The following is a 57,671-nucleotide window of genomic DNA, read 5'->3' on the forward strand; positions in this document are numbered from 1 at the left end:
GTTTTCAAAGCTATCAACATAATAACAGCAGTCAAATCTGTGTCCACAATATAGGATTAAATCTCAAAATACGTACAAAAAGGATTTTACCCGTGTCCTCTTTATAGGGCTCATTTTATCCAATTTACTACGGTTACAAATCCATTTTCTATTATTCGCACCGTATTAGAACTTGCTTTACTACGGATTAAAAAAAGAAATTCCCATTTATAACCGTATTCGGACCTGATATGCTACGGAGAAAATAGAGTTTCTTTCATTTTTAACCGTCCCGGCCATACAGAACCGGCAATGTCCTGTCATGAATCCTGAGCAAATTCCGGAAAATTCGACTTGTTCTGTTGTCGTATATAAAAACGCTTTCATCTACGCTTCCTCCAGTATTTTCACATCCCAGTCCGAAAGACAGATTGGCTCCCCTTTCCGGTATGATTTCCCGGTCAGCAGATCTACGGCATTATCATACGGGCAGAGAATTTCCTGTTCCTCTTCGCTGTAATGCAGCAGATAATGAATCTGTTTCCCTTCCCGGTTCACTCCGCTTCTTACTGTCACCGGCCAGGCCAGTTCCGAGCAGAAGATTCCGGCGGATTTTGCTGCCTTCCGGTACAGTTCTTTCAGCGTTTCTTTGCAGGTCCAGCATCCCATATAATATGCATGTCCTTCTCCAAACGTGTGATGCGTCATTCCCGCGTACCGGCCCCAGTATTTATGCTCATAGTCCGCCATGCTTTCGGCTCCCTCCATTTTCAAAAGTTCCGCGAAATACCGGACCTCCTTCCCTTTCAGCCGGGTACGCCCGGGCTCGGTGAACTGATTGTAGCTCATTCCAAAGCATTCGTGCAGGATATGCGGTGCCTTGTCATGGTACACTCTGAGGTACTCATCCGCCACAAAGGATCGGAAAGAGCTGACCAGAACGCCTCCCTTTCTGACAAATGTCTCCAGCTTTTTCAGCATCTCCTCCGGCACACTGTAAAGCGTCGGCGTCACAATCATCCTATATCTGGACGGGTCCAACGCCCGGACATCCACCACATCGCACTCCAGATTCATCTCATAAAGGCTGTCATACATCCACCTTACAACGTCGTTGTAACTGAGATCCTTATCAATCGGGAACCAGTTCAATGCTGACATCGAATGGTTGTCAATTACAAGGGCAATCTCGTTCTTTTTTTGCAGTCCGTTGATTTTTTCTCCCAGTTTTGACCATTCTTTTCCAATAACAGCGGCTTCTTCGTAGACCGGATTCGTGTCCAGATCATGGCTTAAAACTCCCCGCCAGTATGTCTCATATCCGCTGTGAATGGAGTGCCAGTTCCAGTAAAGTGTTCCGATGGCACCGGATGCCAGATGGCTGTATGCCTGAAGTCTCAGCTGCCCCGGATACGGCGTCCAGTATTTAAAAGCCTGTGCCTGACATTCCAGAACAAGATATCCGCTGTCTTTGAGACTTCGGACCGAATCTCCGCCAAAGGCCGTCTCTGCTCCGGTCAGATCGTCCTGTGTCGGATGGTAAATATCCGTACCTGCAAGGGTCAGCGCTTTTGCTGCCTCATAATGGTTAATGTCCGGCTGCACCCCGTAGGAATAGCCGTCCTGCGCGATATCGGCCCCGAATTTCTTCCATTCAAAATCCAGATTGTGGGTAATGAACTGATCTTCCCGCTTGTATTCCCGGATCAGATCCGCCTGCCACATCAGATAATCCGCTGCCATCTTTCTCTGAAACGCAGAAAACTCAGAGGCAAGACCGCCGTTGATACAGCCTCTCATGTCGGGGAAATCCTCCCAGTTATGAATCGAGTTGCTCCAGTATGCAAGTCCGAAGGCCTTGTTCAGATTCTCCGTGGTTTGAAATTTTTCTTCCATGGCCTTTCTGAATGCGGCTTGTATCTCCCTGCCCATATTTCCGTAGTGTTTTGTCTCATTATCAATCTGGAATCCTATTACCGGTCCGGCTCCGGCCGTATGTTCCGCCAGCTTTCGGATAACCCGCTCTGCGTGGCATCGGAAGGTCGGATTGAGGAGATTGAAAATCTGCCTTCTTCCGTAGTAAGACTCTCCCTGTCCGGTTTCTACCAGTACACCCGGATCTTTCCTGCAAAGCCATGACGGTACCGCGTAGGTCGGTGTCCCGATAATCACTTTCATTCCGGCTTTACCGGCTTCTTCTATAACCTGGTCGATATAGGAAAAATCAAATACACCATCTTCCGGTTCCAACGTGCTCCATGTAGATTCCGCAATTCTCACCACATTCATTCCCGCTTCTTTCATCATCCGGATATCCTCTTTTACTCTTTCATACGGCATGTACTCCGGATAGTATGCAGCGCCAAACAAGATTTCCTTTTCCATCGTCTGTTTCACTCCTTTCATTCCTGCTTTCTATTATATAGAAATCAGCTCACAATGCACCTCTTTTTTGACTGTTCTGCACATCGAAAAAGGCTCTCCTGTCAGGAGAACCTTTTATCTTATCTGTTAAAGCTGATTTTCAAAAGCGTCGATATCTTCGACCTTTCCGATTACAGAAATGATATCGCCTTCTCTGAGAGTGTCTTCCGGGTGGATCTCTATCGTTGTCTTATTCTCTCTTTCCAAAGCGATAATATTCAACTGATAGTGTTTCCGAAGAGCAAGTTTTTCAATACTCTTTCCGCTCGCGCTTCCGGATACACGTACCTGCCGGATCTCTACGCTGTCATTCAGATGGATGAAGTCCAGAAAATTATCGGAAATCAGACGTTTCCCGAGGAAATATGCCATATCCTTTTCCGGATAGACAACCTCTGCACCGATCTTTTTCAAAACCGCTCCCTGTTCTGTACTAAGCGCCTTGGAGATCACTCTTGGTACTCCCATCTCAATGACACTAAGTGTTGTTAATATTCCAACTCCTACATTCGTACCAATGCAGACAATTACCACGTCACAATTCTGGATGCCCGCCTCCCGAAGGCTTTCTTCATTCAGATTGCTTGTCACAAATGCATAATCCGTGTACGGTCTCATTTCTCTTACTTTACTTTCATTTTCGTCAATAACAATGACATCTTTCCCGCCTTTTGCAAGCGTCATGGCAAGCGCCATACCAAAACGTCCCAGCCCGATCACTCCAAAAGTTTTTGCTGATGCTTTCTTTTTCATCTCTATTTTATTCCTTTCTCTTAACCAACTGAAATCTGTTCTTCCGCATACCGGATATTCGGCTCCGGCCGGTTTACCCACATGGTGATCAGGGTCATAGCTCCGAGTCTTCCAATAAACATGACAAGGATAATGATCAATTTCCCCGGATCACTCAAATCCGGCGTAATGCCGGTAGAAAGTCCTACGGTACCAAACGCCGAAATCACTTCAAAAAGGATTTTCATAAAGTCGATATCCGGCTCAATAATGCACATCAAAAATACCGCTACGACCACGACAATTGCAGAAAGCAGTGTGATCGCATACGCCTTGCTGACATTCTGTTTTGAGATGCTTCTCTTAAATGCGCCAACCGCACGTTTTGAAAACATACTCCGGACTGCCTGTGCAAGGGTAAAGAATGTACTCGTCTTGATACCGCCTCCGGTTGATCCCGGAGAAGCACCGATAAACATCAGAACACAGAGGACAAAGAGTCCGGCTGTGCTGAAGCTTCCGATCGGATATGTTGAAAAACCTGCTGTTCTCGCTGAAACACTGTGAAACAACGCGCCAAGCCATGTGATGTGCTCGGTCAGCTTTAGCAGGACTGTCCCTACAATAATCAGGACAATACTTGTTGTCAGTACAACTTTTGAATGAAACATAAGCTTCTTGAATTTTCTCTGCTTCAGAATATCCATAATGACAAGGAAACCGATACCGCCAAAGAAAATCAATCCGCAGGTGGTCAGATTCAGCAGGACATTCTCCTGATACGGGATCAGATTTCTCAATCCGCCCAGAATATCAAATCCCGAATTGTTAAACGCCGCAATGGAATGGAATACACTGATTCCAAGGGCATGAAGTGTCGGATAATCCTGACTGAATACGATAAAGCTTAAAATTGCTCCCAAACTTTCAAAAAACAACGTCGTCAGAAGAATCGCTTTTACAAACTTCACAATTCCACTGTAGGTATCCACATTAAGTGCCTCTTTGATCAGTGTCCGGCTCCTGTAGCTGACGCGGTGTCCTACCGCAATCATAACTCCGACTCCGACAGATGTCACTCCAAGACCTCCGATCTGAATCAGCAGTGCTACAACAGCCTGTCCAATCGCAGTAAAATGATCTGCCGTATCAATGGCTATCAGTCCGGTTACACAGACTGCGCTCGTGGATGTAAAGAGTGCGTCCACAAATGTCACTGTCGCCCCGTCCTTCACGGAACACGGAAGCAAAAGCAGCAGAGCTCCAATGAAAATTACAATGGCAAACCCTGATGTGATGACAAGCCCCGGTGACTGACGCTTTATAAAATTCATAAACCGTTCCATGGTTTTCCCTTAATTCCTTTCACGTCTTCCTTATATTTTTGAACTGTCCTGGAACGAAAGCAGAAGCCTCCGTGCGGAAGTTCTTTTCTTGCCGTCCTTGTCTTTCTGCACTGACAGTTCATAAAGGAACCGTGCCATATAAACTACCTGAAGGAGAAGACCTCCCAGATAATGCCGGTTTTCAAAAATCCGGAACAATGCAGCAGCCGACCCGGCCAGAAAGATCGTGGAAAGTGCCAGTCCTCTGGCCGCTTTCTGTTTTCCACTTCTCAGATACTTCCACATAATTCCGGCTTCTTCTCTGTTGGCGTCCGAATCAGGATGGCTTTTCTTCTCGTGTGCTGTGAGTGTCTGCTTCTCCGGTTTATTGACAAAAAGATGTCCGGCATACGCCGGATCCTCCGCAATGACAGAATGGAAATCGGTCAGGGTAAACCCTACCAGGATGATACTGCAGACAAGCACTATCACCTTCTTGACCAGATCCATATTCTCCACCGCCTTTCACCTTGATTTCTCTTCTTGTTTATAACGAAATTGTCCTAAACATATCACGAAAAATACCGTTTGTCAACCGCAAAAAACCGCAAAAAAAACGGGGTGGATTTATACAGTTTTCTGTACAGATCCACCCCGCATGACACCGGGTTTTATCAGAATTTTCCATAGTGAATCTTCTCTGTCGGAAGATCACTTAACTCATAAGGTTTCTTTTCCTCCGCCGGCACTCCGACCGTAAGAATCGCCTGAAGCTTGTAGTTTTCCGGATATCCGAGAATATCCCGTACAAATGCTTCCGTGTCTCTTCCGTCCTCTGCTTTTCTGAGTCTTCCCTGTACCCAGCAGCTGCCAAGTCCCAGTGCATGAGCCATCAGATGCATGTTGCTCATCACTGCGGAGCAGTCCTCGATCCAGACATCTGATGCGTCCTCATTGCCGACTACCACGATAGCGCAGGCTGCTTCTTTGAGCATCTTCACAGATCCTGCCCGGCAGTCGGACATTTTCTGCAGGACATCTTTATCTGTCACGACGATAAACTCCCATGGACGGATTGCTTTTCCTGACGCGGAAAGCATTCCTGCCTGAAGGATTTTTGTGATGTCTTCCTCAGATACCGGCGCATCGCCATAGCTGCGGATGCTGTGTCTTGTTCTCATTAATTCTAATAATTCCATTTGTCTCACCTCAGTTGTATTGTACTACAGTTTCAGATAATTTTCCAGAACCTCACGGAGATCGGCTACCATTCCATAATCAGCCACTTTGAAGATCGCCGCATTCTCATCGGTATTAACTGCAACAAAAAGTTTGGTATCCTTGATACCCTCTGTGTGCTGGATTGCTCCTGATACACCAAGAGAAATACAGATTTTCGGACGGATTGTCAGTCCGGTCTGACCGATCTGGTGGTCAAACGGAATGGTCTCTGTATCTACCATCGGACGGGTACCGCCGATAGCAGCCCCTATCTTATCCGCAAACTGTTTTACAAGTTCAAAATTATCGTCTTCCAGAGTTCCTCTTCCTCCTACGACAACAATCTCCGCGGAGAGAATGCTGTCTGTAGAATCTTCCTGAGGCAGAATTTCCGCGATCTCAATTCTGGATTCCGGGATCTGAATATCATCCATGTAGACAACTTCCGCGTTTCCCTCTGACTTTTCCGGGATTGTGTAAACACCCGGACGTACTGTCATCATCTGAGGATAGTATCCGTCTCTTGTAACGATGGTAACAAAAACGTTTTCTCCATAAGATGGTTTGTTTTGTTTAATATAGTAGGATCCATCCTCTTTTGTGCCCACCAGCAGCTCTGTACAATCTGCGGTCAGTCCGCAGTTTAATTTCATCGCTACTCTTGAGAATATGGAACGTCCTGCCGGTGTCGCCGGAATCAGAACAGAAGACGGATCAATCTTTCTGATTATATCAGCAAGTACCTGACTTGCAGCATCATCCTGAAAAAGGATATCATGATCTGTCTTTACAGCGTATATTTTCTCTACGCCAATATTTTTTAATTCTTCAATAATACCGTCGCAGTCCTTTGCCACAACAACCGCGCTGATCTGCTCTTTTGTTGTTTCCTGAATCAGACGTGCCGCGGAGACAAGTTCTGCAGAAGCCGGCTCTAATTTTCCATTATAATTTTCTGCGAAAATACAAATTCCATTAGCCATTATAAATTTCCTTTCTCCTCATCGATCAGGTCTTTCAGTTTCACAGCCAGTTCTTCCGGTGTTCCGGTCAGCATTTCTGCCATTCTTCCTCCTGTCGGTTCGAAGGAATCGATGACTGCTGTCGGAGAACCTTTAATTCCGACCTGGTCCTCCGGAAGATTCAGGTCCGCGTTAGTATAGACAGCAAGCGGTTTGTTCTTTGCCGCTCTTGTACTACGAAGTGTAGCAAGTCTTGGCACATTGCATCCAAAGTTTACAGACAGTACTGCCGGCAGCGAAGTACGTACAAGGAAACGTTCCCCGTATACTTTTTTCACCGCTTCGATTTTGTCCGGAGCAGCTTCATCATACTTGATGCTTTGAATCTCACAGATGTGAGGAATTCCAAGACATTCCGCAACCATTGCTCCAACCTGACCTGTTGCTCCGTCCGCAGACAGAGCGCCGCCAAGAATCAGATCGAACTGTCCATATTTTTTGATTGCTTCCGCCAGTACTCTTGCTGTCGCAATCGTATCGCCTCCTGCTACTACCCTGTCTGTGATCAGGCAGCTTTCATCGCAGCCGTGTGCCATTGCCTCACGAAGTGCCTTTTCGGCATCCGGAGGGCCCATCGTGAAAACTACAACCTTTCCGCCTGTCTGCTCTTTGAGCATCATGGCTTCTTCGATTGCATTTAAGTCAGCCGGATTGATCATTCCCTCTGCACTTGCACGGATGAGGGCATGTGTCTCCGGATCTACTGATACATTGTTTGAAACAGGTACCTGTTTAATAAGAACCGCTATATCCATGTTTTCCTCCTGAAATTTTCACAGCAGTCCGGCCGCGAAGAAACTCCACTGCCGGACTGCACCAGATTTTTATCTAAAATTAAAGCAGACGTTTGAATGCCCAGTCTTCCAGTAACGGAGTGGACTCGCCGCGCATAATCAGTTTTGCAAGATCACGGCTTGCTGCCGGTGCTTCGATGACACCATTTCCGCCGTAGCCTGTAGCAAGGATGTATCCTTCTACCGGAGTTTCTCCAAGAATCGGAAGGAAATCCTTCGGCTCTGCACGGTAAGACAGCCATGATGATACAAGACCGCTGTCTACGATTCCAGGAACTTTTACTTCAAGCTGATCAAGCAGGAAGTCGATAAAGTAATCGTCTGTTCCGCCTGTTTCCGGAAGTTTGTCCGGATCCCACTGTCCTGCATGCATCGGATTGTTCAGATCCATGGAGAGGTGGGATTTGCAGATAAAGATGTTGTCTCCCGCTCTTAAAGCATAGAATTCCGGATATTTCAGTACCGGGAATGTGTAGCTGAGTTTCTTTCCAGGAGGGCAAAGGAAGAATGCCTCGGCTTTTGTATGCCAGATCGGTACATCCAGACCTACAAGTTCCCCTGTAAATTTGCTCCATGGTCCTGTACAGTCTACAACATAGTCAAATTCATATTCTTCGCCTTCGCTTGTCTTTAATCCTTTGACTTTATTGTCTTTCACAATGACTTCTGTCACTTTTACGCCGGTCTTGATCACTCCGCCGTTTTTCTGCAGTTTCTTTGCATAAGTGTTGGAGATCATGGTTCCGTCAAAGTAGCCGTCATCCTGTGTATATCCGGCTCCAAGAATATTTTCTGTGGAGATGTCCGGAAGAATCTCTTTGATTCTGTCTTTATCTGTGATATATTCACCTGAATATCCTGCTGCTTTTGCAAGTGCGATACCGGTTTTGATTGTTGCTTCTACCTGCTCGTTTGTAGCGACAACGAGTGTGCCGGTCTTGTCAAATCCAGCGGATCCTTTTTCTTCCGCTTCCATTTTCAGATAGGATTCAAATCCGTAAAGTCTTACGTCCCAGTATCTGTTTTTCAGAGAGTCATCAAAAAGACATACTGTTCCTGCGGATTTAGCTGTGGAAGCTCCGCCGATCGTAGCTTTTTCAAATACGATCACTTCCGCGTTGTCATAGAGGCTTAAATGGTAACCTAAACATGTACCAGAAATACCTCCGCCGATGATACCAATTCTTTTTTTCTCCATATCTCTTCTCCTTTCTAAATTAACATGTCATTTCCATGTTGTCTGCTTCCAGAATTGTCTGCAACAGTACGTTGCAGCCTCTTTCGATATCTTCTTCTTTTGTATATTCATACCGTGAATGGCTGATTCCTTTCTCGCTTGGAACAAAAATCATACCGGTCGGTACAAATCCTGTCATCAACAGGGAATCATGGAATGCCCCGCTTGGAAGAACCATATATTCGGTTCCGATCTTCTTTGCAGCTGTCTCAACCGCCTGCTTTACCGATTCATGCATCGGCGCCGGTGCGTGATAGGAAATCTGTTCCCAGGAAAGAGTCTCTCCTGCGCAGCTGCACAGTTCTTCCGCGTATTCTTTCAGCTTCATCTCGATCTCTTTCATGACTTCCGCCTTCTGATCCCGAATCTCAAGATGGAAAGTACAGCTTCCCGGAATTACATTGACGGAATTCGGTGTAACCTTGATCGTTCCCACTGTTGCAACGGTATACTGGTTTCCGTATTCCGCTGCTGTCTCCGGTACTTTTGCTATGAACTTCGCAGCCGTTACAAGCGCGTCCTTTCTGTCTTCCATCATTGTGCTTCCGGCATGGTTTGCCTCGCCTGTAATTGTCACTTCATAGCGGCTGACTCCGGCAATCGAAGACACAATTCCTACCGGAATCTGTTTTTTGTACAGTGTTCCTCCCTGTTCTACATGCAGTTCGATGAAGCAGTGAATCGATTCCGGATTTCTTGCCGCATCGGATACATGTTCCACAGACAGGCCACAGCTTTCAAAGACTTCTTTTCTTGTCCTGCCGTCCATATCCAGATCATCTGCACTGATATCCGGCTTTTCTCCGCACAGAGCGCTGCTTCCCGTAAGTCCGCTTCCAAACCGGAATCCTTCTTCGTCCGCAAACACGATAACCTCCAGCGGATGTTTTAACTGTTTCCCTTCTGCTTTCAATGTCTCACAGACCGCCAGTCCGCCCATGCATCCGACTGTTCCGTCATATTTTCCTCCATCCGGCACCGTGTCCAGATGTGATCCTGTCAGGATCGCCGGAAGCGACGGGTCTGTTCCCTCCAGACGTGCAATCAGATTTCCGGCCTCGTCTGTCCGTGTCGGGATTCCAAGCTTTTCAAACCAGCTTCTGAAAAGCGCTCTTCCTTTTTTGTCCTCTTCGGAGTAAGCCATCCTCGTAAAAGTGCCATCCGGTTTTGCACCGCACTGGTAGATTTCGTTCAGATGTTCCATGACTTTTTTTACATCAACTTCCACGTAATCCCTTCCTTTCTGGCTGTTCCTCATAGTATAGAGTATAGATATTTTTTTAACACTTCGCATCGGCGGATTCTGATAAAAAAAAGACGGCAGTTTATCCAGATTGGATAAACTGCCTAAAAAAGAATTTTTTGACTATATTTTATTGTAGTTTTCTATCATTTTATACACAATAAGGCCTATGCGCACCGCCAGCATTTCGTTGGCATTGTCGAAATCCATACCTGTAATTCTTGCGATTTTTTCGATTCTGTACGCTGCGGTTTTATAATGTACATAAAGTTCCTGCGCAGTTCTGGAGAGGTTCTGATTATTCTTCAGGTATGATTTTAACGTTGTAATCAGATCCTCCTGCTGCGGCTTCTTATATTGAAGAAGTTTCTGCAGAGATTCCGGTATGTATTCTATCAGATTCTGCAGATTGTCCTGCTCGCACAGCAGCTTGAAAATTCCAAAGTCCGAAAACATCATTACCGAAGAATTTCCGTCTCCCGATATATCGCCCGCAATATCAATGAACGTCAGTGCCTCATCGGCCTCCTTGTACGATTCCGGGAGATTGGCTATTCCTGTAACAATCTTTCCCACTCCTACTCTCACGCACAGATTACGGTTCTGATATTTCATTTCCTCCTGAACCTGACGGACAATGTCCTGCATTTCTTTTCTGTGCTCGGACTGTGTTCTGGAAGAATCCGCTTCCCGGATAGTCACTATCTTATCAAGGTCCCGGTGAATTTTCAGGTTCGGAAACCGGCGTCTTACCGCCTCTTCCAGACAGGTAATATGCATCAGCTTTTCATTCATGTTCTTCTGAGGCTTTCCATCCTGCTTTACACCAAAGACAAGCACCCTGTAGGTTCCGTTTTTGTCCATCTGGAGCAGCCCCGCATTCTTCTCAAGCTCTGTCTCAGATGTTACCTTGCCGTTTAAAATATTGTTAAGGATATCATTTTGAAATTTCTTTTCCAGTTCTTCAACTGCAAACTGTCTGGAGAACTCATACTGAAGGGCAACAATCGCATTTTCAATCGCAATACAGTCCATTTTTGTAAACGGAGGCGTTTTTTCTGTCACCACCAGATACATCTGAATACCGACATTCATCCGTACCCGGATCACATACTGGATATACTCTCCCACCTGTTTCCAGTACTGATAATTGGTCAGTACATCCGGATCGTAATCCTGAAGATTATCAAGTAACTTCAGATTTCCCTTCTCCCCTGACGAGGAAGCATAGCAGGTGAGATTCTGATTATATAATGAGACCGGATTCCGAATCAGCTTTTCCAGCATATCCAGAATTTTCTGAAACTGATTCTCTGATCCACTGTTTCCAAGTGTCAGCGCGGTAAAATTATCATGTGTTGTTTTGAAGTATTTAAGAAGCATGACCTCTTCATCAAACAGATGCTCCATGACTATCGCCAGAATCCTCTGGAATGACATCTCAAACGGCACTTCCATGATAGGTATCCTGTTTTTTCGGGCATATTCCTGAAGAAGTTCGATTTTCTTATCCGCATCATCTACCAGCCTGCCTCTTTTTACAATCAGTCCGCTGATTTTCTTTTTTCTGAATTCATAGATATAACTTTTGAACTCTTCAACACTACAGGATTTAAACGCATAAAGTCCGGTTAGCAGAAGTTCTCCGCCATTAATAAACTTTACAATGTCCGGTGCTTCGATTATGGTTACCCCTTTGATTTCATTATTCAGCCCCTGCTCTCCGCAGACAATTTTCATCGTTCTGCCTTCTTCCGTACGCAGAAGATCCTCTACTGTAAATCCCATGTTTTCTCATCCGTTTCTTTCTCGTAATACATATAGTATAACATAATGAAAAGACCGTGTCACAGAAAATCCTGTGACACAGCCTCTTTCAAACAAATTATTTTTCAGATCTGATTATCCGAGAAGCTTCTCTGCAAGTTCTGTCATGATTGTTGCTGCTTTTGCAAAATCACTGTACTTTGTAAACTCTACCGGGCAGTGGCTTCTTCCGTCTTTGCTCGGTACGAAAAGCATAACTGTCGGAAGAACCTGACCGATCTCAAGCGCATCATGTCCGGCTCCGCTTGGAAGGTATTTGTAGCTGTATTCGTGCTGCTTGCAGCTTTCTTCCATAATTCCAAGCATCTCCTGAGAAAGATCAACCGGTGTGATTACCAGTTTTGTCTCGATATCATAGCTTCCGCCCATTGCTTTTACTTCTCTGTCAAGTGCGGCGCGGATCCGGTTTGCAATATCATTGATATTGTCATTATTCTTGGAACGGATATCTACTGTAAACTGACATTCTTCCGCAACGATATTCATGCCTCCCGGAACCGTATTGATATATCCTACTGTGGAAACCGTACCGTCTGCTTTTTCTCTTGCCCAGTCCGCAATTTTGGAGATAACTTTTGTAGCTGCATCTACAGCGTCCATTCTCATATCCATCGGGGTAGTTCCTGCATGATCGGATCTTCCGTGCACGGTTACCATGTAACGCTGAATTCCTACGATACAGTCGACAAGTCCAAGTTCAATGTTCTCTGCGTCCAGAACAGGTCCCTGCTCAATGTGTGCTTCCAGAAAATATCCGATAGATCCATCCGGCCACTTTGCGTCTCCGATCTTTTCCGGATCCAGTCCGTATCCTTTCATGGCATCATAAATGGAAATACCGTCAGTGTCTTTGAATTTTTTGCAGTATTCTACATCTCTGTGTCCAAGCATTGCTCCGGATCCGAAATATCCCGTACCGAAACGCATTCCTTCTTCATCGCAGAAACCTACAACCGCAAAGTTTCTCTTCGGAGTAATGCCTTTTTCTTTTAACTGTCTTGCAACCTCAACCGCGCAGATAACGCCGGCAATACCATCATAGTCCCCGCCGTTTACAACAGAATCATAGTGAGAGCCCATCATAACGCACGGAAGAGAAGGATCTTCCCCTTTCATAATTCCGATTACGTTTCCTGCTGCGTCTTCACGGACTTCCAGGCCTGCTTCTTCCATCAGTCCCTTCAGATATTCCGCCGCTTCTCTTGCCTCTTTTGTGAACGGCAGTCTTGTACAGCCCTCTCCCGGTGTCGCTGTATACTGTTTCAAGTGTTCCAGATTCGCGGCAATTCTTCCTGTTACTTCTTCAATGCCCATAAATAGTTCCTCTCTTTCTTTTTATTTTTTGGATTTTTTTAAGCGTTGATATATATGTACTTCAATCGGAGAATACAGCATTGCTGCTGCTGTCATAACGAAACCGACTGAATATAACATACTGTTGTCTGAATGCAGGCCTGTCAGCATGAGCACAAATGCCGCCATGATAACACAGAATGCAATCGTCAGCCGTCCTGCTCTTGTCCGAAAAAATTTCTGTTCTTCCATGATCCGCCTCCTTTTTACAGGCTTGTCAACGCAAGCACCAGTATACCGATCACTACAGCCGCAGGAACCGTAATTACAATAATCTTCTTCAGTACCTTGCCTTCGCTTCCAAGAATATTGGCTGTCGTAGTCCCGAGAATAATATTACTCGGGCTGATCGCACTTCCGATGGACCCTCCGGCTGTCTGCGCTCCCAGAACGATAGACGGATCTACATGGAGCAGATTTGCCGTTGTGGACTGGAATCCTGCAAACAGGATATTGGAACTCATGTTGCTTCCTGTCATAAATGATCCAAGGAGTCCGATAAACGGGGAAAGAATGACATAGACTTTTCCCAGTACATTTGCGATACCATTAGCCAGAACCACTGTCTGCCCCGTACCTGCCATAATCTTTGACATAATAACCAGCCCGATGATTGCCATTCCGGACGGCATGGTCATGGACACGGCTCTGATAAAAATTCTTCCGATTCCTCCTTTTTTGATCCATCCTTTTTTCCGGTAATAGATCATTCCCGCCAAAGAGGAAATAAGAAGAAACATACTTGCGTGAGTAAATGGCGATAACGGTGAAAAGCTCTCCACCGCTTCATTTACATATCCGTATCCTGTCACTGTTTCCGGAAATGAAAATCCAATCTGTATGCGGCCCAGAAACGTATGCACCGGTTCCACCAGAAGAACAACCAGCGCAATTACCGAAAGCAGGAAATACGGAACAAACGCCTGAACAAGCGTCATGCCTTCCGGCTTCTCCCCATCTTCCTGTGCGACAGTTTTTCTTTCCATAATCTGACTTTCTTTTACATTCCATTCATTGCGAAAAGCAGGCAGCCTGCCCAGCATCAGGATAATAATCAGGGAAATACATGCCGGCACAAAGCATGCAATTGTTGTATTTACCTGAGTCAGCAGTAGCTCACCTCCGCCTTGAATCACGGAAATCAGAGCAACTGCAAGAATTCCTTTTCTTATTGCCTTTCCTTTTCCATAAAACCAGCAGATTGTTACGCCGATAATCAGATTCCAGACCCAGATAAAAACAGCGGCCCATAATGCAGTAACCAGATAGTCTCTGCTCCCGGTAGTCAGCCCGACGCTCATTCCCAGCGCATCCCATGCTGCTGCCAGTGTTCCAAAAGTATTTCCCCAGGACTGTCCAAGAAGCGGAATAATAACCGCCCACATCGGCTTTACTCCGATTCCGATCAGCAGCGGCGCTCCCACCGCTACCGGAACCCCGAATCCTGTAATTCCCTGAAGAAAGCTTTCGAAAATCCATCCCATCGCCAGGATCAGCAGGAGCTCATTCGGGAGCAGCTTTCTCATGCCGTCCCGAATGACAAGAAATGCATGGGTCTCATTTCCCACCTGATACAGCAGTACTGCTGTCCATACAATAATCAGAATCGTCAGTGCATTCCAGATTCCCTTGCTTCCTTCCGAAACAATCACTTTCAAATCTGCCTTGTAAAATACAATGCCTGTAAACACGGTAATGGCAAGCCCGATCGGAGCCGCATCGGTCGCGCCCCACTGAAACCTGATCATCAGTACCAGAAGTACAATGATCGGCAGACATGCCAGAACCCACATAAAAAGATTTACCGGTATATTCATGCTTTCTCTCCTAAACTGTCTTACGCTTCAGCGCAATCTTTTTATTGATGGATTACCGTACCTGTTTTTCCGGCAATACCTTCTGCTGCTTTATCCAGCAGTGTAATCAGTGTCTTACGTCCTTCTCCGGACTTTGCAAACCGGATCGCAGCCTCTATTTTCGGCAGCATCGATCCTTTTGCGAACTGATTTTCTTCAATATATTTTTCAGCCTGATCTACCGTCAGATCAGACAGCCATTCCTGATCCGGTTTCCCGAAATTAATGGCAACTTTTTCCACGGCAGTCAGAATTACAAGATAATCCGCGCCGATTTTAGATGCCAGAAGGCTGCTTACATTATCCTTGTCAATGACAGCATTGACACCTACGAGTTTTCCTCCCTGGTTGATTACCGGAATTCCGCCGCCCCCGCATGTAATAACAATATGTCCGGCATTCATAAGTGTCCGGATTGTTTCCAGTTCGCGGATTCTTTTCGGCATCGGGGAGGCTACCACAATACGGTATCCTCTTCCGGCATCTTCCATGCAGCGGATTCCTTTTGCTTCTCTTTCTTCGGCTTCTTCTTTTGTAAGAAATCTTCCGATCGGTTTCGTCGGATTTCTGAACGCTTCGTCGTTCTCATCTACTTCCACCTGAGAAAGAATTGTAGATACTTTTCCATCAATATTTCTTTTAAATAATTCATATTTGATTGCATTCTGCAGATCTATTCCAATATATCCCTGGCTCATTGCCACGCTTGTCGGAAGCGGAACTTTCTTGGAATCCACCTGATCTTTGTCAAACTCATCCATGGCATTCTGAATCATTCCGACCTGAGGCCCGTTTCCATGAGTTACAATCATCTGATATCCTTCTTCTGCAAGATCTACAATCACTTTCGCCGTCTTGGCGACAGCCTCTTTCTGTTCTTCTACATCATTGCCGAGGGCGTTTCCGCCCAGGGCAATTACAATCTTTTTTGCTTCCATCGCCGACTTCCTTTCCGGCTTTATTTTGAAGTATAGCCAAGTTTCTTTGCGTATGCAGCAACTGCTTTTTCAAAACATTCAATCGGAGGATGTACTGTTCCTGCTCCGATCTGTCCGTATCCTGCAATTTTATGCGCAATACCCGTATTGATAACCGGGGTAATGCCTTTCTCCACAACGAGTCTTGCATCAATTCCAAGGCAGATTCCCTGGAAGTTCCAGTTCGGAATAATAAAGTTCGGATTTCTGTCGATAGTAATTTCTGTCATTTCCGTACTTGTACGAAGTGCATCTTCATATCCGCCGGCTCCTACAAATCTCGTAACAGCAGGGGCCGCAATCATCGCCATTCCTCCGACACCAAATGTTTCTGTAATTGCGCTGTCACCCATATCCGGACATGCATCTTCTCCATCATATCCTGTAAAATACAGTCCCTGAGGTGTGTTGACCGGACCTGTAAACCATTCGTCTCCCATGCCGGCAATCCGGATTCCAAACTCGTAACCGTTTCTGCACATCGCAGTTACAATGGTTCCTTTTTCGATCGTACGTGCCGCATCCATAACAGCTTTTCCGGTTGCCATCATGATATTCAGGAAGAACTGGTCTGTATCGGAAAGGAACTTAATCACATCATAGCGATCTTTATCATCCATTTCCATCTTTGTAATAGTCGGCGCAACTTCCTTTAAGAACGCAAGGGAAGCTGCAATGTTCCTCTGATGGAATTCATCTCCCATCGCAATCGCTTTTGCGATCAACGGATTTACTGCAATACCGCCAAGCTCACGGATTGCCTTTCCAAGTGTCGGCCCAAGAATATCCCTCATCCAGCGGAGACGGTCTACTACTTCTTCTGAATATGCTCCAAACCGAAGTACTTTTCCGATACCTTCGTTCATTGTACAGTATGCTTCATTTCCATCTGTCATGTTCTTGACAACGAAAACTGCCATGTTCGGGGACGTAATACCTCCCATCGGTCCTACCGCCTTCACATGGTGGCATGGAATAAACCGGATTTCCCCTGATTCCAGAAGTTTTCTTGCATCCGCTTCATTATCCGCCCACTCTTCAAAAAGAACTGCTCCCACACAGGAACCCTGCATTGGATCCGGCATGTTCTCATACGCAACCGGCGGTCCTGCATGTAAAATCACTTTTCCTTCATTCATTTCCGGAATCACGTCTTTTGCTCTGACATTATCGATAATTACCGGCTGGCTGGCAACCACTTTCGCAATAACTTCCCGGTTCGCTTCATCAATATCCAGACCTTCATAGTGACGCAGGAAGTTGAGTGTTCTGATTAATTCTACATTTCCTCCTGCCGGCGGCATCCAGTCATATTGTACAACCTGACATCCGAACTGTTCTACGACTTCCGCAAAGCTCTTCAGACCGATGTTGATGATCTTCGGTTTCTCGGAAAGAAGCGCGCGAAGCTTTTCAGATGGTACTGCCTTTTCTGCTTCTACTGCCTTCTTCGGACGTACTTCCTTAACCGGTTCCGTGAAATCTCTTCCGACAGCCCGGATTGCTGTCCGGCATGCAAGTTTATTATTTTCACAGACAATCACGCCTGCTTCTTTTAATTTACGGACAGCTTCATCATATCCCTGATAGTCTCTTCTTGTCCCGCAGACAGTCGCAATAAAGAATACTTTCCTTCCTGCTGCATCAGCCTTTGCTTTCAGCTCTTTAATCGTAGGAAGAAGAGCTCCTGCCATATCCTCATGAGATCCGTATCCAAGCATAATATCAAGGAGAACGGCTCCTGTGCTCTCGTCATCAACCGCTTCCTGCATGCATTCAATCCGTTTCGCAGGGTCAATCATCGGATGAGGTTTGCCCTGAGTATAAGCGTCATCCCCAAGATCCACAACAACATTGCCATCCAGCTGAAGCATATATCCTTCGATATCTTCCGGCGGTACTTTCACATCCATCGCATCTTTGATCAGCATGGCAGCTTCATTTGCCAGAGTTCCGCCTGAATAATATGCCTTGATCGTCTTTCCGTCTTCCGCCTTGTAAAACGTAGTTTCATCCACATCCGCAACAGCTTCCGGAATCTCTGTTCCTCTCACCAGCCCCACTGCCAGTCTTGCCGCCTCATCCAGTGTATACGCATGGTAGAAGTTTTCTTCATGGTATTCCGGTTTTTCGCCTACAAACAATGTGACAACCGGTTTGCTGAAATTACTCAGTCTTGCGGCAATTTTGTCACGGACTTCTTTTGCCGGCGGTTTGGAAACAATGATGACAACCTTCACCGCGTCATCATCTTCCATTGCGTCAATCATATCCATCATGGTGATTCCGCCTACCGCTGCATTCAGATCTCTTCCTCCGATTCCGATCGCGTTGGTTACACCTTCACCAAGACGGTCGATAATTGTTGTCAGTTCCTGAATTCCCGTGCCTGATGCTCCGATAATCCCAATAGAACCAGGCGCTACATTATTGGTAAACGCAATCGGAACGCTCTGAATAATGCCGGTGCCGCAGTCCGGTCCCATTACAGCCAGCCCTTTTTCATGTGCTTTCTTTTTCAATCTGACTTCGTCCTCAAGCGTCACGTTGTCGCTGAACATGAATACGTTCATTTCTTCATCAAGCGCGCGGTCTGCTTCGAGAGCTGCATAGGCACCAGGAATGGAAATCACAGCCAGGTTTGCATCCGGAAGCTTCTGGAGCGCCTTGTCCCATGATTTCACGCTTTCTGTTCCTTTTTTTTCACCGCTTTCAGCGGACTGCTGGCGGAAAAACTCTTCTGTTTCTTCCATAATTGTATCCAGAAGGCTGTCATCATCAATATCCGCTACAACAACCATATCATTCGCTGTTGCTGCCATAAGTTCCTCTGTGTCCAGCCCGCTTTGTTTGAAAATATCCTTGTTGGCAGGCGTTGCCATCATGATGGAAACCTTTTTGACTCCTTCAATCGCTGATATCTTGTTGGTCAGAAGCATCAGCACAACAGAGTCATGATAGCTGCCTTTTTTTACTACTGTTTTTAACATGTCTTTCTCTCACTCCTATTCTGCAAATCTGTTTTTATGATCATATCGATTGTAGTGGATATCATCGCTTTTCAGGTATTCATAAATAGAATCTACGATCTCAATGCCGCCCGTCTTGTATGCTTTTTCTTTTCTCATCTGCGCACGTTCTCCCGGATAATACACTTTATCATATCCGTCGGCTGTCGGCATTGCGTTCAGCTCATCACAGGTTGCGGACATATTTCTCTTAAATGTTTCAAGTCCCACAAAGCGTTCCGGGTCCATCACGATATGCATCTGTCCAAGCTCTCTTCCCTTGGAGCAGTCATGGTACATGGAGCTGACATGCTTTCCAAACGGAACCCCTGTCATGATACCGGAGAAAATATCTACCATCATCATCAGTCCGTATCCCTTTGCTCCGGCAATCGGAAGGAGGGCATTCACCTTGTTCGGATCAGTTACCGGATTTCCCTTCTCATCTACCGCCCAGTTGTCCGGGATAGATTCACCTCTGGATCTCTTATCCAGGATCTTGCCCCAGGCCTGTACAGTAGTTGCCATATCGAAAACTACTGTCCGGTCATCTGCTGTCGGCGCCGCAAAAGAAATCGGGTTGGTGCCATAATAAGGTTCTGTTCCTCCCGGAGGTACTGCCATCGGATCAGACTGGCAAAAAGAAATCGCAGCCAGATCGTTTTTTGCCGCCATCTCCGTGTAGTAACCGATAGAACCACTATGAGAAATATTACTGATACCGATAACGGCAATTCCGTTCTTCTTTGCCATCTCGATCGCTATGTCCATTGCCTCTTTTGCTGCTGCATATCCGCATCCATTGTCTCCGTCAAACATACCGGAACATGGACCTGTTTCCTTAAATGTGAAATTTGGATTCGCGGTAATGCCGCCTTTGGCAATTCTTTCACTGTAGTATTCCACTCTCACTGCTCCATGAGAATGATAGCCTCTCTCATCGGACCATGTCATAACTTCTGCCGCAATATCAGCATGCTTTTCGTTCAGTCCGGCTTTCATCAGCTTGTTTTTCATCAGGCCTTTCAATTCTTCTCTGGATAATTTCATTTTTCCATCTCTCCTTAACTATTCGTTCCCTTCTTAAAACTGATAGCATTATTATCCCAATTTACCGGGGATTTTTCAAGCGTAGAACTAGATAAACACCAAAAACATTTTTATCTAGTTTTGTATAATTTGTCTCATTTTTATCAATTATTTTCCGATTCTATGTACTTTCAGACAAGATTTTTCCCCCTCCGGCCAAAGTTCCTTGTGTTATTCCCCGGTTTTCCAGCCTCTCCCGCTCTTTTTTTGCACATCCTTTATGAGATAAAATGAAATCGGCATTATCCAAAATGGATAATGCCGATTTCTGCGCAAACATTATATATAAAACTATTAAGGAATAACTTGCTGTTATCCGCTGCCTAGAGCTGTACGTCTCTGTTGCAGTCTTTTGAGTAGATGTAAATCAGATCCTCTTCTTTACCTACACCATAGCATGCCTGAGGGCAGTAGCTGTCCATGAATACATAATCGCCCTTCTTTAACGGAATCCAGTCATCACCGATTCTGTACATTGCCTTTCCCTGAAGGAAGTACATACCATGCTGCTGAATATGAGTCTCAATATATCCATGAGATCCGCCCAGTTTGAATTTCAGAAGATGCATGTTCATATCAAATCCAAAATCTCCTGCTGCCGGAAGGAAATCTTTGCTGTGGCAGTTTTCCATTCCTTCATATGGCATCCACGGTGTGTCATTAATATTGGCTACAACTGTATGAGCGCTGTATCCCTCTACCGCCTCATATCTACGTTTGTATGCAAACAGTGTAGCGTCCTGTGCACCTGCGTTTTTAAATGCGATTGTATTTCCTGCCGGAGAATAGATGTATCCGCCGGCTGTCAGAGTTGCCTCTTCATCTGCGTTTTTCACAGTAATGCTTCCTTCTACCACATAGATGAAAGATTCGATGCCTTCTCCTCCAAATGCAGGATTGCTTCCGTTTTCATGTACTGTGATCAAGTAATCCGCAAAAGTTGCTCCCATAGCCGGAGATCCAAGAATGGTCACATCACAGTTCTCATATCCCGGGATTGCATTTTTTACAATTCCGTCTGGTTCAATTACTGCGTAGCTTCCCATTTTTACAACGGATCTTGTATTAAGAAGATCTTCGCGATATCCTGTCTGACCATTTAAATAGCTCATAACATATCCTCTCTTTCACTTTATTTGGACCGTTCAGTCTTTATGATTTTATTATTACAATTCTTTTTCCCTTTTTCAAGCAAAATATCAGATAAAATACCTGCCGTTTTTTATCCAGTTTTGCCCTGTTTTTCTTCCACAGGAGCTCTGACTTCCTTCCCGATCCCAGTAAACAGACACTGTCTGTCATTCATAAATCCTACATCTCCATACCATCATCTTAAAATCAGCATATATAGTTGTTGGGTATCAAAATACGTGCTAAACTAATCATAGCGGTTTACGTATTTATGAAGCAGGTTCCCGTGCACCAATCCGGCTGTACTCTGTAAATACCAAAACTGCTGTTTTTTCAAAACATCGAAATCATCTGCCCTGCATCAGCAGCTGTGCCGGATGCGGGCAGAAATTCCAAATATAACAAAAGAAAGGATCGTTAATATGATATCGATAAAAGAACTCGAAACAAAAGGCAGCGCATTTCCGGTCCGTGCCATTGTCTATACGAATCCATCTGTCGAACCCAGGGCCTGTATTCTTTATTTCCACGGAGGCGGGCTTCTATATGGACACGCGGAAGATCTTCCTTCCCTGCATCTGCAGAGACTGACCGAAGCCGGCTACCCTGTCGTTTCTTTTGAGTATCCTCTGGCTCCGGCCGCAAAGCTGGACACCATTTTGACATGTGTATGCAGTTCCATCAATCATTACCTGAATCACTGGCAGGAATATGTACCGAAAAGACTTCCATATGTTCTTTTTGGCCGTTCTGCCGGAGCATATCTCTGCCTGACCGCTGCCGCCCACGGAAAACTTGATGAAAAACCCGCAGGAATCCTGTCCTACTATGGCTATGGATTTCTCTGTGACCATTGGTACGAAACACCCAGCAGTTACTACTGCTCTCTCCCGGCAGTTTCCGAAGCCTGTCTGGATGCTATTCCAAAAGAAATCCATACTTCCGGAGATCTGGATACCCATTACAGTGTCTATGTATATGCACGGCAGACAGGAAAATGGAAATCGCTCATCTACGAAGGACGCGAAAAATTCTTTTATCTGGATTACTCTCTTCGTACCATCGATACACTGCCGTGCCCTCTTTTCACCGCACACAGTACCGGGGATACTGATGTTCCTTATGAAGAATTCACTGCCCTCTGCAGCCGGTATAATCCGGTCCGATATATTTCAGCCGGAAACATCCACGACTTTGACCGGGATGAGAAATCGCCGGAGACCACAAAACTGTTGGACGAAACAATTGCTTTTCTGAAAACCATAGAGTAAACCGCAAAAGGGTGGATAGAAAAAGGGGCTATCGGTAAATAGATAGCCCCTTTCTTTAACAGCTTCTTCTGTCTATTTGATTTTCTTTACAAATTCTCCAACGCCTTTTTCCGCAACAATTTTGCCGTCTTCTGCTACAATATTTCCTCTTACGATTGTGCATACCGGAAGACCTTTTCCTTTCATTCCTACAAAAGCGGAAATTTTGTTAACATAAAGCAGCGAATCACTTGTGATTTCCCACTCTTTTTCCGGATCGATGATAATCATATCCGCATCAAAGCCTACACGGATATCACCTTTCTTGCCATAAATTCCAAATGCTTCTGCCGGTTTCTTTGCCATTGCGTTTGCAAGAACTGTCGGACATACATTACGTTTTACGCATCCTTCATAGAAGCTTACCTGGACACCGCTCTGGATTCCGCTGATTCCGCCCCATACGTCAAATACATTTTCGATCTTTGTTCCAAGAATTTCATTATATTTTTCATCATAGGAACACGGAGAATGGTCGCTTGCGATTCCGCTGAATGTACCGTCTTCTACGTAGCTCCAGAGTCTGTCTACTTCTTCCTGAGAACGGAGCGGCGGCGCACATTTGAACATTGGTCCGTTCTTGAGCACATCCTGATCTGTCATGCTCAGATAGTGAGAACATGTCTCGGCCGTAATATCATAGCCTTCCTGCTGTGCTTCTTTAATTTTCTGCGCAACATCCGGACTGCTGACGTGACAGATATGCGCTTTACATCCTGTTGCTTTTGCAAGTTCAATAATATCAACTGTCGCAAGCATTTCTGCGGCAACCGGTCTGGAATCCAGGAACCCCTGCCAGTCAAGGCGTCCTTCTTCTTTCATACGCTTTTCCAGCCATTTAATTGTTGAAAAATCTTCGCAGTGGAATCCGGCTCTTCCGCCAAATTCCTTAATAATGTTCATTGCCTCGTAAGCCTGTCCATACGTCAGCGGAGAGTAATCCGGAGAAACAGGTCCGATGAAAGATTTAAATGCCACGCATCCTTTCTCGTCAAGCCCTTTCAGATCCTGGAAGTTATCCGGAATCAATCCGCCCCAGAAGCAGTAATCTACATATGCGTTCGGGTCGACTTTCGCAATTTTCTTTTCCATAATTTCTGCCGTTGTCATAGCCGGTTCATTCTGGAGCGGCATGTCGATAATTGTAGTATATCCACCTACTGCCGCAGCTGCTGTACCGTGTTCGTAATCTTCACGCCATTCATAACCCGGATCATTCAGATGTGCATGAGTATCAATTGCACCCGGGAATACATAACCCCCTTTTGCATCCACAGTTCTGGAAGCTTCCGGTTCCTCTCCGGCCAGAAGAATTGCCGCGATTTTTCCGTCCTTCACTGCTACGTTTCCTTCATAAACAGCCTCTGCAGTTACAATTTTTCCGTTCTTTACCAATAAATCATACATGTCTTTTTCCTCCTTTTACATTAAGATCATGCTGTTTTAATCTGCCGCTTTATCCTTATTCATGACTTTATTCAGGATATAGTAAACCAGTCCAGCCGGGACAAGGCTGATAATCCAGGAAATATCCAGGAAAATAATACCTACAACAGCTCCCACTGCAACACCGATAATGGCCGCCAGATTAATTCCTCTGTACGGTCCGTCCGGATTATAATAGTTTTTCAATGTTACTTTCTGTCTGTTATTAATATAGTAATCAACAACAAGAATCGCAAAAATCGGTCCAAGAACAGCGCCTGAAACCAGTACAAAAATATTCAGTCCTGCCGCCGAGGAGTCTTTGACCAGTTCCCAAGGGAATGTCACATAAGCAAGAAGTCCGATAATGATCGCACATTTCTTAACCGGAAGTTTTGCCAGCTCTGCCAGGACATAAATAGGCGGAAGTGCATTATTCAGCATATTAACAGTAACAACACCGAATACAATACCTAAAAGTGTAATAACCGTAATCACTTTGTTCGGCATGATGTAGGCAAATCCAACAATCGGGTTTGCTATTCCTGTTACGCTCGTAACCAGAAGACCGATGATTCCCATAAATACCACAGAAGGAACCATCGCAAATCCATATGCTGCACAGCGGGTTCCTGCGCCGTATCCCGGCTTCAGCTCTCTTACAGAGTCTCCGATATTTACAAGCAGCGCGCAGTTGGATCCGATGAAAGCTGTAATCGCTCCCCAGAACGGAAGTCCCCAGGATCCTTTTTTGTTTACCACTTCTGTTACAACGTCTCCATGCATGCTTAAAATCGTAATCAATGCATAGATCAGGGCAAGAATAACAACCGCACCGCCGATGTTGTTGATAATCTTAATTCCCTGGAATCCTTTTGCTGAAAGCACAATCTGAAGTGCCTGGAACAGGATGAACCATAATACAATATTATCAAATCCGCAGATAATTTTGCTGATTTCATTAATTGCAGATGCGCCTACCCAGCTCTGGAATCCATACCAGATAACCGCCGGAATCGCACGGCATAACGATGGCAGCAGTGTACCTTTATATCCGAACGCCCCTCTTAACTGTACAACATACGGAATTCCTGTCTTGTAGCAGAGTTTGTCATTCAATGCCATACAGACTGCACAGATTAATCCGCCTAATGCAATGGCGATAATGGCCTGCATCAGGTTCATTCCTCCTGACACAAGGTTGGAACCTAAAGTCAGGTTCGCTGTGGAAACACTCCCTCCAATCCAAACCAGCCAGTAGGAAAAGGCTCCCATTGTCCTCTTTTCTGCCGGTACCGGGCCAAGTCCGTCTTTCCCGACTTCAACTCCTGTGTTTTCTCCTTCTCTTGTCTGTCCGCTCATTTTATTCCTCCTGTCTTAATCCCCCCTCCTGATCAGAGGGCTGAAATTTCCTTATTTCTCTGTCGGTGTCACATATTTGCCGTAGCCGACCGCATCTTCCTTATACATACCATCCTTCGCGACCACTTTTCCACGGATGATTGTATAGACAGGTGCTCCTTTACCTTCCAGACCGTCAAAGCAGGACACATGACCTTTTGTCAGCAGTTCTTCCTGTCTGCATTTCCATGCTTTCTCCGGATCCACAATGACAATGTCACCATCAAAGCCGAGTTCAAATGCACCTTTCTGTCCATACAGCCCAAATACCTTTGCCGGATTATAATCCATAACTTTGGCAATCAGACTCGGGCTGAGTCCTTTTTTATGTACCACCATATCAAACATCATAGGGAGGAAGAACTGGATGGAGTTCAGTCCGCCCCATGCCTGCCAGATATCTTTTGTCTCATTGTCTTTTTCCTCATCTGCTGCCGGAGAATGATCGCTTCCAACACAGGAAAGTGTTCCATCCAGAACGTAATCCCAGAGTTTTTCCATATCCTCTTTCTTCCTCATCGGAGGCGTACATTTGGCTGGAGCACCCTTTTCAAATACAAAGTCTTCTGTAAATCCAAGATAATGCGGGCATGTCTCCGCAGTTACCGGAAGTCCTTCGTGAATTGCATCTTTTACTACCTGTGCCACCATCGGATGGCTCACATGACAGATATGGACGCGTCCTCCCGTTGCTCTTGCCATATCAATAATATTTTTTGTAGCAACGTATTCTGTCCATACGTCGTGCGCGTCAAGGAATGCACGGATCTTTTCTTCTCTGCTCAGTCCTTCTTTTGCTTTCGCTTCTTTTTCCCGCTCAAGCACCTGTCCGTATTCTTCGCAGTGGAATCCGCACAGTGCATTATAAGGTTTCAGAATTTCAAGTGCTTTTCTGACATTTCCCATGTTAACGGTAGGAAACAGATCGCCGTTCGGGCATGTAAATCCTTTGAATGCCGCAACACCGCATTTATGCAGGTCAACCAGATCGTTCATATTATTCTTTACCGAATCCGGTTTATCATCATAGTCTCCTACAATTCCTCCCCAGAGAGCAAAATCCACTGCTGAATGCTTGCTGATTTTTCCCATTTTCAGATCAAAGATTTCTTTATTCATCAGAGATGGGTTATTGTTCAGCGGCATGTCAATCAAACATGTACACCCTGCCGCCGCAGCTGCTCTTGATCCTGTTTCAAAATCTTCCCGATATTCAAATCCAGGTTCGTTTAAATGGGCATGACAGTCAATAATACCCGGAAATACATAATTTCCCCCGGCATCAATCTCTTCTTTTGCTTCTGCCGGAGTCCCCTTTTCAAGAAACGCGGCGTATACGCCGTTCTTGATTGCAATATCGGCTTCGTAAATTCTGTCTGGTGTAACAAGTTTCCCGTTTCTTACAATTAAGTCATACATGGTGTGTACCTCCTTCTTTTCCCCAATATATTTTTTCCGCTTTATAAAGTATAAAAAAATCTGTATCACATAACAAGTGTACGAATAGGCAAAAAAACTGTTCCTTTTTATCTATTATGTATAATTTTTCTCCTGATTTTCGCTTTTTTTGTGCTTTTTATCTATCCTTTTCTGAGGTATAATTCCCTTATCATGATAGAAAGGACGTACTGCTTATGAATATTCCTGTTATCTGCGCATCTTCGTATGCTCTCTCTCTTCTGCAGAAAACAGCATCTTTTCAGGTGCATTCCGTGTACCGGAAAACCATCAATCTTTCCGGCGGTTCCTCTCTGCTTTCCCTGCAGGCTTTTGGATCCCCTGTCTCTCCGCTGAGTCTGATCACCTGCCTGTCCCTGCCGGAAATGGAGATGCTAAAAGCAGCACCCGGCATCCCCGTCCAGAATAGACCGGACGGTCTTGCTTTCTCCGCCTCCGGAGAGGAATATATCTTTACGCTCTTAGGCACGCAGACTGTGGACTCTTTTCTCCGCTCAGGATTGCCTGACCATGCTGTACCGCTCATCCGAAAGGCCCTCTCATCAGCTGAAACTACAGGATTCCGGATATTATTTCCTGAGCTGGAAGCAAATCCTGCCCCGCCGGGTCAGTTTCTGATCAACGAAGCGGCACAGCATCTTCTGGATCAGTGTACAGCTTTAATCCGGCAGGGAAACTGGGAGATGGCCGCCTGTTTTCTGTCCCGCCTGACCGGGCTTGGCATCGGTCTGACCCCAAGCGGTGACGACTTCCTGTGCGGCGCTCTTGCAGGGCTGATCCTTGCCGACATGACCGGTCATCCTTTTTTTACTGCACTGAAACAGGAAGTCCGCATGCATCTGAATCAGACCAACGACATCAGCCGGGCTTTTCTCTCCTGTGCTCTTCTGGGGCAGTTCAGCCAGGCAGTCTGTTCCCTTTCGTCCGCCCGGTCCGCTGGAGAAATCCTCTCCTCTTTCCAGGCCATCGGACACTCGTCAGGGACGGATACCCTATGTGGAATCTACTATATTTTTACCTCTTTTTCAAAAGAACCAACTGTATAAAAAAAGTGTGTACCGGCTGAGTGAATATGCGTCTCAGCTGATACACACTTTCTTTCTATGTGCTGCCTTATCCGGCAGACACGCATCTACTATTTCTGGCTCTGATAAGAAACCTGTTTCTTGTCGTTGTATACGTCATAGTCGAATTCTCCGATCTTGCATGCAACCAGCATAGCAACCATAACGTCTACGTCTACATTCATCAATGTACGGAACATTCCTGCGAACCAGTCGATACCGATCAGAACTGCAATACTGTCCATCGGCAGTCCAAGAGAGGACGCAAGGAATGTATAAACGATCACAGAACCTCCCGGTACGGAGATTGTTCCAAGACACATCAGACAGGAGAGCAGGATTGCCATACCCATCTGGTATGGGCTCAAATCGATGCCTGTTGCCTGTGCCATAAAGAAAATAGCCACCACATAACACTGAGCAGCTCCACAGCTGTTCATTGCCATGGTAATCGGGCCTGTGAAGTCTGCAACCTTACGGCTGACACCAAACTTCTCCACTTCGTCTTCCATCTTCGTCGGAAGACAGATCGCACCGGATGTCGTTGTGATTGCCATCATGGACATCTTGGCAAATTTCTTCGGCATCTTGAACAGGTTGACCTTGCAAAGAGCCGCTGTAAGCGGTCCGAATACAAGGAACTGAATCGCATCGCCCACAAGCAGAATTCCAAGGAATTTTGCCATCGGCACGATAACCGCAAATCCTGTCTTTCCGGCAACATCTGCCAACAGACAGAAGATACCGATCGGCGCTACTTTCATGACAATCTTGATAATATTTGTAATGACAGCATTCACGCCCACTACCAGATCCGCAATGTTTCTGTTCTTTGTCGTCTTTGTGTACTGTCCCATCGCCACACCGAAGAACAATGCAAACACGATACAAGGAACCATGGATCCTTCTGCCATGGACTGAATGATGTTGGTCGGTACAAATGCAGTGATCGTATCCTGAAGAGATGTGGATACTGCTGTTTCCGTAACTTCCTCTGCACTTGACAGATCAATGCCAAGTCCCGGTTTTACAAGTATTGCCATTACTGCACCAAGTGCAGCAGAGAAAATTGTAAACCCGATGATCCATTTGAATGTATGGAAGCCCATCTTTCCAACATCCCGTCCGTCTCCTCCACCGACAGCGCCTGCCACGGCAGACATAACCAGAAGCACAACGGACATCTGAATCAGACGTAAGAAGATATCACCGATAAACTTCAGGTTGGATGCCCACGGTCCTACGATCGCTCCGAAAACCAGACCACCAACCGTACCGATCAGGATCTGTGTTGTCAACGAAATTGACAGTTTTTTCTTCTTTTCCATCCATATTTCCTTCCTTTCTTTATAATATTTCTCATACGGAAAATATAGTTTTATTCTACAGAATGCTTTCACACATTACAATACCAAAAGGGGGGAAAATATTTTTTTGTTTTATCCATCTTGTATAAATTCGCTTCTGTTTTTTTTGATTTTTCGTCTATTCAGCCAAAAATTATACTCTTTTTTTGTTCACTTCTTCTGCCATATAAATATCCATCGCCGCATCTACGGCTTTTCCTGCTGTCACTTTTGCGCCGTTTCTTCGCATAACCGTTTCCAGCGCTCCAAGAAGCAGAAGGATGTTTCGTTTCTGGCTGGAATATCCCATATTTCCGATTCTCAGGATTTTTCCGTCCAGCGGGCCAAAGGAGGTGGCAATTTCAATACCGAACTCGTTTAACAGCATTCCTCTGACTGCTTTTCCGTCTACTCCTTCCGGAATATTGATGGCGGTTACAACCGGCATCTTGTGCTCCAGATCCCCGAAAATTTCAAGCCCCATCGCCTGCAGGCCGGCTGTCAGTGCCCGGTCATTTAATTGATGTCTTGCAAACCGTGCTTCGAGCGTTTCCTCCACGATACAGCGGAGTGCTTCATGCACCGCATACTGCATGCTGGTTGCCTCTGTATGGTGGTTAAGCCGGCGCGGGCTCCAGTAATCTTCCAGCTGTCCAAGGTCCAGATAGTTGCTTGGGATTCCGGCAAGCTGCCCCGCCACATCATCCGCCGTACGGATTCCTTTCTCCACACGTTTTCTCGCTTTGACAATCTGCTCGATCTGCTCATTGTAAGTGATCAGGGCAGAGCCTGACGGAGCGGAGATACATTTCTGTGTTCCGGAAATGCAGGCAGATAATTTCCATTCATCGACTTTTACTTCTGCTCCTCCCAGAGTTGCCACTGCATCTACAATCAGAAGGGCTCCGTACCTCTCGCAGATTTCTCCGATTTCTTTCAGCGGCTGCATCATGGATGTAGAAGTCTCCCCGTGGATGCAGGCTACTGCCTTATAGCTGTCTTTTTTCAGCGCATCCTCCACTTCCTGCGGATCAAACACAGTTCCCCATTCTTTCTCCAAAAGCGTGATCTGCGCTCCGCAGCGCTCCAGGATCTCCGCCAGCAGATATCCGAAACGTCCGAATGCCGGGATCAGTACTTTATCCCCCGGACAGATGGCTCCGGTAAGAACCGTCTCAAGTCCTCCTCTGGAGGTAGTATCCACAAGATATGTCTGACGGTTTTTCGTCTGGAACACATAGCGTTCCATCTCCATTGTCTCATTCATCAGTTCGGTAAACTCCGGGTCAAACTGTCCCAGAATATGTGCACTCATCGCGCGCAGCACACGTGGGTCCGCTTCAACCGGTCCCGGTGTCATCAGTGTGCGTGGTGATGGATTGATTTCTTTGAATTTTCTCATGTTTCTTTAACTCCTTTTCCTACTTTACAAACCCTTTTTTCGAATTCCTGTTTTGATTATGCAGTCCGGAAATTCTCAGACTGATAGGAAAGCACCCCCGCATGGACTGCCTTTTTCATAATATCAATTGCCTGGTCGACATGCTCTTTCTTTAAGATCAGCGGCGGGATCATCCGGTTGGTGCTATCGCCGATCGCCGTGATCAAAAGGCGTCTCTTCATACATTCCGCCTTGACTTCGTGTGCAATCGGAATATCGAATTCACATCCTGTCAGGAGTCCTCTTCCGCGGACTTCTTTAATATGAGGAAGTTCTTTCATCCGTTTCATGAAATACTCTCCCATGATTTTGGCATTTTCGCTCAAATTCTGATCAAGGATTTCTGAAATTGATGCCAGCGCCGCCGCACATGCTACCGGATGTCCTCCATAAGTAGAACCATGGGATCCGGATGTCATGACCCTTGCGAGCTCCTTTGACATACAACATGCACCGATCGGCATTCCGCCTCCCATCGCTTTTGCCATCGTGACCGCATCCGGCTTCACGCCATATCCCATAAATGCCATGATATCTCCTGTTCTTCCCCATCCGGTCTGTACTTCGTCAAGGAGAAGAAGCATTCCTCTCTCATCGCAGAGCTTCCTTAAGCCTTCGATAAATTCCTGGCTGGCCGGATGAACTCCGCCTTCACCCTGTACCGGCTCAATCATGATCGCAATCGTATTTTCAGTACATTTGCTCTTAAAATCTTCCAGATTGTTAAATTCCGCATAGGAAAATCCCGGAAGTACCGGTTTATATCCCAGCTGGCATCCGTTGTCCGGCTGTCCTGTCGCGGAAAGCGCACCGTAAGTACGTCCATGGAATCCATTTTTGGCCGTTACAATATGGTAATGCTCCGGTCCGAATTTCTCCGTCCCGTATTTTCTGGCCATTTTGATCATGCATTCATTTGCTTCCGTTCCGGAATTCTGATAAAAAATTTTGTCCATGCCGATGGTATCACAGATCTTCTTTGCAAGCAAGGCCTGCGGAACCGTGTAGGGATAATTGAATGTGTGAATGATATCATCTGTCTGTTCGTGAATTGCCTCCACAACCTTCGGATTGCGGTTTCCTACGCTGTTTACTGCCACGCCGCCGTAAAAGTCCAGGTAGGCGTTTCCTTTTTCATCATACAGATACATGCCTTCCGCCCGTTCTGCAATAAACGGATATCGTTCATATGTTTCTACCATATATTTGTTCACAATTTTTTTCAGTTTCTCCGCTGTCAGCCCTGCATCTTTTAATCTCATACCAATCTTCTTCCTTTCTGCATCCTTTTCGTTTTGCCGCGCTGCCGAAAAGCTTTTTATTCTGCGGGAAATCCTTCGGATTCTCCTGCAAAAATAAAAAAAGGTGCCAGATCGTCTTTCGATCTGACACCTTTGTCACGCGATATGGTTATATTACCCCGTTTTTTCCCGTCTGTCAAATGCTTTTTCAAAAAATGCATGATTTTCTTTCAGATTTATCCGAGCAGACGGATATAAAATGTAAATGTCCTTTCTTCGTTTCCTTTTACCAGATACGGCTCATGTGCCCATGCACCCCAGCTGTTGTCTCCTCCGACTCCTGTCTGTTTTTCCATAATCCGCAGGACAGAAGCATATACCGGAGGAAGTTCATAGGCATGCTCCGCGGATTCAATCTCATGACATGTATAAGGAAGTACGGAAAAATCAAAGTTTCTGTCCGCCTCAATCCGAATACCGCATCCTTCCTGATCCGTCAGCTCTATCCATCTGGTATCTGTATGATTACCGCATTCCTGAGGTCTGACATAAGGTGTCATCCCTTTCTCCGCCGTCGTCTGGAATACGCCGATACGTCCTCCGCATGCCCGGTCGCAATAAGTCTCTTCCGGTCCTTTTCCATACCATGTTACCCGTGAAAACTCTTTTGGAAGCTTCCAGGACATTCCAAAACACGGCAGATCCGGCACATTCGGGAATCCATTGTATTTCTCCGTGACTTTCATCGTTCCTTCCCCGTTTACCAAAACAGAAACCGTACATGTCACACCTTCAAACAACTGATATGTTGTCTCAACTTCCAGTCCTTCTTTTTCTTTCCGGATATCTACCTGATTCACTTTTGGATACAAAGATGCCGTCTTCCACGGTGCGCACTTCTCAGCCATACGGTACCCTGCATCATTGTCTGTCGGCGCTCTCCAGAACTCCGGCTTTAATGTATGGCCGATATGATAGACAAGCTCTTTCCCGCCAATTTTACATGCAGTCATTTTTCCATTGTCTTTTTCAAAGGTAATACGGAATCCCCTGCCCACGACAGAAACAGAAAAATCTCCATCTACAATTTCCGGTTCTGCAGCGGACTCTTCTCTTTTGACTTTCCGGCTTCCCACCATTTCCACCGACTGTCCAAAACAGAATTCCTCTCCTTCTTCTGCGTACGGTGTACTCTCCTTATAGACAAGCGCGGCTGTCCGGACATATTCTCCCGGCTCGTCGCCTGCCAAAAAGCTGCATGGTATTTTCACCTCTTCTCCAGGTCCCATTTCCACATCTGTGCTGCCCCGGCGCAATACCTGTCCATCTTTTTCCAGCGTCCATCTGAGCCGGTACGCCGCGGTTGTCTCAAACAGCTGTCTGCTCTTTATACGTATTCCATCTTCCTCCGGGATGAGCTCATATGGTTGATACAGGTAACGAACCTCCTGCATTTTCGGGGAAAGTGTCCTGTCCGCAAAAATCACACCATCCGCACAGAATGCGTAATTGGACGGTCTGTCTCCAAAATCCCCTCCATAAGCCAGATATTCCTTTCCATCCGGTCCTTTTTTGTAAAGCGCCTGATCAATATAATCCCATATAAAACCACCGCAGTACTGAGGATACTGATCTAAAAGTCTCGTATATTCATCCAGATTGCCTGTAGAATTTCCCATGGAGTGAGCATATTCACACAACACATATGGTTTCTCCGGATGATCTTTCAGGTATTCTTCTGCCTTCTGCGGCGAGGCATACATCCGGCTTTCCAGATCTGTCGTTCCTGCCCATTCCGGTGTATGACAGACATTTTCATAGTGTACCGGACGGCTGTTGTCTCTTTTTCTGAAATACATGCTCATGTCATACAGATTTTTCCCGCCCCATGACTCATTTCCTACGCTCCAGCAGAAAATACAGGCATGGTTTTTGTCCCTTTCAAGCATCGCTTCCGCCCGGCTTATAACCGCTTCTCTCCACTGTGGAAAATCTCCCGGCAGTGTGTGTTCAAATTTCATCGTGTGCCATGTTCCGTGTGTCTCCAGATTCACCTCATCCATGACATAGATTCCGAATCTGTCGCACAGATCATACCAGGCCGTCTGATTTGGATAATGACTTGTTCTCACGGCATTAAAATTGTTCTTTTTCAAAAACCGGATATCCCATTCCATCTCTTCCATTCCGACCGCCCTGCCTTTTGATGGTGAGAATTCATGCCGGTTCACTCCGTTTATCCGCAAACGCTTTCCATTAAACAGAAGTACTGCATCTTTTATCTCCACTTTTCTAAATCCGATCAGATACGGAACTGCTTCCTGTATGGTTCCTGCAGAATCACATACCGTCAAAAGGAGTCTGTAAAGGTAGGGAAGTTCGGCGCTCCAAAGTTTTGCCTGCGGAACCTCAAACGAAATCTCCGCCCTGCCGTCATGAATTTGGACCCTTCCTGCCATAATTTCCTTTTCTTCCTTTTCAAAAGGACTGTCCATGCGGATAAGACCGTCTGCCAGTGTCCAGCATATTTCTCCGTCATCTGCTCCGTCCAGTAAAATGCAGACCTCTGCTCCGGCATTCGTATATGTAATGTCCAGATCCGTCTTTACCTCGATGTCACGAATGTGCAGATCCGGTATCGCCGTCAGAGCGACCTCCCGTATAATTCCTCCCATTCTCCAGAAATCCTGATCTTCAAGCCATGCCCCGGAAGAAAAACGGGATACTTCCACCGCGAGTCTGTTTTCTCCTTCTTTGAGAAAATCCGTAATCTCAAATACAGCCGGCGTATAGCTGTCCTCGCTGTATCCGGCATAAATCCCGTTCACCCAGAAATGAAACGCGGTCTCCACACCTTCAAAATGGATCTGGATTCTTTTTCCCTTCATCCGGTCCGGAACCGAAAATGTCGTCACATAGCATCCTGTCGGGTTGTCTTTTTCCGGCACTTCATGCGGCTTCACATCTTCAATCCCATTCCATGGATAGTCTGTATCACGGTATACCGGTGATCCGTAGCCGCTTAGTTCCATCTGTGCCGGTACTGGAATCGTATTCCAACCTTCACAGGAGAACGATTCCTTCTCAAATCCATCCGGCACACTGTCCGGATTCGGCACATAAAGGAAGCGCCATCTTCCATTCAGGCTGTATCTTAAACGCATCTCCTTCCCTGATACTGCTTCCTTTTCTGTCTCATACCATCGATGATCCGATACCGGTTTCATTCTGTTTTCCTGAAAAAATTCCGGATCAGACAGATGTCTTTTGATTTCTTCTCGTTTCATAGATCCTCCGTAATCATATTTCTTTTTTCCATTATTTTTTTCGGATTCTGTCTGCTACATGAACCCGGAAAAACTGTATCAGCGGACCATTGAAAAATGCATTGCACAAAGTCCCTATACCAATAACCGTCCACAGAGAGCTGTCTGACATCAGACAGAATATCACTCCGACAACTACAACTGTGATATCACTTCCAACGCGTGCATACCGAAACCCGATCTTTCCTCTGCTCATCTTTCCGATAATCAAAGCAACACTGTCATACGGCGAAATTCCCATTTCAGCCGCCATATAGAGCGCAACCCCAAGACCGGCAAACAGACACCCTGTAATCAGTGCCGCGATACGCAGCGGTAATGTCATCTCCATCTGCAGAGAATCCTGTACAAGCCAACATAGAAAATCCGCACCATATCCGACTCCCACCATATTCACAATCGTTCCTGCTCCAATACAGTTCCGCACCGTAAAAAATACCACTGCCAGAATCACTGCATTCATAATCAACTGCCATGTACCAAATGTCATTCCCAGATATCCGCTGATCCCGAGATTCATACATGTAAAAGCATCTACGCCAAAACCGCTCAGACGGTAGCATCCGACACAAATACTGATAAAAAGATTGCCTGTCAGCATCATGACCATTCTCTTTACCAGCTCATTCCCTTTTCTGCTCATTTTTTGATCCCCGTTTCTGTAAAATGTAATGTCTGAATTCTAATTCCATCCGGTTCGGATTCTTTCGTTTTCAGTATAAAATCGTCCGGTTCTTTTTGCAATACGGCATATGGAAAAACTGAAATTTAGCAGAAGACAAAATACCGGTTTCTCTCAAATCACCAACCGCAAAAAGAGCATGTCACATGAGAAAATAAATTTCTCATGCGGCATGCCCCATTAATGGAATATTTACAATTCATTGATATTGGATGCGCTTACAATCTGCTCCCACCGGTTGAACGAATAGATTCTGTCCTCATCCGGCCAGAAACATACCCGCTTTTCTTCCAGCTCTTCAAGCGGCTGCTCCGGATCGCAAATCCAGGCAGAAATCCGTTTTGCCGCGGATTCCAGACGGCTTCTTATTCCCCCCAGACGAACATCAATCACTTCATATCCCTGCGGCTTACACTCATCCATCCAGATTTCTTCCCTCATGCCGTGCAGTTCCTTCAGAAGAGTAAGACATACAGGAATCCTTTTCCCGGCCCAGACGCAAAGGCGGTCCTTATCCTGATTGTCATAACCGGACTTTAATTCCAGCCCCATCTCCGCTTTCTCAGCCAGAAACGCTGCCAGCTTCTGATAATAAGCAAGCAGTTTCCTGATTCTTTGCGGCTGTTCTTTTTCAAGACACTGCTCCAGTTTCTCCGCAAGATCCTGATAATATTCCCTGAGCCCTTTTCCTTTAAACTGCCCGTCAAAGATTCCAAGCATCGGATCCTGATAAAGAGCCAGCTTGGACGGGTTTGCCGACTTCAGATTATACGGATCCTCCGGCTGAAAATTATCGAACCGGTCAAGAAGCATGAGGTCTTCACTGTCGATGCCGAACAATTCCTTTACTCTGTCATGCAGCCGTTCTTTCGTCACTTCTTTTTCGTAGGCACACTCGGCAAAATATGTTAAGGAAAGCAGACAGGTTTCCATCGGTGTTTCTGCTCCATCGTCCTGCCAGAGAGTGCAAAACCATTTGTCTGCTCCCGCTTCTTTCATGACCTTCGTCCCAACCCGTGTCGTTTCCAGTGCTCTTGCGTAATTCGGCGCGATTCCGTTCCAGGTCCAGCCTCCTCCCGCAAAATACATGTGACCGGACAGTTTTCCATGAAGATGTACCATCTTTCTGTACATATCCTCGGACACATTGTAGTAGTCCCAGTATACGAGTGTAAGATCCTTGTCCGGTTTGTCTTTCTCATGCCATTCATAGTCTTCGGAAACACTGTAATAACGTCCGTCTTCGGATGCCAGCATGAAATACATATCACTCCAGATCATCGGATCAAACTCGTATTTCCGGCAGATCGCGCATACCCGGTCCAGATGCTCTTTCATAATTCCGGTACGGTCCTGATATCCGTTCTTTCTCAGATAATTACCGAGCCCCAGCTGAAATGCCTCATCCATTCCGATATGAATGCGCTTGCCTGAAAACGAAGTTCTTACAGAACGGATCATGTCCTCTAAGAATTCATATACCGCAGGTTCCCCCACAAGAAGGATATCCGTATTGTCCCGCATCGGCTCTGTAACCGGCCATCTCAGATAAGTCCGCAGATGCGCAAGCGTCTGAATGCATGGTACGAGCTCAACTCCGAATTTCGCGGCATACCGTTCTATCTCCCGGATTTCTTCTTTCGTATATCGTCCCCTGAGCGCTCCAAAATGCGGATATTTTGGAATCTCATATGTATCTTCCGTGTAAAGAAGAAGATCATTCATTCCAAGAAGCGCCAGATATTCAATGTACCGTTTGACTGTCCCGACTTTAAGCACTCCATTTCTGGAACAGTCGAACATCGTCCCAAGCCGGCTCGTGTACGCGGTCTCCGAGCAGGAAATATCTTCCTCCGGATCTCCAAGCACCATCCCAAGCGCCCGGTAATACTGAACATCCTGGTGGTACTGAATTTTGACGTTGTTTCCGCATTTCAGCACCCTCAATCCGGATTTTTCCGTATACTCCGGATAAATTACCAGCTCTTCTTCCGGTGCTTCCGGAAAATGTTTCAGCAGAATCTCCGAAGTCTCCTGAAATTTTAAGTCCTTTACAATCAGTTTCATATCGTCCTCCTGTTATCCTTTTACACCTCCAAGGGCAATTCCCTGAACGAACTGCTTCTGAAGGAAAATATACAATATAAACGGGAAAATAAATGTGATCAGTGAGCCCGCCATAATCAGACCGTAATTGACGGAATACTGTGTTTTCAAAACAGACAGAGCTACGATCAGTGTGTAGTGCTCCGTTTCTGTCGCCGCAATTAACGGCCACAGGAAATCATTCCATGCAGAAATAAAGGTAAAGACCACAAGGGTCACGATCACCGGCTTTAAAAGCGGCATCACAATCTGAATGAAAATCCGGTACTCCGGACATCCGTCCACCTGCGCGGATTCAATCAGTTCGTCCGGCACGCCGTTCATGAACTGCTTGACAAGAAATACGGAAAACGCTCCGATCATTGTGATGACAAGCGCCGTCCGTGTATTCAAAAGTCCAAGATTTTTCATGATAACGAAAAGCGGAATCATGGTAACCTGCCCCGGAATCATCAGAGAAATCATATAAATCTGGAAAATAAATTTCCGTCCCGGGAACAGTTTCTTTTCAAATCCGTATGCTGCCATACATGATACTACCACATTCAAAACGCAGGATGCAACGACTACCACGACACTGTTGAAAAACGCCTGCAAAAATCCACTGTTCTGGAAAATATAGATAAAGTTTTCCATATTGGTAAAGTCCACATCTGCCAGATGAAGTTTCAATGTCCTGGATTCGGTAAAGGACATCAGGAACATGTAAATAAACGGAAACACCGCGATCACTGTCACAAGAATCGTACAAAGCAGTCCGAAAATACCAAGCGGCGTCCAGTGTTCTCTTTTTTTCATTCTTATTTTCTGTGCCATCTTATCACCTCGCTGCCTCATTTTTCTCTTTAAAGAATACGTTTTCTACAATGTTGATAATCAAAATGATAATCAGAAGCAGAATCGCCATCGCGCAGGCGTATCCCATCCGGTATTCTTTAAAGGCCGCATTGTAAATTCCCATGACAAGGGTGACGGTCGACCGTCCGGGTCCTCCGTTTGTCATCGTGTAGGAAAGGTCAAATACCTGGAAGGACCAGATGATTCCAAGAGTGATAACCAGATAGTTGATCGGCTTTAAAAGCGGCATGGTAATCTTGAAAAAGGACTGGATTGAAGTCGCCCCGTCCACTTTTGCCGCCTCGTAAAGTTCCGGCGAAAGCCCCATAATACCGGCGTAATAGATAACAAGGAAATATCCTACATTTTTCCAGATCGCCACCACGCAGACGCAGATCAGCGCCGTCTTCGAGCTCCCCAGCCAGTTGATCTCACCGACTCCGAACAGGCCCAGAATGGTATTGATGATACCGCCGTCTGTTCCAAAAATTGTTCTCCAGATCGCCCCTGCCGTAACCGAAGATGCAATCACCGGAATAAACATGGCACTCCTTAAGAAATTCCCGACGATATTCTGCATTTTGTCCGCCAGAAACGCCGCAAAAACAAGCGCCAGAAAGGTCTGAACCGGAACTGTGACAATAACATAAATAAACGTATTTTTCAGTGCGTCCACCACATATTTATCCGAGAATACTTTTTTATAATTTTCCAGTCCGATAAAGTCGGCTTTTGTCATGATATCGTAGTCTGTCAGACTGAAATACGTTGACATAAAAATCGGCAGCAGACAAAAGCACACCATAAAAAACAGACTCGGAAGAATATAAATGTATCCCTGTATCATTTCTCGTCTTCTTCTTTTCAACTGTCTCACCTCAACTACATTGACACGAACCGGCAGGAACCTTCCCGCCGGTCCGTATGTTTGAATTCCTTATTCTGCTGCCAGGTTTTCGTTATAGTAATCCTGAGCGTTTTTCAGAACTTCGTCCGGTTCCATCTCACCCATCATCATGGACTGCAGATTTTCATTGACTTTCGTCAACAGGGAAACCGCACTGTTAAACGGAGTGATGGTCTTGAAGTTGTCATTTTCCACTGTGTAGAGCTCTTTAAACCGCTCGTCTCCTGTATATTCCTCATCTTTGGTGATCGGCGGCTGTTCTGTGATCTGCTGGTGGAACGCGGACATCACATCTGCACTGGAGAGCAGTTTGATCGCCTTCATTGCCAGTTCCTTGTCCTCACACTTATCAAAGAGCACAAGGGAATCTGCCGCAAAGAAGGTCTTTGCCTGTCCGTCCGGTCCTGCAAGAGCCGTCGTCCAATCCCAGTCTACTCCTTCCAGATTCAGGCAGTTGCTTGTCGCAAGCACCATAAATCCGGTCTTTCCTGCCTCAAAATCCGGGCGGGCATCGTCGTTGGACGTCGCTGCTTCATCGATAAAGTTGTACTTAAATCTCAGATCATAGAGGAACTGCATTGCCTCTCTGCCCTCTTCCGTGTCAATCGTGACATTGCCATCCTCATCTACCAGCTCTCCGCCTGCACTCCAGAAGAACGGGAGGAAGTTTTCATCCACATTTCCCCATGCTCCGCCAAGTGCCATATCAAACGGCTTCACACCTTCACAGTTATCCTGAATTGCCTGACATGCGCTGATAAATTCATCCCATGTCGTCGGCATCTGTGTAATACCCGCCTGCTGCATAATTGCCTTATTTCCTACAAGAACCCGCGCATTTCCAACAATAAACGGCAGTGCATACTGTTTTCCATTAATTGTTCCATAATCATAGTAGATATAATTATCCTTTTCTGCATCATCGAAATAAGAATCCATATCTGCAAGAAGATCTTTGGAAATATAGTCTCCCATCATCTCCATGGACATATATCCGATGTCCTGTCCGTTTCCGGATGTTACTCCAGACAGATATTTCTCCTCATAATTAGACCACGGAAGGATCTGAACATCAAACTCGCAGTTCTCTTCCTTCTCTAATGGTGCAAGCTGTTCCTCCCAGAATTCCTGGTCTGAAACTTCCGCATCCGTTCCCGCATAAGCCGGGAACCAGATAGAAACTGTCTTCTTTCCGCCGTCTGATGAATCCGAACTGCCGCCACAGCCCGCCAGCAGCCCAACACACATTGCCGCTGTCATACATACCGCACCTAATTTTTTGAACCGTTTTCTCATATAGGCCTCCCTCGTTTACTAATATCATTGTTTTCTTGTCAAATGCCTGGCCAGATAAACTCATTCCCCCCCTGGTATTTTTTTGTCAAGCTGTTACAAAAATTTCTTTTTTACTTTCCCATTTTTGTCGATTTTGTTCACTCTGCATGATATACTTTCTGTACACAATCAGAAAGGGGTGTCCAATTATGAATATCATCTGGTCAAAATATATACAGGGAGTAAAAACCTTATACTATTCCCGCAGGTTACGGTTTCACGATATGTATGCAGAACAGTATCAGACACTGTTTGACTTGAGCAAAGAGACACAGCTCAAAATTCTGGAAATCGGCTGCGGTCCGGGTGCTCTGGCAGGCGCTCTTCACCGTTGGTACCCGAACGCTGAGATTACCGGGCTGGATCGTGACAGTGCATTTATCCAGTTTGCCGGAGAGCATGAACCGGGAATCTCATTTGTTGAAGGGGATGCCGCAAAACTCCCTTATCCGGACAATACCTTCGATGTTACGATCTCCTTTACAGTCAGCGAACATATCGATCCTTCCGCATTCTTTCAGGAGCAGCTTCGGGTACTGAAACCCGGCGGAGTCTGTCTCGTGCTTTCCTCCCGTAAAGGAATTACGGTTCCTGCACCCGTCATTTCCGATAGCGACCGTGAACAGCGCTTCTGGGATAAAGCCGGGAAATACGATCATACAAAAGATCAGTATGAAATCTGCCGTTATCCGATGAGCGAAGCCGAATTACCACTTACAATGGAATCCTATGGTTTTCAACAGATTCACACAGGATTTGTAACTGTCAGTCTGACACCGGACAATCCAGATATTTCATCCTCACTGGCTTATGATATGATTAACGCATCCCGCCAGACAGAACTGGATTCTATTGAGTCGGTATGTCATTCTATACCTGAACAGGTCTCACCCGAAGAACGGGATGAAATGATACGGCTTATCAATGAAAAATATGATCGCCGGCTCCACCAGTACGATCAGGGCGAAAAACAGTGGGATACAAACGTGTCTCTCATCATGGTCGTGCGAGGAGTAAAATGAGCCGGAAGACACTAAATAATTATTTTTTATCAATAGGGAGGTAACTATTATGAGGGAACTGAAGAATAATGATGCGGTTCAGTTATTTGAGGACAAAAAAGTCCGTACCGCATGGGACGAAGAAAAAGAAGAATGGTATTTTTCTGTTGTGGATGTAATCGCCGTTTTAACTGACAGTCCAAATCCAAATAATTATTGGAAAGTCTTAAAAAAACGACTTAAAGATGAAGGAAATCAGTCGGTTACAAATTGTAACCAACTGAAATTGAAATCCCCCAAAGACGGCAAGCGCTACAAAACTGATGTTGCCAACACTGAACAGATTTTGCGGATCATCCAGTCTGTTCCATCCCCAAAAGCCGAGCCGTTCAAGGCCTGGCTTGCCATGGTCGGCACAGAACGTATCGAAGAAACCATTGATCCAGAGCAGGCAATTGACCGTGCACTGGAAACCTATCTGAAAAAGGGGTATTCTGAAGAATGGATACATCAACGGCTTCTTTCCATCCGAATCCGCAATGAGTTGACAGACGAATGGAAAAAACGAGGTGTGAAAAAGGGAAAGGAATATGCGATTCTGACAGACGAAATTTCTCGCGCATGGTCCGGTATGACGACACGCCAGTATAAAAATCTGAAAGGATTGAAAAAAGAAAATCTCCGCGATAATATGAGTGATCTGGAACTGGTACTAACTATGCTCGCGGAGGCTTCTACGACAGACATCTCCAAAACGGCCAATCCGCAGAACCTCTCTGAGCATCGGGATGTAGCCAAACGCGGAGGCAATGTAGCTGGCATTGCACGCCAGGCTTTGGAAGCCGAAACCGGAAAGCCGGTAATCACTTCGCAGAATGCCAATCATTTCCGGCAGCTTATCACAGATATTGTAGAGGATGCCGCCACACTGCCAGTTCACCCAGAAGAGGCTTCTGACAGCGAAGAAAACACTAAATAATCATTCCAACGATCTCTTAATATAGGCACACAGCAATCTGTTATCGTATAAAAAGGAGCCCTGCTTATGCACCTCCGTGCAAAGCAAGGCTCCCTTTTTCTGCTTTATTTTGTTATCCGTTCTGTTATCCAGTTCTCAATCTTTTCAAAGACCTGCATCCGGTCTTCTTCATGCAGGATTTCGTGCCTATCGTCCGCATACAGCCGGATCGTCGTATCTGAGATTCCTGCCTTCCGGAACTGTTCGTATACTTTCCATACTCCGGCTCCAAAATTACCTACCGGATCTTTGGCTCCGGATACAAAGAATACCGGAAGATTTTTCGGTATCTTTTTCACGCCTTTTTTCGTCAGTGTCCGCATGCCGCGGAACATCTGGCGGTAACCGCTTACTGTAAACAGGAAGCCGCAGAGTGGATCTGCTTCGTACCGGGCCACATTTTCCTCTTCTGCGGAAAGCCATTCCCTCCCGATCTTTCCAGGCTCAAAGTCCTTGTTATAACTTCCAAACGCCATGCTGTCCACCAGCCGGCTCCGGTAATGGCCTCCACGGAATCTGCCGATCAGGCTGCACAGAATCTCTCCTGCCAGAAGCAGCGGGTACGGCTGATACCCGGTCCCCATGATAACGGCTCCGTCAAGTTCACTTCCATATTTCTGGATATACTGCCGCAGTAGAAAAGATCCCATACTATGCCCGATCATAAAATACGGGCAGTCCGGGTATCTCTTCTTTGTCGCCAGATACAATTTTCGGATATCTCCAATGACACATTCATTTCCCTGCTTCTCCGGGAAATAGCCGTAGTCTTCCTCCGAAAAAATGGATTTCCCATGCCCCAGATGGTCGTGTCCGGTGACATAATATCCCTTCCCGCAAAGCCAGAGCGCAAATTCTTCGTACCGGTCAATATATTCTGCCATGCCGTGGCAGATCTGGATCACCGCTTTCACCTTCCGGCTCTCCGGCTTCCACGCCACGGCATGAATCTTTGTCCTTTTGTTACAGGATAAGTAAAAAGTTTCCCTTTTCATTCACATCCTACCTGTCTTCCAGTTTCACATATTCCTTATGTCCCGCCAGTGCTTTGTAAGCCGGACGGATAATCTTATCTACATTTTTCAATTCTTCAAGACGATGTGCGCTCCATCCGACAATACGTGCCGCTGCAAAGATTGGTGTATAGAGTGCAGGCGGAAGATCCAGCATACTGTATACAAGGCCGCTGTAGAAGTCCACATTGGCATTAACACCTTTGTAGATCTTTCTCTTCTCCCCGATGATCTGCGGGCCAAGGCGCTCCACGAGTTCATAAAGTGCATACTCTTTTTCGTATCCTTTTTCTTTGGCAAGTTTCTCCACAAATACTTTGAAGATCTCTGCTCTTGGGTCGGAAATCGAGTAGACTGCATGTCCCATTCCGTAAATCAGTCCCTTTTTATCAAAGGCCTGCTTATCCAGAAGCCGTGACAGATAGTCTCTTACTTCGTCCTCGTCCGTCCAGTCTTTCAGATGGCTCTTCATGTCCTCAAACATCTGCACAACCTTGATATTGGCCCCGCCGTGTTTTGGTCCTTTCAGAGACGCCATCGCCGCTGCCATCGTAGAATAGGTGTCTGTTCCTGATGAGGTAACGACATGTGTTGTAAAGGTAGAATTGTTACCACCGCCATGATCCATATGAAGCACAAGTGCCATATCCAGAATTCTTGCCTCCAGATCCGTATATTTCCGGTCTTCCCGAAGCATCATCAGGATGTTCTCCGCTGTGGAAAGCTCCGGCTTCGGCGCATAGATAAAAAGATCTTCTCCCATCTTATAATTATACGCATGATAGCCGTACACCATCAACATAGGGAACTGGCTGATCAGATTGAGACACTGTCTCAGTACATTCGGAATACTTGTATCATCCGCCTTGTCATCGTAAGAATACAGCTGAAGAATGCTCCTGGAAATACTGTTCATCATATCAGGGCTTGACGCTTTCATGATCACGTCCCGCACGAAATTCGGCGGAAGCGTTCTTCTCTCTACCAGAAGTTCATGAAAATCTTCCAGCTGCTTTTCTGTCGGCAGTTCTCCGAACAGAAGCAGATATGCAATCTCCTCGAAGCCATAATGATTCGAAGCCAGAAATCCTCCCACCAGATCTTTAATATTATATCCCCGGTAGTAGAGGCTTCCCGGGCAAGGTACTTCTTTTCCGTCCACAATCTCTTTTGCATGAACATCCGAGACATTTGTAAGTCCGGCAAGAACACCTTTTCCGTTTAAATCACGCAGTCCTCTTTTTACCTCGTATTTGGTAAAAAGTTCTTTGTCGATTGCGTTGTTCTTTTCACTCAAATCGGCAAGTTCCTGAATTTTCGGTGTAATCTCAAATAACGCTTCGTCTACTGTTTTGGCCATAAGCTGCTCCTCCTTTACGTCTTGATTTTATGTCAGAGTCCTAGTTTGACGATGGGAAATACGGTCTTAATACACCTGCCACGTTACTCAGCGGCATCGTCTGAAGCCAGACATGTCCCGGTCCCGTAACCACCGTGTTAAACAGGCCTTCTCCTCCAAATACCATATTTTTAATGCCAGGGACGGTCTGAATCTCGATTCCGCAGGAAGCCGACATTGCAGCCAGGTATCCGGTATCAATAACAATCTGCTGATCCGCCCTGAGTTCGTACTCTACCACATGTCCGTCAAACTCGGCAAAAACGATCCCCTGTCCTGACACTCTCTGCATGATAAAACCTTCACCTCCGAAAAGTCCTGAAGCCACCTTTTTCTGGAAATGGATACTCAGTTCCACTCCAGCCTCAGAGGCAAGAAATGCACTTTTCTGAAGGATATATTCCTGGCCCGGGCCGACTTCAAATGCCTTGATCGAGCCAGGAAAACTGGATGCAAACGCAATCATGCCGTTTCCATGCTCTGCAGTATAAACATTCTGGAAAATCGAATCTCCGGAAAACATTCTTCCAAATGCCTTTCCAATACCTCCGCGGGCTCCGGATTCCATCCGCATATTCGGTGACATCCAGCTCATCGCGCCCCGCTCTGTCACCATCTGTTCACCATCTTCCAGGTGGCAGATTACTACCGGCAGTGTCTCTCCCTTAATCTCATAACGCATCTCATTACCTCCTTTTCTGTGCTTTTATGCAAGCATCTCATTAATTTTATTGGCAAGTCCGGCAAACTCCTCCAATGTCAGAGCCTCTCCTCTGACACCGGCACCCTTTCCAAGACTTTCCACCGCCTCTGTGATCTGCTCTTTTGTAAGCGTGATCTCCGGCGAATTGTTCAGACCATTTACCAACGTCTTTCTCCTCTGGTTAAAAGACGCCCGGATAATCTGGAACATCAGTTTTTCATTGTCCACCTGTACCGGCGGCACTTCGTGCCTCGTCAGGCGGATCACCGCCGACCCCACATTCGGCCTTGGCATGAAACAGTTCGGCGGCACATTAGCCGCAATATACGGTTCGGCATAGTACTGAACTGCCAGCGAAAGCGCTCCATAATCCTTGCTTCCCGGACCAGCCTGCATCCGCTCCGCAACTTCCTTCTGCACCATGACGGTCACCGAAGCCAGCGGCACCTGACTCTCAAACAGACTCATAATAATCGGAGTCGTAATATAATAAGGCAGGTTTGCAACTACCTTGATCGGCCTGCCGCCGTTTCTTTGTTCTGCGAGGCCCGCAATATCTACTTTAAGGATGTCATCATGTATCACTTCTGCATTTGGGAATCCGGAAAGAGTATCCTGTAGAATGGGAATCAAAGCCTTATCGATCTCTACAGCGACCACTTCTCTCGCTGCCTGCGCCAGATACTGAGTCATCGTTCCGATGCCCGGTCCGATTTCAAGAACAAAGTCATCTTTCGTAATCTCAGCTGCGCGTATAATCTTGTCCAGAACGTGGGTATCGATCAAAAAGTTCTGTCCGAACTTTTTCTGAAAATTGAAATGATATTTCTGCAGTACCGCGATGGTATTCTGCGGATTTCCTAAAAAAGGATCTGTCATAAACTTTCCTCACTTTACTACTTTATTTAGTATAACATACTTCACTTCTGCAAATTGTTAAAATATTATGAAAAGTATATTAATTTTGCATTATTTTCAGTCTGTTTTATTACCGTTTCTTTGTCAATTCCTTTGATTTCTGCAATCTGCTGTGCCACAAAGTGAATATTCCGGGAGTCATTTCTCCTGCCCCGGTTCGGCTCCGGCGCCAGATACGGACAGTCTGTCTCCAGTACGAGCTTCTCCAGCGGAATCTCCTTTACAATCTCTTTAAGTTTTCTTCCGTTTTTAAACGTAACCACTCCGCCTACTCCGATGGAAAATCCCATCTTAACACATTCTTTTGCCATTTCCCTGGAATAGGAAAAACAGTGAATGATGCCGCCCAGCCCCTTTGCGTGCTCCTTCATGATCTCCATCGTATCTTCCGCCGCATCCCGGCTGTGAATATTGACCGGAAGCCCCGTCTCTCTGGCCAGATTAAGCTGCCGGATAAACCAGTGCTTCTGCACCTCTCTCGGCTCCGTATCCCAGTGGTAATCGAGCCCGATCTCGCCGACCGCCACGACCTTTTCCTTCCGGCACATCTGCCGCAGCTCTTCCATGGCCTCCTCGTTCAACTCCCCGACATGGTCCGGGTGCACGCCCGCAGCCGCATAGACAAACGGGTACTTCTCTGCCAGCCGTACTGCATCCCGGCTGGACTGCATGGACGCTCCGATCTCTACGATCGTTCCCACACCGGCGTCCGCCATTCCGGCCAGAAGCTCATCCCGGTCCTCGTCAAACTGCTCATCGCCATAATGCGCATGTGTATCAAAAATCATTGTTTCCACTCCTTAAAATCCAACAAGATGGTTGTATTATAATTTAAAACATACTATAATTCAAATAGAATATCAATAGGAGGGACTTTACAATGCAGGTATATGACAAGGTAAACAAAACCGAGCTTACCGCCGACACCGAAGAGCTGATCAAGCTGATGGCTCCGGGCGGACGCCAGGTTGACTTATATCTGAAAGAGAAAAAATCCGACGAGGACGGATACATGACATGGGACGTAGAGCACTGGTCCAGCGTAGACGGAAGACGTTTCATCCGCTGCTATTCTCTGGAGGGCCGCGTATTAAGCGAATCCACAGGCCACAACATCTACGACCTGAAGAATGAATTCAAGCCGGAAGAAGCAGAGAAAGTAGAACTCAGCTAAAAGTTACTCAGCAAAAGCATCGGCGCACCGGGAGCATGTCTCCCCGGTGCGCCGATTCCCTTTCTTTCTTATCCGATCCCTTTTTACGAAACTTCATCAATCGCCGCAAAAAGTTCATCATCCGCAAAATAGAAGTAATCGATCTTTCCCTCTTCAAAAGCCGCATCGATTTCCTGATGGACCGTGCTGCCGTTTACACGGACTTCCACCTCATATTTCTCTGTATTTTCCTGCTCTCCCGCGTCATCTGATTTCCGGACTGTTTCAAAAGAAATCTCACATTCTTTTTCCTGCGCTGCATAGTACACATTCAGCGGAAAACCGCTCCGGTAAAAATTCTGAAGTCCGGATTCCGTAAAATAGTCTCCGTAAACGTCTTCGATCGTCTGGCTCAAGCCGCCCGACTGCTCTTCCGTGTCTGTATCCGTTCCCGAAGAATCATCCTGTGCCGCAGCCATCACCTGATCGGCGCTGCCGCCCGGAAAAGAAAACAGTTCCTCACACAGTGCACGCAGCTGCTTTGTCTCCGGATCCTGTCCAGAACATCCCGCCATTAATACAGCAGACAGTATCAGACTTCCAAGGAAAAGGCATCCTTTCTTTTTTTTCCATTTCATATTGTATTGGCTCCTTATCTCACACATAAACTCTTATTTTGTCTTTACCAGACAGCGTTTCTTAAAAAAAGATATTCCATAGCAGAAGATGTGATCATAATCGTCCTCGTATTCTCTGGCATACATCTGCTTGTCAATCTGCATCAGCGCTTCCTCACAGCTTGTCTCCATGTCCTTCAATGCCTTGGAATACTTGGCCTCAAAAACCGCTGCCCGGCTTTCCACCGGATCGTACACTACCACATCGCTTCTTCCTTCTCCGTGCTCCTTGTTGGATTCCACAATGTACCCTGCACCTGCAAAAATTCCCGCCAGAAATGCATGGTAATAGTCTTCTTTATAATCGTGGTAACTGATCGTCCGGCGGAGCAGTTTATTCATTTCTTCCGTCATGACTTCTGTATTTCCGCTCCAGACCGCATCAAACAGTGATTTGCGGTTCCAGACTCTGGCACTGTCATCAAACCATTTTTTTATCGTAGTTTGAAAAATCTCCCGGATCTCTGCATTTGGAATCTGAAGGGCAGTTCCATCTTCCGGCAAAGATGCGGAAAGTTCCTCCTCGCGTACTTGTGTTAGATAACCTGTCAGATAGAGGATACTCCAAAGATTCTCTTCCGAAGAATGCAGATAGTCATAGGTCAGATTCTCATCAATCCTCTGGACAATATGCCCTCCAGAAAGCAATGACTCAAGCTTTTTTGTAATTGTCCCACCTGCATAATCAATAAAAGAACGAATAATCCCATTATCGCTGGTATTCTTCCAGTAACTTTCCGGACCTGCATTCGGATTGATTTGAAGATCTCTTATATAATTCATCACATCCCACGGACAATAAATATCAACGTTTCCAAAATGATATCCATCGTACCATTCTTTCACATCTGTGGCATGCTCCAGCGCATTTGCATCCCCTAAAATCCTGTTCACTTCATCCTGTGTAAAGCCGAAATATTCATTTAATCCAGAATTCGCAATGGTGTCAGAAACAAAATTGTTCGTTCCGGTAAAAATGCTTTCCTTTGCGATTTTCAAACATCCTGTAATCACCGCAAAACGTAGAGACTGATTATCTTTCAGTGCCTGCATGATTCCTTTCATCACATCCAGCATTTCATTGTAGTAACCGTTGCTGTTCGCTTTTGCTACCGGAACATCATACTCATCCAAAAGAAGGATCACCTGTTTTCCATAGTACGCCTGCATTGCACGTGTCAGTGACAGTAAGCTGTTTTTTATGTCTGATTCTGAGGCATCAAAATTTAAAATATTCTTGATGACACTTCTGTCATACGGAGAAATTTTCTCACTGTCCAGAAGATAACGGTGGCTATCACATAACTCGGTAATAACAGAACACAGCATGTCATATGCTCCGGAAAAATCCAGTCCATCCACCCTTCTGAGCGAAAAAAAGATAGTCGGCCACTGATTCATCCACCGGTTGCAAAGTTCCGTGTTCTCATCAATCTCCAATCCTTCAAATAACGCTCGACTGTCTTTCCTGATGTCAAAAAATTCAGCGAGCATATTCATTCCGAGTGTTTTCCCAAATCGGCGCGGACGTGTAATTAATGTCACTTTTGTCGCCGTAGTCCTCAACAACTCCTCAATCAAACCGGATTTATCCACATAATAATATCCATTCTTGCGGATCTCTGCAAAATCGGAAACTCCGACAGGAATATTCAAGCAAGCCATACTGCCCTCTCCTTCCCTTATACTTTTTATACTGCCATTTTACCAAGTCAGTGACCTGACTGCCAGTAGAAAACATATATTTTTCTATTTTAGATGACATCACCTTATTTTCCGCAGCACTTCTTATATTTCTTACCGCTTCCGCATGGACACGGATCATTTCGTCCTACTTTTACCCCTTTCCGTCTGTATGGTTCCCAGCCATCTACCAAAACTTCTGCCCTGCCTTCTGCATTCATCTGACTATATTCGTCTTCAAGAAACACTTTCCATTCATGAAGGGTTTGATGCCCGGATAATTTCTGTAATTCTTCCAGTACTTCTTTTGCTGTTTGTTCCGGATCATGCTTTACCCTTTCCAGAAATTTCCGGCTGCACTCATAGTTATATGGATAATTTTCCTGAATGTACTTTATTTCTTCCAGATGTCCCGGCACATATCGGCACAGATTCCACTCCGAAATAAGTGCATCTCTTTGTATATCTTCTCTGTCTTCCATCCACGGTATATCTTTAAGCGTATAGCGGATATTATAAATAGCATTCAGACCTGTATCCATAATTTTGCTGACTTTTCTGTCGTCATGGAAACGATACGATTCCCATATGATAAAGGCTGATTTCAATGTTTCTTTTGTTCCCTCTGTTCTCAGATAATTTTTCCTGCTGATATAATCAATCAGTTCACGGAAAAGCGGCCGATACCATTTATTACGCATCTGTGTGGATAAATAAACAACCGTGGAAGCCAGGTTTTCCTGCATCTTTTCCGTCATCTCAATCCGGCTCAAGAAATGCAGATACAGTTCCAGATCTTCTTTATATTTCCCATTTGTCAGGGAAATGTCCAGATAGAGCACATTTTGGAATACAGCATCCAGCAATTCAGCCAGTGGAATTTCTCCTGTTTCTACATATCTATCCAGCTCCATTCCGAACATTTCCCGGCTTTCTTTTTCTTTCCCGATTTTCTGAAGGCAGTCACCGTAACTTGTATAATAGAAGGGGGTATATTGTTCCGGCGGTCCGGCTGCTTTAAACTGCTTTACCGCTTCCTCAAATTCACCCATTCCATGATAAGCCATTCCAAGGGAGCGGTGATATCCCGCATTCTCCGGATTTATTTCCACTAATTCATGGAATACCATTGCAGCTCCTGCCATATTTCCCTGTGCAAAGTAACACTGACCGAGCAGCTCCATAATATCCGGTTTTGAATCATCCTCATCCAGTATTCTGCAGCACAGTCCTGCCGCTTCCTCGTATTTTTCTTCATCTGCCAGGCGAAATGCTTCTATTACCTGTTTTTGCAGCGGAAGCGCAAACTGTCTGGCGAACTTTTCTATTTCTTTTTTCGATGTTTCTTTATCATCTGATTTTTTTATTCTTAGGATCTTATTCATCTTTGTTCTTCTCCTTAATTCTATCCTGATATTCCCGGATTAACGATTCTCTTGGTTTTATCTTTTTAGCAAGCCCGTATTTATAAATTTCAATCCATTGCTCATTCGTACCTGTCAGATCTGCTACTTCCAACGCTTTGTAAAGAATGATTTCTTTCCTCGATTCCATACAATTTTTAAAATAGTATTTTACGCCTTGTTCTGTTTCTGCCTGCAAAAGAGAAATTGCTAAAATCAAATCGCAGAAATTATCGATGTCTTCCCTGAGATAAAAAGCTAAATGACTATCCTCTTTTATACTTGTCAGTTTTTCTTTTCTCTTTCTAATCGCTTCTTTGCATTCTTCCACTGCGATTTCTTTTACATCACTTGTATGAAGCAGGGAGATGAATTCCATTTCCTGATCGTAATGCAAAGAGATTCTGCTAAGCCCCCCTGTACATGCCAACTCGGCCATCTTTGCAATCTTTTCTCTTGTATATCCTCCTTCAAAAGTCTTCGCCGCGACCAGATGATAGAAATCTCCCTGAAGCCATCCGATAGATCGAAACGGATCATCGGTGGAAAACAGATAGTATTGACATGCCTGGCAAATCAACTCATAAAGTTTAGTCAGAAGGTTCAACGCCCTCTCATAATATTCACTGTCCGACTTGATTTTTTCCAGCTCTTTCAAATAACCTTTCACAAGAAATCTCCATTTCGGACGCTGACTCTTTGGAATTACACGGTTAGGCGCAAAGTAATTTCCTGCTTTTGCATTTCCGATAAATGTTAAGATCTGCTTCTCCAGATCTTCAAAATTTACTGTTTCTTTCTTTTTCTTTGTTTTCTCCATATCTCCGGATAATACTGCCTGGATCAGAACGTCTGCTTCTTCTTTTTGACTCTTTGTAAGCTGTTTATAGGTTTCTACAAATGCTTTTTCCAAAAGGACTCGATCAGCGCTGCTGATAATCTGCCGTAATTCCTGTACTTTCATCTTCTACTCCTTGCTAAAAAAGATATGTATCTCCGTATTCCCGGAAATACATATCTTTTTCATTTTCTTTTCTAATTCATAACCGCTTCAATGTCTTCCACTGTTCTAGGGATATCCTTTGACAGGTTTCTGCATCCGTCCTCTGTGATGAGGCAGTTGTCTTCGAGACGGAATCCTATGCCCCATTCTTCGTGGTAGATTCCGATATCCACACAGAATACCATGCCAGGCTGGATGATGGCGTCTCTTGCGGATACGACATCGTGGGTGTCAAATCCGACATGATGCGCTCCGCCATGCCACATATAGGTTCCGATATCATCAAAGCTCTTGCATACGCCTGCTTCTTTCAGCTGCTCGAAGCAGTAGCGGCGGATCTCCGCATCCACTTCTTTCATCGGGATGCCCGGTTTCAGCATGGAGAACATGTGCTCGGAAGTCTTGTACTGACACTCGAAGAGGAGTTTCTGTCTGGAGGAATACTTTCCGTTGCAAGGCCATCCTCTGGATACGTCTGTCAGCTCATTGTCCCAGCGTACACCTACATCATTGAGCACGATATCGCCGTCCATAGCCTGTCCGCGGTATCCATAATAATGGATGCAGAAGTTATTCTTTCCAGCGCTGATAATGGACGGGAATCCCGCCTCCAGAACGCCGTGCTGTGCCAGTGCATAATCATACTCTGCCTTATACTGGTATTCATACATACCCGGTTTGGAATGTGTCATCATGGCAAGAATTCCGGCTTTTGTGATTTCCTGCGCTTTTTCCATCGCACGGATCTCACACGGTTTCTTGATGAGACGGAGCATCTTCATGATCGGCAGGGAATTTTCGATCGGCATGGATGGATATTCCTGCTTCAGGAATGCTTCCATGCTGTCTGCCGCGCTGACAACAACCTGTCCTTCCATCCGGTCAATGTCCAGATACACCTTCTGGATCCGTCCAGAAGTCAGCACCTTTTTCAGCTCTTCTTCAAATGTCTCTTTGTAGGCAAAGCTGGAAATCATGGAGACTGCTTCTATCTCTTCCGGTTTCATTCTGCTTCCGGTCCATCTCTCCTCAATCAGGTTTGGCGGAAGAATAAACAGGGTTTCCCTGTATCCTGATGCATCTTTCTCCATCATAAGGACGGTATCTTTCTGCTCCATTCCGGTCAGATAAACAAAGTTCCGGTTCGCGAAGTAGCCATAGTCCTCATCAGCCGTCTTACGGACCGGGCTTCCGCTGAAGAACAGGGCAAGGCTGCCCGGCTCCAGCTTCTCCATAAACGCATCTCTGTTTCCCTTGTAAAATTGTGGTTCCATTGATCGTTTCCCTCCATTTCGTTTGTACTTTAGTCTAGTACCATTTTAGCACAAACACTCGATAGAATCACTGTTTTTTCCTATGATTTTCCTATAATATTTCTAGCAGATTTCCGCTCCTGCCGGAACGTCTTTTTCAGGCTGCATCAGTACGATGTTTCCATTTTCATCTTCCGCACAGAGAATCATTCCTTCGGAAAGCACGCCTGCCAGCTTCGCCGGTTTCAGGTTGACAAGAACCATGACTTTCTTTCCGACCATCTCTTCCGGTGAGTACCATTTCTTGATTCCGGACACGATCTGTTTTACCTGGCTTCCGATCTTCACCTGAGAGCAGAGAAGTTTTTTGGACTTCGGAACTTCCTCACATTTGATGATTTCGCCTACCTGGAACTGCATTTTCATGAAATCATCGTAGGAGATTTCCGGTTTTGCCTCGATATCGATCACCGGACCTTCCTCTTCCTGCGGTGCTTCTTCCGGCTGTGCAGGATGAAGTTTCTCTACTTCTTCCATCACTTCTTTGATATCTCTTCTTGCAAAAAGAATCTCCGGCTTGTCTGTCACATGGCCGTCTCCAAGCTGTGCGAGGATCTTTTCGGCTGTCTCCGGCATATATGGTGCAAGCAGTTTTGCTCCTTCGGAGATGCTTGTAATCAGGTTGTAAAGCACTGTCTCAAGACGGTCTTTCTTATCCTCTTCTTTTGCAAGTGCCCATGGCATTGTTTCATCGATATATTTGTTGCAGCGTTTGAAAAGATTGAAAATCTCTGTGATGGCGTCTGCCACTCTCAGGTCTTCCATCTTGGCGTCCACTTTGCCGGATGTCTCTTCTGTCACACGCTTCAGGTCTGCATCTACTTCTTCTGCCACGCCTTTATCTGTCACTGTTCCGCCAAAATACTTATTTGTCATGGAAACAGTTCTGTTTACAAGGTTTCCTAATGTATTGGCAAGGTCAGAGTTCATTCTCTCTACCATCAGTTCCCATGTGATGACACCATCGTTGTCAAACGGCATTTCGTGAAGCACAAAATAACGTACTGCATCCACACCGAACAGGTTGACAAGCTCATCCGCGTAAATCACATTTCCTTTGGATTTACTCATCTTGCCGTCTCCCTGCAGAAGCCACGGATGACCAAATACCTGCTTCGGAAGCGGAAGATCCAGCGCCATCAGGAAAATCGGCCAGTAAATCGTATGGAAACGGATAATATCCTTTCCGATCAGGTGCAGGTCTGCCGGCCAGTTCTTATTGAAAAGCTCAGAGCTGTTGCCGTCCGCATCGTATCCGATTCCGGTGATGTAGTTGGTCAGCGCATCCAGCCATACATAAACGACATGTTTCGGATCAAAGTCTACCGGGATTCCCCACTTAAATGACGTCCTGGATACACAAAGATCCTGAAGTCCCGGAAGAAGGAAATTGTTCATCATCTCGTTTTTCCGCGCAACCGGCTGAATAAATTCCGGATGCTCGTTGATATGCTGGATCAGGCGGTCCGCATATTTGCTCATTTTGAAGAAGTATGCTTCTTCTTTTGCCGGTGTACACGGACGTCCACAGTCCGGACATTTACCGTCCACAAGCTGGGACTCGGTAAAGAAGGATTCGCACGGAGTACAGTACATTCCTTCATAGTATCCTTTATAAATGTCTCCCTGATCATACAGCTTTTTGAAGATCTTCTGCACCTGTTTCTCATGGTAGTCATCCGTTGTACGGATAAAATGATCGTATGATGTGTTCATCATGTCAGCGATCTCTTTCACCTGGGCAGCTACTTTGTCCACGTACTCCTTCGGAGTCACGCCTGCTTCCTCCGCCTTCAGCTCGATCTTCTGTCCATGTTCATCTGTTCCGGTCTGGAAATAGACATCGTAGCCCTTGCTTCTTTTGTATCTTGCGATTGCGTCCGCAAGCACAAACTCATACGTATTTCCGATATGCGGTTTGCCGGATGTGTAGGCAATCGCAGTCGTGATATAATACTTTTCTTTTTCATTACAATTACTGCACATAGATTTTTCTCTCCTTTTTTAATAAACGCTAAAATCAGCTTCACCTGTTGATACGGTCCACCAGTCAACGCTACAAAATAAACATAGAGTTCCGCTTGCGGAACTCTCGCGCCGAGTGCGGTCGCGTCAGCGACAAATTTCTGCCTCGCACGAGTGCGCATCCCGCGGAGCGTTTTTATTTAACAGGGAACAAAGTTTCCTGTTAAATAAAAAGCCTTCCGGGGATATTTCCCCGGAAGGCGAATCCGCGTTACCACTTCCGTTTATCTGCCCCTCGCAGGACAGACCTCTGCGAGTGCCGGACGGCACCCTCCGCTGTAACGGGCGGAACCCATCATGAATTATCACGGTCATCCGTGTTCATCCATGCCGCTCTGAAGCCATCTTCCATCTTCCTTTCTCCATCCCTCTCAGCATCCGGGAATTCTCTGTAAGATTCCAGAACATGTACTCTCTTCTTCTACGCGTTTGCTTATGTAGTAAAAATGGTAGCATAGAAATTTTTGAAAGTCAAGATTTAACAATCCACTTCCCTTTTCGATTGGTTCCTACTCTTTCAATTACTCCCTTTTCTTTCATTTTTTTGATATAGTACTTCAACGTATTTTTATTTAAATTCAGTTTTTCAGCCATTTGTTTTTGAGAAAGAAACGGATTCTGTTCTATCAGTTCCATAATATTTTTTTCAGGATCATTTTCTTTAGACTGGGTGGTTTGGGTGACTGACTGGGTGGTTTGGGTGACTGACTGGGTGGTCTGTTCTTCTCTATTTCCCTCATCCAATGGTACAATAATTTTAAATATATCTCCTTCAATAAACTCGGGATCATTTCCAGAATAAAATTTACTATATTTAAATAAATTTCTTACACCAGAAGCTGATCCGCATAACCAATATTTCTAAAAAAGGATGCGATAATTGGATTTTTGGGTATTGGTTCCATATTATCCGGTGTAATCACAATATTTTGAGAAGCACGATTGGCATTCTCCACATACATCCGTTCCTTTTCTATTACAAATTTTGCCTGATAAGAGCTTGTATATTCACGATGGATCAATGTATTCGCAATCATCTCACGGGTGATAATATTTCTCAGACTCTTACGTTGGTCATCTTCGAGAAAAAATTTATCCAGCAAATGCTTGCGCCCAAATTCCATTAAACGCTCATAGCTTTCTATCAAATTTGTCTGGATGATTTCTCTGTCATCATAACGATCAATGTTTACTCTGCGTAAAAGCGCATCTGTCACATAGGCCGGTACAATGTCTAAAATTACATCGTCTTTTCCAAGAAGCAT

At 45.6% G+C, this 57,671-nt stretch carries 47 protein-coding genes and 1 other annotated feature (1 of these 48 running past the window's edge); of the genes, 5 read left to right on the forward strand and 42 right to left on the reverse strand.

Annotated elements, in window-relative coordinates; all coding sequences use genetic code 11:
* Positions 1 to 366: 366 nt before the first annotated feature.
* The 17 genes from B5G11_RS11330 to allE all read right to left on the reverse strand — a co-directional run bounded on the left by B5G11_RS11330 (position 367) and on the right by allE (position 21,199).
* Entirely contained in the window at positions 367 to 2,364 is a 1,998-nt protein-coding gene (locus tag B5G11_RS11330) for a beta-galactosidase (protein WP_087253944.1), read from the reverse strand.
* A 126-nt stretch (positions 2,365 to 2,490) separates the two neighbouring features.
* Positions 2,491 to 3,156: a TrkA family potassium uptake protein gene (locus B5G11_RS11335; protein WP_087253775.1), complete on the reverse strand. Its 666-nt coding sequence runs from the start codon at positions 3,154 to 3,156 to the stop codon at positions 2,491 to 2,493.
* Positions 3,157 to 3,176: 20 nt separating this feature from the next.
* Complete coding sequence (locus B5G11_RS11340; protein ID WP_330677465.1) at positions 3,177 to 4,469, reverse strand: TrkH family potassium uptake protein; 1,293 nt, start codon at positions 4,467 to 4,469, stop codon at positions 3,177 to 3,179.
* 42 nt (positions 4,470 to 4,511) lie between these two features.
* Positions 4,512 to 4,970, reverse strand: a complete 459-nt coding sequence (locus tag B5G11_RS11345; protein ID WP_087169068.1) for a hypothetical protein — start codon at positions 4,968 to 4,970, stop codon at positions 4,512 to 4,514.
* 164 nt (positions 4,971 to 5,134) lie between these two features.
* Entirely contained in the window at positions 5,135 to 5,659 is a 525-nt protein-coding gene (locus B5G11_RS11350) for a nitroreductase family protein (RefSeq protein WP_087169067.1), read from the reverse strand.
* Positions 5,660 to 5,683: 24 nt separating this feature from the next.
* A complete protein-coding gene (locus B5G11_RS11355) occupies positions 5,684 to 6,664 on the reverse strand; it encodes an electron transfer flavoprotein subunit alpha/FixB family protein (RefSeq protein ID WP_087253777.1) in 981 nt (326 codons plus the stop codon).
* Positions 6,664 to 7,458 (reverse strand): electron transfer flavoprotein subunit beta/FixA family protein, encoded by a 795-nt coding sequence (locus B5G11_RS11360; protein WP_087253780.1) that lies wholly within the window; start codon positions 7,456 to 7,458, stop codon positions 6,664 to 6,666. Before B5G11_RS11360 ends, B5G11_RS11355 begins: the two co-directional genes overlap by 1 nt.
* A gap of 79 nt (positions 7,459 to 7,537) precedes the next feature.
* On the reverse strand, positions 7,538 to 8,695 hold the full coding sequence (locus B5G11_RS11365) for an FAD-dependent oxidoreductase (RefSeq protein WP_087253783.1): 1,158 nt from the start codon (positions 8,693 to 8,695) through the stop codon (positions 7,538 to 7,540).
* A 19-nt stretch (positions 8,696 to 8,714) separates the two neighbouring features.
* Complete coding sequence (locus tag B5G11_RS11370) at positions 8,715 to 9,962, reverse strand: Zn-dependent hydrolase (protein WP_087253785.1); 1,248 nt, start codon at positions 9,960 to 9,962, stop codon at positions 8,715 to 8,717.
* A gap of 138 nt (positions 9,963 to 10,100) precedes the next feature.
* On the reverse strand, positions 10,101 to 11,765 hold the full coding sequence (locus B5G11_RS11375; protein WP_087253788.1) for a PucR family transcriptional regulator ligand-binding domain-containing protein: 1,665 nt from the start codon (positions 11,763 to 11,765) through the stop codon (positions 10,101 to 10,103).
* Positions 11,766 to 11,879: 114 nt separating this feature from the next.
* Positions 11,880 to 13,118: a M20 family metallo-hydrolase gene (locus B5G11_RS11380; protein ID WP_087253791.1), complete on the reverse strand. Its 1,239-nt coding sequence runs from the start codon at positions 13,116 to 13,118 to the stop codon at positions 11,880 to 11,882.
* A 21-nt stretch (positions 13,119 to 13,139) separates the two neighbouring features.
* Positions 13,140 to 13,349 carry a hypothetical protein gene (locus B5G11_RS11385; protein ID WP_087253794.1) on the reverse strand — a complete coding sequence of 70 codons (210 nt, stop codon included), beginning with the start codon at positions 13,347 to 13,349 and terminating at the stop codon, positions 13,140 to 13,142.
* 14 nt (positions 13,350 to 13,363) lie between these two features.
* Positions 13,364 to 14,974, reverse strand: coding sequence for an L-lactate permease (locus tag B5G11_RS11390; protein WP_087253798.1), 1,611 nt, complete (start codon positions 14,972 to 14,974; stop codon positions 13,364 to 13,366).
* A 41-nt stretch (positions 14,975 to 15,015) separates the two neighbouring features.
* On the reverse strand, positions 15,016 to 15,951 hold the full coding sequence (gene arcC, locus B5G11_RS11395; protein WP_087253801.1) for a carbamate kinase: 936 nt from the start codon (positions 15,949 to 15,951) through the stop codon (positions 15,016 to 15,018).
* 20 nt (positions 15,952 to 15,971) lie between these two features.
* Positions 15,972 to 18,980, reverse strand: coding sequence for a DUF1116 domain-containing protein (gene fdrA / locus B5G11_RS11400; protein ID WP_087253806.1), 3,009 nt, complete (start codon positions 18,978 to 18,980; stop codon positions 15,972 to 15,974).
* Positions 18,981 to 18,995: 15 nt separating this feature from the next.
* On the reverse strand, positions 18,996 to 20,048 hold the full coding sequence (gene allD, locus B5G11_RS11405) for an ureidoglycolate dehydrogenase (RefSeq protein WP_087253810.1): 1,053 nt from the start codon (positions 20,046 to 20,048) through the stop codon (positions 18,996 to 18,998).
* 362 nt (positions 20,049 to 20,410) lie between these two features.
* On the reverse strand, positions 20,411 to 21,199 hold the full coding sequence (allE, locus tag B5G11_RS11410; RefSeq protein WP_087253812.1) for a (S)-ureidoglycine aminohydrolase: 789 nt from the start codon (positions 21,197 to 21,199) through the stop codon (positions 20,411 to 20,413).
* A 441-nt stretch (positions 21,200 to 21,640) separates the two neighbouring features.
* On the opposite strand from allE, the gene B5G11_RS11415 reads away from it, so the two are divergent.
* Positions 21,641 to 22,489 (forward strand): alpha/beta hydrolase, encoded by an 849-nt coding sequence (locus B5G11_RS11415; RefSeq protein ID WP_087253947.1) that lies wholly within the window; start codon positions 21,641 to 21,643, stop codon positions 22,487 to 22,489.
* Between the two features lie 72 nt (positions 22,490 to 22,561).
* Here the strand turns inward: B5G11_RS11415 and allB (B5G11_RS11420) are convergent, their stop codons facing one another.
* Genes allB (B5G11_RS11420) through allB (B5G11_RS11430) form a run of 3 tightly spaced genes read right to left on the reverse strand, consistent with a single transcriptional unit; the run spans position 22,562 to position 26,773 of the window.
* The gene (gene allB, locus B5G11_RS11420; protein WP_087253815.1) at positions 22,562 to 23,935 is read right to left on the reverse strand and encodes an allantoinase AllB; all 1,374 of its coding nucleotides are present in this window, start codon (positions 23,933 to 23,935) and stop codon (positions 22,562 to 22,564) included.
* A 36-nt stretch (positions 23,936 to 23,971) separates the two neighbouring features.
* Positions 23,972 to 25,315, reverse strand: a complete 1,344-nt coding sequence (locus B5G11_RS11425; protein ID WP_087253819.1) for an NCS1 family transporter — start codon at positions 25,313 to 25,315, stop codon at positions 23,972 to 23,974.
* A 51-nt stretch (positions 25,316 to 25,366) separates the two neighbouring features.
* Complete coding sequence (gene allB / locus B5G11_RS11430; protein ID WP_087253822.1) at positions 25,367 to 26,773, reverse strand: allantoinase AllB; 1,407 nt, start codon at positions 26,771 to 26,773, stop codon at positions 25,367 to 25,369.
* Positions 26,774 to 26,988: 215 nt separating this feature from the next.
* Here allB (B5G11_RS11430) and B5G11_RS11435 point away from each other — a divergent pair, with 215 nt between their 5' ends.
* Positions 26,989 to 27,858, forward strand: coding sequence for a DUF2877 domain-containing protein (locus tag B5G11_RS11435; protein ID WP_087253825.1), 870 nt, complete (start codon positions 26,989 to 26,991; stop codon positions 27,856 to 27,858).
* Between the two features lie 89 nt (positions 27,859 to 27,947).
* Here the strand turns inward: B5G11_RS11435 and B5G11_RS11440 are convergent, their stop codons facing one another.
* From B5G11_RS11440 to B5G11_RS11480, 9 genes are all read right to left on the reverse strand, one after another.
* Entirely contained in the window at positions 27,948 to 29,204 is a 1,257-nt protein-coding gene (locus B5G11_RS11440; protein ID WP_087253828.1) for a dicarboxylate/amino acid:cation symporter, read from the reverse strand.
* A 172-nt stretch (positions 29,205 to 29,376) separates the two neighbouring features.
* Positions 29,377 to 30,624, reverse strand: coding sequence for an alanine--glyoxylate aminotransferase family protein (locus B5G11_RS11445; protein WP_087253831.1), 1,248 nt, complete (start codon positions 30,622 to 30,624; stop codon positions 29,377 to 29,379).
* Positions 30,625 to 30,680: 56 nt separating this feature from the next.
* Positions 30,681 to 31,925, reverse strand: coding sequence for an acetylornithine/succinylornithine family transaminase (locus B5G11_RS11450; RefSeq protein WP_087253834.1), 1,245 nt, complete (start codon positions 31,923 to 31,925; stop codon positions 30,681 to 30,683).
* Positions 31,926 to 32,140: 215 nt separating this feature from the next.
* On the reverse strand, positions 32,141 to 35,191 hold the full coding sequence (locus B5G11_RS11455) for a glycoside hydrolase family 2 TIM barrel-domain containing protein (RefSeq protein ID WP_087169045.1): 3,051 nt from the start codon (positions 35,189 to 35,191) through the stop codon (positions 32,141 to 32,143).
* A 31-nt stretch (positions 35,192 to 35,222) separates the two neighbouring features.
* Positions 35,223 to 35,873, reverse strand: coding sequence for a hypothetical protein (locus tag B5G11_RS11460; protein ID WP_182466567.1), 651 nt, complete (start codon positions 35,871 to 35,873; stop codon positions 35,223 to 35,225).
* 231 nt (positions 35,874 to 36,104) lie between these two features.
* A complete protein-coding gene (locus B5G11_RS11465; RefSeq protein ID WP_087253837.1) occupies positions 36,105 to 37,979 on the reverse strand; it encodes a beta-N-acetylhexosaminidase in 1,875 nt (624 codons plus the stop codon).
* A gap of 12 nt (positions 37,980 to 37,991) precedes the next feature.
* A complete protein-coding gene (locus B5G11_RS11470; RefSeq protein ID WP_242959045.1) occupies positions 37,992 to 38,834 on the reverse strand; it encodes a carbohydrate ABC transporter permease in 843 nt (280 codons plus the stop codon).
* 4 nt (positions 38,835 to 38,838) lie between these two features.
* Positions 38,839 to 39,702, reverse strand: a complete 864-nt coding sequence (locus B5G11_RS11475; protein WP_242959046.1) for a sugar ABC transporter permease — start codon at positions 39,700 to 39,702, stop codon at positions 38,839 to 38,841.
* Between the two features lie 90 nt (positions 39,703 to 39,792).
* Complete coding sequence (locus B5G11_RS11480; RefSeq protein ID WP_087253843.1) at positions 39,793 to 41,058, reverse strand: sugar ABC transporter substrate-binding protein; 1,266 nt, start codon at positions 41,056 to 41,058, stop codon at positions 39,793 to 39,795.
* Positions 41,059 to 41,246: 188 nt separating this feature from the next.
* Here B5G11_RS11480 and B5G11_RS11485 point away from each other — a divergent pair, with 188 nt between their 5' ends.
* Positions 41,247 to 42,119, forward strand: coding sequence for a class I SAM-dependent methyltransferase (locus tag B5G11_RS11485; protein WP_158099269.1), 873 nt, complete (start codon positions 41,247 to 41,249; stop codon positions 42,117 to 42,119).
* 49 nt (positions 42,120 to 42,168) lie between these two features.
* A complete protein-coding gene (locus B5G11_RS11490) occupies positions 42,169 to 43,077 on the forward strand; it encodes a Bro-N domain-containing protein (protein ID WP_087253850.1) in 909 nt (302 codons plus the stop codon).
* Positions 43,078 to 43,181: 104 nt separating this feature from the next.
* Here the strand turns inward: B5G11_RS11490 and B5G11_RS11495 are convergent, their stop codons facing one another.
* The 5 genes from B5G11_RS11495 to B5G11_RS11515 form a co-directional block, all read right to left on the reverse strand.
* Positions 43,182 to 44,057, reverse strand: a complete 876-nt coding sequence (locus tag B5G11_RS11495) for an alpha/beta fold hydrolase (RefSeq protein WP_343215507.1) — start codon at positions 44,055 to 44,057, stop codon at positions 43,182 to 43,184.
* Positions 44,058 to 44,118: 61 nt separating this feature from the next.
* Entirely contained in the window at positions 44,119 to 45,489 is a 1,371-nt protein-coding gene (locus B5G11_RS11500) for a citrate/2-methylcitrate synthase (RefSeq protein WP_087169040.1), read from the reverse strand.
* 40 nt (positions 45,490 to 45,529) lie between these two features.
* The gene (locus tag B5G11_RS11505; protein WP_087253857.1) at positions 45,530 to 46,210 is read right to left on the reverse strand and encodes a TIGR00266 family protein; all 681 of its coding nucleotides are present in this window, start codon (positions 46,208 to 46,210) and stop codon (positions 45,530 to 45,532) included.
* Between the two features lie 24 nt (positions 46,211 to 46,234).
* Positions 46,235 to 47,110: a 16S rRNA (adenine(1518)-N(6)/adenine(1519)-N(6))-dimethyltransferase RsmA gene (rsmA, locus tag B5G11_RS11510; RefSeq protein ID WP_087253860.1), complete on the reverse strand. Its 876-nt coding sequence runs from the start codon at positions 47,108 to 47,110 to the stop codon at positions 46,235 to 46,237.
* A 65-nt stretch (positions 47,111 to 47,175) separates the two neighbouring features.
* The gene (locus tag B5G11_RS11515; RefSeq protein ID WP_087253863.1) at positions 47,176 to 47,937 is read right to left on the reverse strand and encodes a TatD family hydrolase; all 762 of its coding nucleotides are present in this window, start codon (positions 47,935 to 47,937) and stop codon (positions 47,176 to 47,178) included.
* Between the two features lie 92 nt (positions 47,938 to 48,029).
* Between B5G11_RS11515 and B5G11_RS11520 the strand changes: the two genes are divergently transcribed.
* The gene (locus B5G11_RS11520) at positions 48,030 to 48,323 is read left to right on the forward strand and encodes a hypothetical protein (RefSeq protein ID WP_087169036.1); all 294 of its coding nucleotides are present in this window, start codon (positions 48,030 to 48,032) and stop codon (positions 48,321 to 48,323) included.
* Positions 48,324 to 48,406: 83 nt separating this feature from the next.
* Here B5G11_RS11520 and B5G11_RS11525 read toward each other — a convergent pair whose 3' ends face one another.
* The 8 genes from B5G11_RS11525 to B5G11_RS11555 form a co-directional block, all read right to left on the reverse strand.
* Positions 48,407 to 48,940 carry a hypothetical protein gene (locus tag B5G11_RS11525; RefSeq protein ID WP_087169035.1) on the reverse strand — a complete coding sequence of 178 codons (534 nt, stop codon included), beginning with the start codon at positions 48,938 to 48,940 and terminating at the stop codon, positions 48,407 to 48,409.
* Between the two features lie 33 nt (positions 48,941 to 48,973).
* Positions 48,974 to 50,644, reverse strand: a complete 1,671-nt coding sequence (locus B5G11_RS11530; protein ID WP_087253866.1) for an AAA family ATPase — start codon at positions 50,642 to 50,644, stop codon at positions 48,974 to 48,976.
* Positions 50,645 to 50,748: 104 nt separating this feature from the next.
* On the reverse strand, positions 50,749 to 52,047 hold the full coding sequence (locus B5G11_RS16800) for a tetratricopeptide repeat protein (protein WP_242959047.1): 1,299 nt from the start codon (positions 52,045 to 52,047) through the stop codon (positions 50,749 to 50,751).
* A complete protein-coding gene (locus B5G11_RS11540; RefSeq protein WP_087253869.1) occupies positions 52,040 to 53,029 on the reverse strand; it encodes a hypothetical protein in 990 nt (329 codons plus the stop codon). The genes B5G11_RS16800 and B5G11_RS11540 overlap by 8 nt, the downstream gene beginning before the upstream one ends.
* A gap of 71 nt (positions 53,030 to 53,100) precedes the next feature.
* Positions 53,101 to 54,342, reverse strand: a complete 1,242-nt coding sequence (locus tag B5G11_RS11545; RefSeq protein WP_087169033.1) for an aminopeptidase P N-terminal domain-containing protein — start codon at positions 54,340 to 54,342, stop codon at positions 53,101 to 53,103.
* A gap of 102 nt (positions 54,343 to 54,444) precedes the next feature.
* The gene (gene metG, locus B5G11_RS11550) at positions 54,445 to 56,367 is read right to left on the reverse strand and encodes a methionine--tRNA ligase (RefSeq protein WP_087169032.1); all 1,923 of its coding nucleotides are present in this window, start codon (positions 56,365 to 56,367) and stop codon (positions 54,445 to 54,447) included.
* Positions 56,368 to 56,599: 232 nt separating this feature from the next.
* Positions 56,600 to 56,839 (reverse strand) — a binding site (T-box leader).
* Positions 56,840 to 56,877: 38 nt separating this feature from the next.
* Positions 56,878 to 57,150 (reverse strand): winged helix-turn-helix domain-containing protein, encoded by a 273-nt coding sequence (locus B5G11_RS16805; RefSeq protein WP_242959048.1) that lies wholly within the window; start codon positions 57,148 to 57,150, stop codon positions 56,878 to 56,880.
* Between the two features lie 83 nt (positions 57,151 to 57,233).
* Positions 57,234 to 57,671 carry the final stretch of an RNA-binding domain-containing protein gene (locus tag B5G11_RS11555; protein WP_242959049.1) on the reverse strand. The gene runs 639 nt beyond the window's last position, so the window shows 438 of its 1,077 coding nt (coding positions 640–1,077); its start codon lies off the right edge, out of view; its stop codon occupies positions 57,234 to 57,236.

This window comes from Drancourtella sp. An57 (assembly GCF_002161525.1).
GTDB classification, from domain to species: domain Bacteria; phylum Bacillota; class Clostridia; order Lachnospirales; family Lachnospiraceae; genus Sellimonas; species Sellimonas catena.

Coding starts and splice junctions, on each gene's coding strand:
- fdrA (WP_087253806.1), bottom strand. CDS start 18,980: ATGTTAAAAACAGTAGTAAAAAAAGGCAGCTATCATGACTCTGTTGTG.
- B5G11_RS11360 (WP_087253780.1), bottom strand. CDS start 7,458: ATGGATATAGCGGTTCTTATTAAACAGGTACCTGTTTCAAACAATGTA.
- B5G11_RS11435 (WP_087253825.1), top strand. CDS start 26,989: ATGAATATTCCTGTTATCTGCGCATCTTCGTATGCTCTCTCTCTTCTG.
- allD (WP_087253810.1), bottom strand. CDS start 20,048: ATGAAATTATCCAGAGAAGAATTGAAAGGCCTGATGAAAAACAAGCTG.
- allB (WP_087253815.1), bottom strand. CDS start 23,935: ATGTATGATTTATTGGTAAAGAACGGAAAAATTGTAACTGCAGAGGCT.
- metG (WP_087169032.1), bottom strand. CDS start 56,367: ATGTGCAGTAATTGTAATGAAAAAGAAAAGTATTATATCACGACTGCG.
- B5G11_RS11350 (WP_087169067.1), bottom strand. CDS start 5,659: ATGGAATTATTAGAATTAATGAGAACAAGACACAGCATCCGCAGCTAT.
- B5G11_RS11525 (WP_087169035.1), bottom strand. CDS start 48,940: ATGAAATGGAAAAAAAAGAAAGGATGCCTTTTCCTTGGAAGTCTGATA.
- B5G11_RS11460 (WP_182466567.1), bottom strand. CDS start 35,873: ATGAGCAGAAAAGGGAATGAGCTGGTAAAGAGAATGGTCATGATGCTG.
- B5G11_RS11515 (WP_087253863.1), bottom strand. CDS start 47,937: ATGATTTTTGATACACATGCGCATTATGGCGATGAGCAGTTTGACGAG.
- B5G11_RS11465 (WP_087253837.1), bottom strand. CDS start 37,979: ATGAAACTGATTGTAAAGGACTTAAAATTTCAGGAGACTTCGGAGATT.
- B5G11_RS11490 (WP_087253850.1), top strand. CDS start 42,169: ATGAGGGAACTGAAGAATAATGATGCGGTTCAGTTATTTGAGGACAAA.
- B5G11_RS11335 (WP_087253775.1), bottom strand. CDS start 3,156: ATGAAAAAGAAAGCATCAGCAAAAACTTTTGGAGTGATCGGGCTGGGA.
- B5G11_RS11520 (WP_087169036.1), top strand. CDS start 48,030: ATGCAGGTATATGACAAGGTAAACAAAACCGAGCTTACCGCCGACACC.
- B5G11_RS11390 (WP_087253798.1), bottom strand. CDS start 14,974: ATGAATATACCGGTAAATCTTTTTATGTGGGTTCTGGCATGTCTGCCG.
- arcC (WP_087253801.1), bottom strand. CDS start 15,951: ATGGAAGCAAAAAAGATTGTAATTGCCCTGGGCGGAAACGCCCTCGGC.
- B5G11_RS11380 (WP_087253791.1), bottom strand. CDS start 13,118: ATGGGCATTGAAGAAGTAACAGGAAGAATTGCCGCGAATCTGGAACAC.
- B5G11_RS11385 (WP_087253794.1), bottom strand. CDS start 13,349: ATGGAAGAACAGAAATTTTTTCGGACAAGAGCAGGACGGCTGACGATT.
- B5G11_RS11530 (WP_087253866.1), bottom strand. CDS start 50,644: ATGGCTTGCTTGAATATTCCTGTCGGAGTTTCCGATTTTGCAGAGATC.
- B5G11_RS11475 (WP_242959046.1), bottom strand. CDS start 39,702: ATGATACAGGGATACATTTATATTCTTCCGAGTCTGTTTTTTATGGTG.
- B5G11_RS11355 (WP_087253777.1), bottom strand. CDS start 6,664: ATGGCTAATGGAATTTGTATTTTCGCAGAAAATTATAATGGAAAATTA.
- B5G11_RS11450 (WP_087253834.1), bottom strand. CDS start 31,925: ATGAGATTAAAAGATGCAGGGCTGACAGCGGAGAAACTGAAAAAAATT.
- allB (WP_087253822.1), bottom strand. CDS start 26,773: ATGTATGACTTAATTGTAAGAAACGGGAAACTTGTTACACCAGACAGA.
- B5G11_RS11425 (WP_087253819.1), bottom strand. CDS start 25,315: ATGAGCGGACAGACAAGAGAAGGAGAAAACACAGGAGTTGAAGTCGGG.
- B5G11_RS11485 (WP_158099269.1), top strand. CDS start 41,247: ATGAATATCATCTGGTCAAAATATATACAGGGAGTAAAAACCTTATAC.
- B5G11_RS11340 (WP_330677465.1), bottom strand. CDS start 4,469: ATGAATTTTATAAAGCGTCAGTCACCGGGGCTTGTCATCACATCAGGG.
- B5G11_RS11365 (WP_087253783.1), bottom strand. CDS start 8,695: ATGGAGAAAAAAAGAATTGGTATCATCGGCGGAGGTATTTCTGGTACA.
- B5G11_RS16800 (WP_242959047.1), bottom strand. CDS start 52,047: ATGAATAAGATCCTAAGAATAAAAAAATCAGATGATAAAGAAACATCG.
- B5G11_RS11500 (WP_087169040.1), bottom strand. CDS start 45,489: ATGGCCAAAACAGTAGACGAAGCGTTATTTGAGATTACACCGAAAATT.
- B5G11_RS11540 (WP_087253869.1), bottom strand. CDS start 53,029: ATGAAAGTACAGGAATTACGGCAGATTATCAGCAGCGCTGATCGAGTC.
- B5G11_RS11445 (WP_087253831.1), bottom strand. CDS start 30,624: ATGAGAAAATTCAAAGAAATCAATCCATCACCACGCACACTGATGACA.
- B5G11_RS11345 (WP_087169068.1), bottom strand. CDS start 4,970: ATGGATCTGGTCAAGAAGGTGATAGTGCTTGTCTGCAGTATCATCCTG.
- B5G11_RS11480 (WP_087253843.1), bottom strand. CDS start 41,058: ATGAGAAAACGGTTCAAAAAATTAGGTGCGGTATGTATGACAGCGGCA.
- B5G11_RS11470 (WP_242959045.1), bottom strand. CDS start 38,834: ATGGCACAGAAAATAAGAATGAAAAAAAGAGAACACTGGACGCCGCTT.
- B5G11_RS11505 (WP_087253857.1), bottom strand. CDS start 46,210: ATGCGTTATGAGATTAAGGGAGAGACACTGCCGGTAGTAATCTGCCAC.
- allE (WP_087253812.1), bottom strand. CDS start 21,199: ATGAGCTATTTAAATGGTCAGACAGGATATCGCGAAGATCTTCTTAAT.
- B5G11_RS11415 (WP_087253947.1), top strand. CDS start 21,641: ATGATATCGATAAAAGAACTCGAAACAAAAGGCAGCGCATTTCCGGTC.
- B5G11_RS11455 (WP_087169045.1), bottom strand. CDS start 35,191: ATGAAACGAGAAGAAATCAAAAGACATCTGTCTGATCCGGAATTTTTT.
- rsmA (WP_087253860.1), bottom strand. CDS start 47,110: ATGACAGATCCTTTTTTAGGAAATCCGCAGAATACCATCGCGGTACTG.
- B5G11_RS11330 (WP_087253944.1), bottom strand. CDS start 2,364: ATGGAAAAGGAAATCTTGTTTGGCGCTGCATACTATCCGGAGTACATG.
- B5G11_RS11375 (WP_087253788.1), bottom strand. CDS start 11,765: ATGGGATTTACAGTAGAGGATCTTCTGCGTACGGAAGAAGGCAGAACG.
- B5G11_RS11545 (WP_087169033.1), bottom strand. CDS start 54,342: ATGGAACCACAATTTTACAAGGGAAACAGAGATGCGTTTATGGAGAAG.
- B5G11_RS11440 (WP_087253828.1), bottom strand. CDS start 29,204: ATGGAAAAGAAGAAAAAACTGTCAATTTCGTTGACAACACAGATCCTG.